This is a genomic window from Nonomuraea ferruginea, from assembly GCF_039540635.1.
Taxonomy (GTDB): Bacteria; Actinomycetota; Actinomycetes; order Streptosporangiales; family Streptosporangiaceae; genus Nonomuraea; species Nonomuraea ferruginea.
Genome location: NZ_BAABFD010000027.1, coordinates 55549 through 109809, shown reverse-complemented (window position 1 = coordinate 109809; position 54261 = coordinate 55549). Strand labels below are relative to the sequence as shown.

Below are 54261 nucleotides of genomic sequence, written 5' to 3'. Positions count from 1 at the left end.
TGAGCGATGACCTGGTCGCGCTCTTGAGACGCATGCTGGTAGATCAGCGCCGCCCTGGTGGACGAGTGCCCCATCCGGACCATCAGCTCACGGAGACTCGCCCCCGTGGACGCCGCCAGGGTGTTGCCGACGTGCCGCAGGTCATGGAAATGGAGATCGGGAAGGCCCACTTCCGTCCGGATCTTGTTCCACGTTCGGCTGAATCCGGACCGGCGCATCATGCCGCCCTTGGGACCGATGAACACGAGTCCATCGGGAGTCGGCTCGGCATACATCCGCACATGCCTGTGCAGGTCTGGAATGATCTCAAGAGGTAGAGCTACGATCCGCCTGCCAGCTCTCGACTTGGGCGATGTCTCCACGAGCTTGCCGCCGTTGATCTCTGCTAGCGAGCCCACCACTCGGACTACGCCGGCCTCCAGATCAAGGTTCGTACGACGTAGACCGGCCAGCTCGCCCCATCGCAGGCTTGCGAACGTGCCCAGGAGGACCAGCGCCCGGTATCGCTCGGGAGTCGCTTGGAGGATCTCAGCCACCTTGGCCAACGGGACGACAGCCCGTTCAGGGGTGTCCGGGTTGCTGGCCCCCTTGATCCTGCACGGGTTGCGACGGATCAGCTCATCATCCACCGCTGTGGTCATGATGGATTTGAGGAGCTGGTACGCCTTGGCGACCGTGGACTTCCCCACCACGCCGAGACGTTCCTTGCGCCACCGGCGTACGTCCGCCTCCCGGATCTCGGCGAGGTTCCGGTTGCCGAAAGCCGGCGCGAGATGGTTCTTGAGCAAGCTCCGGTAAAGATCCTCCGTTGTGGGCTTGATCACTCGGTCGCTGATCCACTGTTCGGCGAACCGCCCGAACGGGATCTTGCCGGCGTCCGGGCTGATCCACTCCCCACGATGGATCTCAGCCTCTCGGAGCACCAGCCAACGGTCAGCATCACGCTTCGTCTCGAAGGTCTGGGGAGCGGTGTAGGTGAGCCCATCCGGTCCCTTGTAACGTGCCTGGTGCCGACCGGACGGAAGCTCCCGAACATTGCCGAAACGTCGTCGGGTGCCAGCCATCATGCCGCCCTCCCTCGCCGCGTCGTGATCGGCTCGACCACGTTGCCAGCGATGAAGGCGTCAAGCGCGCGCTCCGGGATACGGACATGGCGACCGATCCGAACAAACATGATCCGCCGTTCCTCGATCAGCCGACGCGGGAACCTCTCAGAGGTGTTGAGCCGTTCGGCGACCTCTGCAACCGTCAGCATGCGTCCGAGATCTTTATTGCTCATGCCGCCACCGACTCTCTCCCGCCGTCTGCTCTCGCGTGGCGTTCGGCCATGCGTTCACGCCAGCGTTGACGCTCAGCGATGGCAGCGAGGAGCCGTGCGCCGAGGGGCGGAAGATCCGGGTCGCCCGGGGGGACGGGTCGCCAGGTGTAGCGGTCGCGGTCGGTGTTCTCCGTTGCCGAAAGACCGAGCGCTTCCAGTGCCCAGGCGCGGCGGTCGGCGCGGTGATCGGTGAGGGTCTTGTTGGACCACTTGCGGGAGACCAGGACGCGCCGGCCCGCGTAGCCGAGGTGTTCGGGCTTATGTGCTTTGCCCCGGCACCGGCCCGGAGCTTGACCCGGTCGGGCGTTCTTCGGCTGGACGCCGTACCGCAGCCAGTTCGGGCAGGTGGGCGAGCACGGTTCGTAGCGCAGCGCCGCCGCCATCCGGTCGGCATGGTCCTTCTGGCGTTGGTTGTCCGGCTCGCAGGTCTCGGCGATCGACTTGGTCAGGTACTTGGTCAGGTAGTGGCGGATCAGATGATCGGCTCGGTCGGTGCCGCCGAGCACGCCCTTGGCGTCCACCTGGTCGCCGAAGTTGAGCACGTGCATGGGCTGGTCGTCGTCGCCGATGGCGTCAAGCGCTTCGTCCCAGGTCGGGAGAACCTCACCCGTGCGAGGATCAAGGTAGCCGCATTCGGCTTCCCAGACGGGAAGGGTGTCGCCGTCGAAGACGACGTGGTCCGTCGAAGGCCACCACACTTGGTGGTAGGTGGCGGCGGCTACCTGCTTGATCTCGGCACGGGAGAGCGTTCCTCGCATGGCGAGATGCAGGTGTGGGGCCAGCCGCTTCTGTGGTTCGACGGTGGCGAAGTACTGCACGTCCCAGCCGGCTACGCGTCGTAGGTTCTGGACGAAGCGATCAACCAGCTTGGGGAAGTGGATCGCATCGCGTGCGGCGCGCTGGTAGTCGTAGGCGTCCGGATCGACCGGCGCGCCGTCCAGGATGCGGCCGTAGGACGGCAGGGTCAGCGTGATGAACATCGAGGGGCGGAAGCGCTTGCCGTCTGGCGACTCGTAGAAGCGCCCGAGGGTGCCGGAGACCTTCTTGCGCTTGGGCAGGTCGGGGGCGTCCTGCCGCCGCCTGGTCGAGCGCTTACGGCCCGTGGAGGAGCGTCCGAGCACGTTGCCCCGCAGCCCCGAGGCGCGCATGTCGGCCTCGACTTCCGCGATGGCCTCATCCCAGGGGGTGAGGTCTTCGCCGTCCTGGTCGGCCTGGTCGCGCATGGCTTGCAGGTCGGCCCGCAGCTCGATCAGGTAGCGCTGTTCGTCGGTCGGCGGATCAGGGGTGATGTCCGGCTCTTGGTCGAGGTGCCAGCCTTCCCGGCACTGGGCCTTGCGGAGCTGCACGTTGCGCTTGGCGCACGGCGGGCACTTGCTCTCCAGGGTGGCCCCGCACGGGATGTCGAAGCGCTGCTTGTGCCCGGTCAGGGAGTCGAGCCGGTACATCGGGATCGGTCGGATGCACACGCCGAAGGAGATGGCGAGTTGGTCAACGACCTCCCGCGCGAGCGGCTGAGCCAGTCGCACCGCGCGGGGAGTCGAGCGATCGTTGCCGTTCACTTGGCCTTGCTCCGGGAGGTCCGCGCCGTGCGGGTACGACGCGAAGGCTCGGCCGGCTCGGGCTCGGCGACGACCAGGACCAGGGAGGACTGCGAGCACTCCCCGCAGGTGACCTGTTGCGTCGCCTGGTCGAGCGTGCACTTGCCCTTGGTCCGGCAGGTCGGGCAGCGGTGTCCGGTGAGGAGTTCGGGTCCGGTCATGGTCAGGCCGCCTCTCCGGTCGAAGTCTGCGTCTGGGGCAGGGTGAGGGTGTCGTCATCGGGGGCGGTGAGCCAGGCGACCATGTCGCGGATGTCGTCATCAGAGACGTACGCGGCCCGCGCCCTGGTCGGGTTCGGGGATGCCTCCAGCCGGACGTAGGCGACGCCGGCACCGACCGCGGGGACGGGAGAGATGCAGTCGGCCAGTGCCCCGCGCTCCCGTGCGCCATCGCCCAGGACCATGTCCACCTGCTCGGACTCATCCAGCCGCATGGCCAGCTTGTCGGGGAACAGGTTGCGGATGTTCATGACCTCCTTGCGCGGATCCTGGAGCGCGGCCAGGACACCGATGCCGACCGCACGCCCTTGCGTGGTGAGGGTGGCCAGTGCGGCGGAGATGCGCCGCTTGAGGTCCTTGTCTGACTGGTAGGCGGTCAGGAAGGCGACCTCATCCACGATGACCAGGACGAACGGGTACTCCAGCGAGACCGTGTGCGAGCGGACATGGCCGGCGAACAGGCCCGCCCGGTCCTGCATGAGCGTGACCGCCTCTTCCAGCGCGTCGGCGCAGTCCTCCGGAGAGGAGGCGTAGCGGCGGAAGATGTCGCGCCCGTAAGACAGCTCCATCAGCTTGGGGTCCAGGGCGATGACCTCGACCAGGCCGGCCCGGATGGCGGGCAGCAGGCCCCGCACGGTGGACCAGATGATCGAGCCCTTGCCTGCACCGGTCGCGCCGGCGACCAGGACGTGAGTGCCGTGAACCTTGAGCGTCCAGGGCTTGCCGTCCTCACACAGCCCGATCGGGACCGCCGCTAGATCGACAGTGGCGGGGATCGGGAGTGCCGGGATCGGGGAGGCGAGCAGGTCACGGCGAGGGAAGGTCAGCCGCAGCACTCCGGCCCGGACGATCGAGACCCGGCACGAAGCCGAGCCGAAGGCGTGCGCCAGGTTGTCGGACCGGTCTCGCCACAGCTCCGGCGATTGGCCCTTGAGCATCTTGACTGTGACCACGTCGGCCACCGGACCGCACACGACCTTGACCAGGCGAGGACGGTACTCCAGTGCCTTGTCCATGCGGGATAGGCCCGCGCCGGACATGGCGAACGACCAGTGACGCCGGTAGTTGGCGATCAGCCGCCAGTAGGCCAGCAGCCGCCACCCGACGACCAGGCAGAACGACGGACGGTGCGCGAAGGCCCAGACGACCAGCGCCAGGACGACGCAGCCGAAGCACCAGGCCGTGAAAACCCAGCCGTAGCGGAGCGTCGCGGCGACCGGGGCGAGGTAGGCGTGAACGGCGATCGGGTGCCGGTAGAGCAGCCGGACCAGCCCGGAGACAAACCGCCAGGCCAGGACGCACAGCGTGATGATCGCGGGGGTCTGTACGACCGTGGGCCGGAACATGACCGGAGCGCCCGGATTGGTCGTGACCAGGTCCCCCGCGACCTCACCATGGGTTCGGCGAAGCATACGATGGACACCTCCTTGATTCCTTTGAGCGGGATGAGTGGGAGAACAGGGGCCACCGGAAGTTGCCGCTTCGTGGTGGCCCCGCCTTGCATCTCAGGCCACCTGCTCGGAAGCCTTGGGGTTCTGCGTGTTGGTGATCGGAGCCAGGCCCCGCCACTGCCGCTCGATCTCGACAGCGAAGAGCTGCGCCGCCTTGGCCAGCTCACGAGCGAAGTCCACCGACTCGGCCGAAACCGTGTTCGCGTGCAGGGACACCGTGACCAGCGAGTTGCCCGAGCCCAGCGACAGGACCGGAGTCCGCCCCTGGTAGGTGGAGCAGGCAGCCTGCCCCTTGCCGTCGATGTGCAGCGCTGTCCGCTGCCAGGACTTGTTGCGCGCCATCACGCACCGTCCTTGTGCACCGGAGCCAGAGCGGACTTGACGCCGTTCGGTTTGACGATCGCGGACGCCCGGTAGGAGTAGGCCAGCCGCTTGGTCTTCTCGTTCAGGTACGGGGTCACCGTCATCTCGGTGAACTCGACCGGCTCGAACATCTGGCCCGTGGGCGGGACCGGCTGCACGTCGGCCAGGATCTTTACGGCCACCTCACGCGAACGCGCGCCCAGCTCAGGGTCCATGTCCATGACCCGGCACGTCCAGACCCGACCACCCGTGACCTTGTCCTTGGACGGGGACCGCTTGCCCGACTTCTCGTCGTAGTCCTCACCCTGGGCGATCGAACCCGGCACGAGCACACAGCCGGCCGGGAACACGTCCTCGAAACGGACCTTGAACCGCATCCCTCCAGGAAGAGCCATTGCCCTGCCTCCCTTCGTGTGGAAGATCTCCAGTAGGCGTCTACTCGACTAGAGGAGTAATCGCCTACTTCCTTTGTACTCCTCTAGACGAGTTTGTAAACCCCTATCGGGCAGGGAGTTCGTACGACAGTACGTAGGCGTCGCTCGACATCACCGTGTCGCACACCTCTACCGGCGTGCCATCCGTCGCATAAGCCGTACGGACCAGGTGAAACACTGGAACACCTGGAGCGAGCTTGAGCGCTCGAACCTCATCCCGCAGCGGCATCCGCGACTTGATGTCCTCTACGAAGCGATCGAGCCGGTAGCCCTTCTCCTCGATCCGCGCATAGATCCCGCCTGGCCCACTGTCCGGGTGCATGATCTGGGTGCCCTTGGCGATCTCCGCAGGAATGTACGAGATCGCCGTCTCTACCGGTTGCCCGTTGATCAAGTAGCGGCGAGATCGTCGGACTACTCGATCCTTGGCACCGAGCTTCAAGCGTTCGGCTACATCCGGCGAAGGCTTCACTTCCGTGATCTCTATGGAATCCACCGACGGTTTGCCGCCTGCGCCCTCCGTCTCAGCAATGAACGCCGCCTTGCCTTGCTCTCGGTGACGACGGGCGAACCGGTCAGAGGCCAGTCGGCGCACGGGAGGATGTGAGCGGACGAAGACGCCGCGCCCATGCTCGGCTACCGTCAGACCCTCGCTCTGAAGCACTTGGAGCGCGTTGCGGATGGTCATACGCGCGACGCCGTAGTGTTGCATGAGCCGGGCTTCTGAGGGCACCTTGTCACCTTCAGCGAGTTGACCGCGCTCGATCGCCTCTCGCAGGTGATCGGCGATCTGACGGAAGACGGCCCGGTCGCTGATCGGGTCCAGGTCCGGCAAAGTCAGCGATTCGGCCACCGGCCAACTCCTCTGCTCGTACATACGTGTACTACTGTCGAGGCTACCAACTTGCAAACGCGGAGGTAAGCCGATGCAGCACCAGGACACGCACTCTGTCAGCGTGGCAGGTGTGATCATCGACGACCAAGGGCGCGCGTTGCTCACTCAGCGGCGGGACAACGGCCATTGGGAAGCGCCGGGCGGAGTGCTGGAGCTGTCCGAAGACATCACCACGGGCCTCCTGAGAGAGGTGCAGGAAGAGACCGGCCTCCAGGTCGAACCCATCGCCCTAACTGGTGTCTACAAGAACATGCAGCGCGGAATCGTGGCCCTGGTCTTCCGCTGCAGGAGCGTGGGCGGCCAGCTCACCGAAACCGACGAGACCCGCGCCTTTCGATGGGTCAACGCCGACGAAGTCCGGGCTCTCGCGTCCGAAGCATTCGCCGTCCGAGTCCTGGACGCCATGAATCCCGACCACCCGCCGGCGGTACGACAGCACGACGGTGAACGCCTGCTCAGCGCGTAGCTTGCCGAATTGCCATTGTGAGCATCAAGGCGACGGCTGCGCCGTCGCACCCGCGCGGCCCTCTCCCGCCCGCGCTGCGGCCTGGGGGCCGGTCACGGGCGGGAGCCACGCGGGCAGACAGGACACAGTCGGCCAGACTGATCACACATGACAGGCATCACCCGACACCAGCACGTAGACACCAACAGGTCAGAACATGCCTCCGGCGGGGGACTCCGCTCCGGGATGATCGGCGACCGCGTCCAATCTGAGGAAGTCGGTTGGCTGAGGTGATGCCCGATCTTCCCGCCCGTCACGTCCCAGGCAGAGCCCAGCACATCAAGGCCAGGGGTCAAGGTCGTTCGTCCAGCAGGGCGCTCCACCTTGACCCCTGGCCTTGATCCGCTGCATTGCATGTGGGACGAGGCAGACGGGAAGATCGGTCGGGGCGGACGTGCAGATGTCGGGGATGATCTCAGCATGGCATCTCCTCAAGACGCGGACACGGTGCAGTCCCGAGAAGACCTCGTGCGCTACGTGAAATCTCTCCACCAGGAGTTGATCAATGGCGCAGACTGGGAGAACCCCACGCTGGACCGCTACCTGGAAGCCCTCGCGGCCTGGATGGATTCCTCTCCCGGCTTCTACAGGAACATGGGTCAGCCCGAACCAGTCGACGCCACATGGTCGTTTGTGGCTCACGCCTTGGGTGCAGCGACGATCTACGAATAGGCGTGCCACAAGCGTGCCAGTACGGGCGGTCATTCACGGGGACCATGGGAAGTCCCGGACAGCACGGAACTCGCCGTGACCTGTGCCGCAGCACTTCAGGCGATCACGGCAAGACGTCTTCCAAACTAGCTACGCGGGTTCGATTCCCGTCGTCCGCTCCACATGCGAAGGCCCAGGCCAGGGAGACGATCCCGCCGCCTGGGCCTTGCTGTTGTCTGATGGAACCCCGGGTCGCCTATGATCAGCACGACGGCAGGAGGCCCCGTGATCTTCCATCCGTACGCGCTCTGCGCCCTCGTCATCATGCTCGGCGGAGTCGCCCTGTTCGTCGTGATGAGCATCCATCTCTGGAAGCTGTTCTGCGGAAGCGCCCCCGGCGGGGACACTCGACTCTCGGACGATCGCGAAGACTCCAGGTAGTCAGTGGCCGGGGTGAAGCCAGTGCGATCTCGGTGAGGCCCGCCGTCCTGGAGCGGGCGGCTCGTAGGCTCGGGTGATGGGTGTACGACCGATCTCGGCCGGGGCGCTGGCCGAGGAGCTCGCCGACAGGGCCGCGGGGTGGCCGCGCGAGGCGTGGGTGCGGGTGGTGGTCGACGGGGCGCCGGCGGCCGGGCCGGGTGAGCTGGCCGATCGGCTCGCGGGGCCGTTGCGGGTGCGCGGGCGGGAGGTGCTGCGGGTGTCCGCGGACGACTTCCTGCGGCCCGCGTCGCTGCGGCTGGAGTTCGGGCGCACGGACCCGGACGTGTTCTACGACGAGTGGCTCGACACCGGGGCGCTGCTGCGCGAGGTGCTGGAGCCGCTGGGGCCGGGGCGGTCGGGGAGGGTGCTGCCCGCGCTGTGGGACAGCGGGGCCGACCGCGCCTACCGCGTGCCGTACCGGACGCTGCCGCCCGGCGGGGTGCTGCTGCTCGACGGCACGCTGCTGCTGGGCCGGGGGCTGCCGGTCGAGCTGGCCGTGCACGTGTGGCTGTCCCGGGGCGCGCTGGAGCGCCGCACGCCCGCGGAGGAGCGGTGGCGGTTGCCGGCGTACGAGCGGTACGAGCGCGAGGTGCGGCCGCAGGAGGCCGCGGATGTGGTGGTACGCGCCGACCATCCCGATCGGCTGGCGATCCGGGCCGTGAACGGGTAGGTGACGGTTATGGCTGATTATGGACGTCCGCTGGAGTTCGGCTACTTCCTGGTGCCCTATGCCGATGATCCGCTGGTCGAGTACGCGCGGCTGGCCGACGAACTGGGGCTGGACCTGATCGGTGTGCAGGATCACCCGTACCAGCGGCGCTACGTGGAGACCTGGACGCTGCTGAGCGTGATCGCCACGGCCACCGAGCGGGTGCGGGTGTTCCCTGACGTGGCCAGCCTGCCGATGCGGCAGCCGGCCGTGCTCGCCAAGGCGGCGGCCACCCTCGATTTGCTCAGCGGCGGCCGGGTGGAGCTGGGGCTGGGCGCCGGGGCGTTCTGGGACGCGATCGAGGCGTACGGAGGAGCGCGGCGCACGCCCGGGCAGGCGATCGGCGCGCTGGAGGAGGCCGTCGCGGTCGTCAGGGCGATCTGGAGCGGCGAGCGCAACCGGCGGTTCGACGGCGAGCACTACCGGCTCAGCGGCGCCCAGGCGGGGCCTGAGCCCGCGCACCCGATGGAGATCTGGCTCGGCGTCGGCGGGCCGCGGGCGCTCGCGCTCACCGGCAGGGCCGCCGACGGGTGGCTGCCGTCCTCGTCGTGGGCGCCGCCGGAGCGGCTGCCCGAGTTGCAGGCGCGCATCGACGAGGCCGCGGAGAAGGCGGATCGCCGACCGCGGGACGTGCGCAGGCTCTACAACGTCAACGGCACCATCACCGGAGGCCCGAGCGAGGGCTTCCTCAAGGGCCCGGCCGGGCAGTGGGTGGACGAGCTGACCGACCTGGCGGTGGCCTACGGGATGGACACGTTCATCCTGTGGCCGGAGGGCGACCAGCGGGAGCAGCTGACCAGGTTCGCCGAGGAGGTCGTGCCGGAGGTGCGCCGCCAGGTCGACGCGGAGCGACGCGCCTGACGGGACTGGATCGTGACCGGCGGCGGGAGCAGACTGGGACGATGATCCCCAGCAACTGGTACAACATCGTTCCCGATCTGCCCGCCCCGCCTCCCCCGCCGCTGCACCCGGCGACCAGGCAGCCGATCGGTCCCGATGACCTGGCGCCGCTGTTCCCGATGGAGCTCATCCGTCAGGAGGTCGGCCAGGAGCGGTTCGTGCCCATTCCCCAGGAAGTGCTCGACGTCTACCGGCTGTGGCGGCCGACCCCGCTGATGCGGGCCCGCAACCTGGAGAAGTCGCTGGGCACGCCGGCGCGCATCTACTACAAGTACGAGGGCGTCTCCCCGGCCGGCTCGCACAAGCCGAACACGGCCGTCCCGCAGGCGTACTACAACGCCCAGGAGGGCGTGCGCAGGCTCACCACCGAGACGGGCGCCGGGCAGTGGGGCAGCTCGCTGGCCTTCGCCTGCGCCCAGTTCGGCCTCGACTGCGAGATCTGGATGGTGCGCGCCTCGTACGACCAGAAGCCGTACCGTTCGGCGCTGATGCGCGTGTACGGGGCGAGCGTGCACGCGAGCCCGTCGCCCGTGACGCAGGCCGGCAGCAAGGTGCTGGCCGAGTACCCCGGCTCGCCCGGCAGCCTGGGCATCGCGATCAGCGAGGCGGTCGAGGTCGCCGCGTCGGCCGACGACACCCGCTACGCGCTCGGGTCGGTGCTCAACCACGTGCTCATGCACCAGACGGTGATCGGCGAGGAGGCGCTGGGGCAGTTGGAGGAGATGCCGGACGTCATCGTCGGCTGCACCGGCGGCGGGTCGAACTTCGGCGGCCTGGTCTTCCCGTTCCTGCGCGAGAAGCTGGCCGGGAAGATCGACCCGGTCATCCGCGCCGTCGAGCCGGAGGCGTGCCCGTCGTTCACGCGCGGCCGCTACGCCTACGACTTCGGCGACACGGCGGGCCTGACCCCGCTGATGAAGATGCACACGCTGGGCCACGACTTCGTGCCCGACCCCATCCACGCGGGCGGGCTGCGCTACCACGGCATGTCGCCGCTGCTGTCGCACATGTACGAGCTGGGGATGTTCGAGGCGGTCACCCGCTCGCAGAGGGAGTGTTTCGAGGCGGGGGTGCGCTTCGCCAGGACGGAGGGCATCCTGCCCGCACCGGAGCCGACGCACGCGCTGGCCGAGACCATCGCCGAGGCGCTGCGCTGCAAGGAGAGCGGGGAGGAGAAGGTGATCCTGACCGCGCTGTGCGGGCACGGCCACTTCGACCTGGCGGCGTACGAGCGCTACCTGTCGGGCGAGATGGAGGACTTCGCGCTGCCGCAGGAGCGCATCGACGAGGCGCTGAGCGGGCTGCCGGCGTGAACGAGGACCCGCCGCCCGCCGGGCGGGCGGCGGTGTCCGTCAGCGCGCGGTGGGGCGCTTGCCGTGGTTGGCCTTCTTCTTCTTGCGTGCCTTGCCTTTGCGTGCGCGCCTGGCCATACGGTCACCTCCCGGAGGTCGGGGTACGGGTCCGACCCAACGTCCCTCTTCACCGGCTTCCCGGCAAGGCCTGGGGTTACCTAACATTCCCCAACATATTCGTGTCATAATTTGGTGGAATCTGTTGGAAGGAGCGGGGGCGTGCTCGCACAGCAGCGCCAGCAGGCGATCCTCGAACGCGTGCGCAGCAAGGGCGGTGTCCGGGTGGCCGACCTCGTGCGCGAGCTCGGCGTCTCCGACATGACCATCCGACGGGACCTGGAGGTGCTCGCCGACCGGGGGCTGCTGGAGAAGGTCCACGGCGGCGCCACCGCGGTCGGCCCCGGCTCCACCGAGGAGCCCGGCTTCACCGCCAAGTCGGCCAGGCAGCAGCAGGAGAAGGAGGCCATCGCGCGCCGCGCCGCCCAGCTCGTGCGCCCAGGCACCGCGGTCGCCCTGTCCGCCGGCACCACCACCTGGGCGCTGGCCCACCATCTGATCGGCGTGCCCGAGCTCACCGTGATCACCAACTCGATCCCGGTGGCCGACGTCTTCCACCGCAACGCCCGCGCCGACCGCACGGTCGTGCTCACCGGCGGCGTGCGCACCCCCTCCGACGCGCTCGTCGGCCCGGTCGCGGTGGCCGCGATCCGCCGCCTGCACGTCGACACGCTCTTCCTCGGGGTGCACGGGATGAGCCTGCGCGCCGGGTTCACCACTCCCAACCTGCTGGAGTCCGAGACCGACCGTGAGCTGGTCAGCGCCGCGCACCGGCTCGTGGTGCCGGCCGACCACACCAAGTGGAACACGGTCGGCATCAGCACCATCGCCGAGCTGACGGAGGCCGACGTGGTCATCAGCGACGCGGGGCTGCCCGAGGAGGCACGCAGGGAGCTGGCCGACAGGGCCGGAGAGTTGATCATCGCAGAGGGGGCGGCGTGAAGCGCACCATCACCGAGCTGGCCGACGGCCGGGAGCTCATCTACTTCGACCGGAGCGACGGCGCGGACCGCAGCGCGATCGACCGGCGGCCGCTGGACCCGCGGCCGGTGGCGTCGGAGCTGCGCTACGACCCGCTGACCGAGGAGTGGATCGCGATGGCGGGCCACCGGCAGACCCGGACGTTCCTGCCGCCGCCCGACGAGTGCCCGTTGTGCCCGTCGTCCGACGCGCGGGCGTCGGAGATCCCGGCGTACGACTACGACGTGGTCGTGTTCGAGAACCGCTTCCCCTCCTTCTCCGGCAATCTCGGGACTTATCAGGATGTCGGGGGGCTGAGCGAGGTCCGGCCGGGCATGGGGCGGTGCGAGGTGGTGTGCTTCACCTCGACGCACGACTCGTCCTTCTCCCAGCTCTCCGACGACCGGGTGGAGCTGGTCATGGAGGCCTGGGCCGACCGTACGGCCGAGCTGTCCGCGCTGGAGGGCGTCGAGCAGGTCTTCTGCTTCGAGAACCGGGGCGAGGAGATCGGCATCACGCTCTTCCACCCCCATGGGCAGATCTATGCGTACCCGTACGTGACACCGCGCACCAAGCTGCAGCTCGGGGCGGCCCGGCGGTACGCGGAGCGGCGACAGGGCCGCAACCTGTACGCGGACGTGCTGGCCGCCGAGCGGGAGGCCGGGCTCCGGGTGGTGGCGGCCAACGAGCTGTGGACGGCGTTCGTGCCGGCGGCCGCGCGCTGGCCGTTCGAGGTGCACCTCTACCCGCACCGGCAGGTGCCCGACCTGGCGGCGCTGTCGGAGGCCGAGCGGTCCGCGTTCGCCCCGCTCTACACCTCGGTGCTGCGCGCGCTGGACGGGCTGTTCGGGGTGCCGATGCCGTACATCTCGGCCTGGCACCAGGCGCCGGTCCGGCAGGACCGCGAGCTGGGCTACCTGCACCTGGAGCTGTTCTCCATCAGGCGGGCCCCGGGCAAGCTGAAGTATCTGGCAGGATCCGAGTCGGCCATGGGCGCGTTCGTCAACGACGTGCTCCCGGAAGAGGCCGCACGCACGCTTCGATCACAGGTAGATCACTAAGAGATTTCCGTTTGACTCGCATTACTTGTGATCTACCACTACTATCCCTTCCAGCACGACCGTAAAGCGCCGTGTGAACATGCCTAATCCTGGGCGAGTTGCCCAGGAGCCGGGGACCCAATTGCACTTGGGGTGAATCCACTTCGGTGGTAGGGAGCGCTCCCGTACCCGAACCCGTCAGCTAACCCGGCCGGCAGAGGGAGAGGACCCATCACGTGGCGGCAGCGTCCCCCGCGCATCTTGCCATCGGTTTCGTCACCGCCGCGGCGGTGCTTTTCGCCCCGGCCCTGACCACGTCCGCGGCGGCGGACCCCAAGCCCGGCGAGCAGCAGCTCCGCAAGGAGCTGAAGCAGCTCAACGCCAAGGTCGACAAGCTGATCGAGCGCTACAACCTCAAGCGCGTCGAGCTGGCCGAGGCCCGCAAGGCGGCGGAGGAGGCCGGCAAACGGCTGGCCACCGCCGAGCAGACCCTGAGCTCCGCCGAGGACCGGGTCGCCGAGCTGGCCCTGCTGCAGTACCAGAGCGGTGGCATGCAGCTGCCGAGCCTGATCCAGTTGCCCGACGGCCGCAACGCCGCCCTGCTGGCGCAGCTCACGGCCGAGCAGCAGGCGCTGGTCGACAAGGTGGCCGAGGCCCGCGACGAGACGAAGAAGGCGGCCGACGAGGCCACGGCGCTGACCAAGGAGATCGAGTCCGACGCCGCCGAGGTGGCCGGCCAGCGCGAGGAGGCCGAGGGCGTCATCAAGGACATCGAGAAGAAGCTGGAAGATCTGGTGCCGATCGCCACCGGCCGCCGTTCCGACGGCACCTGGGCGCCGCAGCTCCCGTCGGGCGCCGACAACATCACGCCCCGCACCCGGCTGATGAAGACCGAGATCGCGAAGAACTTCGCCCTGCCGTTCAGCGTGGGCTGCTTCCGCTCCGGGTCGAGCGGCGAGCATCCGCTGGGCCGGGCCTGCGACTTCATGATGAGCAGCGGCGGCTCGATGCCGTCGGGGACCAACACGGCCCTCGGCGACCGCATCGCCGAATGGGCCGTGCAGAACCGCGGCAAGCTCGGCGTGAAGTACGTGATCTGGAAGCAGCGGATCAACCACGGCTCGGGCTGGAGCGGCATGTCCGACCGGGGCAGCATCACCGAGAACCACTTCGACCACGTGCACATCTCGATGCACTGAGAAGGGGATCTCCAGCGTCATCGCGGGACGAGCAGCCCTCGGTTGAACGCCTCGGTGACGGCGGCGGCGCGGTCCCCCACGCCCAGCTTGGCGTAGATGTTCAGGAGGTGACTCTTGACCGTGGCCTCGGTGATGAACAACCGGGCGGCCGCCTCACGGTTGGTGTTCCCGGCCGCCACGAGTTCGAGGACCTCGAGCTCACGACGGCTGAGGAGTTGCGGCGCGGGGGTCCTGACCCGGTTCATCAGCCGTGCCGCCACCGAGGGGGACAGCACGCTCTCTCCCTTGGCGGCGGCCCGCGCGCCTCGCAGCAACTCCTCCCGGGGAGAGTCCTTGAGCAGGTAGCCGGTCGCCCCCGCCTCGATCGCCGGGAGGACATGGGTGTCGGTGTCGTAGGTCGTCAGGACCAGCACGCGCGCGGTGACGCCCAGCCTGGTCAGCTCGTTGATCGCGGTCAACCCGTCCATGCCCGGCATGCGCAGGTCCATCAGGATCACGTCGGGCCGGAGCGCCTGGGCGAGCCGTACGGCCGTGGCGCCGTCCGCCGCTTCGCCCAGCACCTCGAATCCCGGCGCGGAGGCGAACATGCTGCTCAGCCCGTCCCTGACGACGGGATGGTCGTCCGCGATCAACAACCGGATCGTGGCCGTGTGATCGGTCATGCGTGGCTCCCGGCCGGCAGGGTGGGGACGCAGGCCGAGATCCCGGTGCCGGCTCCGGGCTCGGACTCGATCCGCAGCGTGCCGGACAGTCCTTCGACGCGCTGACGCATGATGGTCAGGCCGAATCCGCCGCAGCGGGGCGGCGGTGACCCGTCGTCCGTGTCGAGACCCGCGGGGTCGAAGCCCCTGCCGTCGTCACGTACGTCCAGCGCGACCTCGTGGTCCAGGTAGGACAGGGTCACGCCGACCCTGGTCGCGTGCGCGTGCTTGGCCACGTTGGCCAGTGCCTCCTGGGCCGTGCGCAGCAGCGCGAACTCGGCCTCCGGTGTCATCGGCAGCGCCGTGCCGGTCGTCGTGACGTGAACGGCGAGCCCGTGCAGCCTCGACCACCGGCCGGCGACGTCGGCGAGGGCGTCGCTCAGGCGCGCGGTCCGCAGCGGCTCGGGCCGGAGCGCGTCGACCGAGCGCCGCGCCTCGGCCAGGCTCTCCCTCGCCAGGTTCTTGACGGCGTCGAAGGGCCGGCGCCACGGCGCCGGGACCTCGTGCATCTGCTCGGCCGCCTGGAGCTGCGCGATGATGCCGGTGAGCCCCTGCGCCAGGGTGTCATGGATCTCGCGGGCCATCCGCCGGCGCTCGTCGAGCACGCCCGCCTCCCTGGCCTGGGCGAGCAGCTGGGCGTGCAGGCCGGCGTTCTCGGCGAGCGACGCCTCCAGCAGCCGGTTCGTCCGGCTCAGCTCTCCGAGGGTCTGCTCGCGCCGCTCCTCCTCCTTCTCGGCGAGCCACAGGCCCCAGGCGCAGGCGCACATCATGGCGATGTTGAAGGGATGACGATCACGGCCAGCGTCAGGCCGAGGACGTCGGTCGTGGGGATGTTGGACGCCTGCGCCGTACCGGCCAGGACCGCGGTGGCGGCCACCCCCAGCAGTCGCCACGGCCAGCGCAGGACCGTGAAGGAGTAGATGTAGGCGGCGGGGGTGAAGAGCCCGAAGAGGGGATGACGGATCACCAGGACCGCGGTGATCACGAGCAGCCCCGCGACGAACACCCCCATGGTCCGTGGCCGGCCCCACCAGCCGGGACGCAGGGTGAACATGCCGAGCATCCACGCGGCGGCCAGGGCGCACAGGCCGAGGTCGACGAGCAAGGAGCCCGTCCAGTCCTCCACGACCAGCAGGATCGCGACGAGGAGCGCCAGCAGCGCGTAGGGCACCACGTTGACCAGAAGGAACGGCGGCTGTGGCGAAGTCTTCAAGGCTCCCTCTCCCTTGCGGGATTCTATTCCGGGCGGCTATTCCCAGCGGAACCAGCGGATCGCGACGGACGCGCACACCACCGCGTAGGCCGCCAGGGTCAGCAGCGGCACGGCGGACGGGAAGTGACCCTGGTACGCGTCCTGGAACGCCCCCATGCCCGCGCCGAGCGGGGTGTAGTGGGCGATGTCCCGCAGCGGCGGCGGCATCTGCGAGATCGGCACCCACAGTCCGGCGAAGAACATCATCGGGAAGAACAGCACCGTGCCGATCGCCGTGGCCGGGCCGCGCCCGGGCGCGAGCGCGGTGATCAGCAGGCCGATCGCGAGCAGCGCGGCCGCCGCGAGCAGCCAGGCGAGGGCGAAACCGGGAAGGTGCTCCGGCAGGCCGACGCCGAAGCCGAACCCGGCCACCGCGAGGAACAGGACCATCGCGACGACCGCGATGGCGAAGTTGGCCACGAGCTGGGCGGCGAGCACGCGGGCCGGGCCGACCGGCGTGGTGCGCATGCGCCGCAGCACGCCGTTCTCCCGGTATCCCGCGAGCGTGGTCGGCAGGGAGGCCGTGGCCAGGATGGCCAGGTTGAACAGAACCAGAACAGGGACGTAGAGGTCGAAGTACGTCAGGCCGCCGCCGCCCTCCACAGGCGTCCGCAGATCGGAGACGCTGCCGAGGATGACCAGCAGGATCAGCGGGAAGCCGATGCCCCACAGGGGGCCGACCTTGTCCCGGACGCACAGCGTGCTCTCGGCCTTGATGAGCCGCCAGGTCGCGGAACCCCGCTCGGCGGTCTTCGATGCTGACATGGGCATGGGGGCCTCTCTCTGATGTGTCACCGGGGGCCGGGACGCTTGCCGGTCAGCCGGACGAACGCGTCCTCCAGGCTCGCCTGCTCGACGCGCAGTTGATGGGCCACGATCCGGTTGCGGGCCAGCACGGTGGTGACGGCGTTGAGCGCGTTGTCGTTGCCGTTGACGATGACCAGCTCTCCCCTGCGGGTGACGCCGGAGACGTCGGGCAGGCTCGTCAGCAGGCGGTCGTCCATCGGCCTGGACGGGCGGAACTGGATCCGCTGCCCGGCGCACGCCCGCTCGGTCAGACCGGCCGGGGTGTCCACCATGACGACGCGGCCGGCGTCGATCAGCGCGAGCCGGTCGCACAGCCGCTCGGCCTCCTCCATGAAGTGGGTGACCAGCACGATCGTCACCCCGCGAGAGCGCACGCCCTCGATCAGGTCCCAGGTGTCGCGCCGGGCCTGCGGGTCGAGGCCGGTGGTGAGCTCGTCGAGGATCGCCACCCTGGGGCTGCCGACGAGCGCCAGCGCGATCGAGAGCCGTTGTTTCTGGCCGCCGGACAGCTTGGCGTACCTGGTCTTCGCCTTGTCCGCCAGGCCGAGGCCGTCCAGCAGTCCGCGCCAGTCGGCGGGCTCGGGATAGAAGGAGCTGTAGAGCTCCAGGGCCTCGGCGACCTGGAGCCGCTCGGGGAGGTGGCCGGCCTGCAACTGGACGCCGAGCCGCCGGGTCAGCTCGGCGCGGTCACGGAGAGGGTCCAGCCCGAGCACCTTGATCTCACCGCGATCCGGGGTGCGGAGGCCCTCGACGCACTCCACGGTCGTCGTCTTGCCGGCGCCGTTCGGGCCGAGGATCCCGAAGATCTCACCCTCCTGGACGGTGAGCGAGACGTCGTCGACCGCGATCTTGTCGTCATAGCGTTTGTGGAGGTCGCGTACCTCGATCACTGGTGGCATGCGCGCGTCCCTTCGGTGGTTGGCGCATTCAGCCTGCTACGACCGGCACTTCCGCCGACACCGACCAGGAGACGGGACCTGGCCGCCGGACGGCGGAGGCGGCGATCCACCGATCGGTGGATCGCCGCCCGGACGTAGGCCAGTGCCCTGCGGGTCAGGACGGGAACGGCGGCGCTGTCGGCGCTGTCGGCGCGCCCGGCAACCGGGAACCCACGGGCAGCAGTGGCTCGCACGCTTCGACCGCCGCCCCGTACTTCCCCGACAGGACGTCGACGCGCTCACCCTTGATGTCGAGGTTGACCAGCCCGGCCGAGGAGAGCGCGACCTCGGGGAAGCCGGGCAGCCCGTGAGCGCGCATGCAGGCGGTGAACTGCTCGCCGTCCCTGACGGGCTCCTCTTCCGAGCCGGCCATCCAGCCCACGCCGGCGGCGAGGACGACGGCGGCCAGGACGAACCTGCTGATCTTCGAGCCGAACATGATGTCTCCGTTTCGGTCGGCCGTGTGTGCCTCCAGGAAAGCCGGGGGCCGGTTACAGGGCCGAAACGGTGACGGTTACCCCGCTGTAACCGGCGATGGGGGCATTCTGGGGATCATGAGGGTGTTGGTGGTCGAAGACCATGAGGAGCTGGCCCTGACGGTCGCGGCGGGGCTGCGCCGCGAGGGCATGGCCGTCGATGTGGTCCTGGACGGCCGGAGCGCGCTCGACCGCACCTCGGTGACCCGTTACGACGTGATCGTGCTCGACCGGGACCTGCCTGGCCTGCACGGTGACGAGGTGTGCGGGTCGCTGGCCGGCGCCGGCTATCCGGCGCGGGTGCTGATGCTCACCGCCGCCGGGACGATCGACGACAGGGTGACGGGGCTCGGCGCGGGCGCCGACGACTACCTGCCCAAGCCGTTCGCCTTCGCCGAGCTGGTCGCCCGGATCCGAGCGCTGGCCAGGCGGTCGCACCGCGCTCTCCCGCCGGTGCTCGTCCACGGCGACCTGCGGCTCGACCCGTCCACCCGGATCGCCGTCCGCGACGGGCGCCGGCTGTCGCTGAGTCCCAAGGAGTTCGCCGTCCTGGAACTGCTGCTGACCGCCGGGGGCGCGGTGGTCTCCGCCGAGGAGTTGCTGGAGCGCGGCTGGGACGAGTTCGCCGACCCGTTCACCCACACCGTGAAGGTCACGATCAGCCGGCTGCGCCGCAAGCTCGGCGATCCGCCGCTGATCGAGACGGTCCCGCAGGCGGGATATCGCATATGAGGCGGACCGTACGGCTTCGCCTGACCTTGCTCTACGGTGGCCTGTTCGCGCTGGCCGGGGTCGTGCTGGTCGCGCTCATCTACCTGCTGGTCCAGTACTCGCCCTTCCCTGCACCGCCCGCCGCTCCGGTGCCGCCCGGTGGGTTCGACGTGTCCGTCCGGACGCCCGCGGTGGAGCGGGCGGCGGACCCGCTCCGGCTGCTGGTCAACTCCCTGATCGCGCTGGCCTTCATGACCTGCGCGGCGATGGTGCTCGGCTGGCTCATGGCCGGGCGGGTGCTGCGGCCGCTGGGCGAGATGACGGACACCGTCCGGCGCATCACGGCCGACCGGCTCGACCGGCGGCTGGCCGCCTCCGGGCCCGACGACGAGCTGAAAAGGCTGGCCGACACCTTCGACGCGCTGCTGGACCGGCTGGAGGCGGCCTTCACCGCACAGCGGCGCTTCGTCGCCAACGCCTCCCACGAGCTGCGCACGCCGCTGACGCTGCAACGGGCCATGGCCGAGGTCGCGCTCGCCGACCCCGAGGCCGACGCCCGGGCTCTGCGGGCCGTGCTGGAACGCGTCGTCACCGCGGGGAAGCATCAGGAACGGCTCATCGAGGCCCTGCTCGTGCTGGCCCGCAGCCAGCAAGGGCTGGACCACCGCCGCCCCCTCGACCTGGCCGCGATCACCGGACAGGCACTCGGGCGATACGAGGACGCGGAGGTCCGCGTCGACTCCTCCCTCCGCCCGGCGCCCGCCTCCGGTGACCCCGCCCTGATCGAGCGCCTGGTCACGAACCTGCTGGACAACGCCGTACGCTACAACGTGCCCGATGGGTGGATCGCGGTGGAGACGGCCGGGCGTTCCGGCCGCTCCACCCTCCGGATCTCCAACAGCGGCCCGCTGATCCCGCCCGAACGGGCACACCTGCTCACGCGGCCCTTCCAGCGCCTGGAGACCGGCAGGAAGGCCGGCGGCGACGGGTCGGGGCTCGGGCTGTCGATCGTGGCCGCCGTCGTCGAGGCCCACCACGGCACGCTGGAGGTCCGGCCGCTGCCGGACGGCGGGCTCGACGTCACCGTCACCTTGGTGACACCCGGCCGAGCATGAGGGCCGCCGTCAGGGCAGGCGGGCGAGGAGCGACTTGGGCGCCGTCTGCCGGTAGGCGTCGGTGACGAGTTCGGCGATCTCGTCCCAGTCGACGCCCTCGACGTCCAGGTAGACGCCCAGCCAGCCGCGGTGTCCCACGTACGGCGGGCGGAAGAAACGGGCCGGGTCGTGCGCCACCAGCTCCTCCTGGGCGCCGGGCGGGGCCGCGCACCAGAAGGCCAGCCGGTCGTCGTGGTGGTGGTCGGCGTACATGACGAACGTCTTCTTGCCGCGCACGAACCAGGTGGGCTCGCCGTGGCTGAGCCGCTCGGTGACCTCGGGCAGGGCCAGGCAGACGGCGCGCAGCCGCTCCAGCGGGTCCATGCGGGTCAGCCGGTGAGGCGCAGCGGGTTGATCAGGTCGGCGTAGACGAGCAGCCCGGCCATGACGATCATGACGATGGCCAGCGCGTACGTCAGCGGCAGCACCTTGGCGATGTCGACGTAGGACGGCTCGGGGCGGCGCAGGATGCGCGCCCAGGCGCGCTTGAGGCCCTCCCACAGCCCGCCGGCGATGTGGCCGCCGTCGAGCGGCAGCAGCGGGATCAGGTTGAACATGCCGATCGCCAGGTTGAAGCCGGCCAGCAGGTTGACGAACACGAACAGCTTCTGCACGCCGGTCAGGTCGGAGGCGAGGATCTCGCCGCCCATGCGGCCCGCGCCGACGACGCCCACCGGGCCCTCGGGATCGCGTTCGGCCCCGGAGAACGCGGCGTCCCAGACGCCGACCATCTTCTCCGGCAGGTTGACCAGCGAGACCGCGACGCGGCCGGTCAGCTCGGCCATGTAGGGGAAGACCGCGCCGAAGCTCTGCTGCTGCATGACCTCGGTCGGCAGCACGCCGAGGAAGCCGACGTTCTTCTCGATCACGTCGGGCTCGCCGGGCTTGGGCCGGTCCTGGGCGATGAGCGTGGTCTGCAGCGTCATGGGCCGGCCGTCGCGGATGATGGCCAGCTCGGCGGGGCCGGCGCCGTGGGAGCGGATGACCCGGGTGGCGTCCTCCCACGTCTCGATCTTGTGGCCGTCGAGGGCGACGAGCTTGTCACCGGCCTTGAGCCCGGCCTGCGAGGCGGGCGTGGGCTGGTCGCCGGAGCGGCACTCGGTGCGGTGCTCGCTGATCGGGATGACGCAGGTGTTGGTTTCGGGCGAGACCACCGGCGCGTAGGTGGGCACGCCGATGCCGACCAGCAGGAGGGCGTAGAGGATGAAGGCCAGCACGAAGTTCATCGCGGGGCCGCCGGACATGACGATGACCTTCTGCCACCACTTCTTGCGGTAGAAGACGCGGTTCTCGTCGCCGGGCCTGACCTCCTCCAGGGCCACTTCCCTGGCCTGCTCGATCAGGGCCTGGAACGGCCCGGTGGAGCCGCCGCGCAGCTTGCCGGGATCCTCGCCCGGCTTGGGCGGCAGCATGCCGATCATCCGGATGTAGCCGCCGAGCGGGATCCACTTGACGCCGTACTCGGTCTCGCCCTTGCGGCGGGACCACATCGTGGGCCCGAAGCCGACCATGTACTGGGTCACCTTGATGCCGAAGAGCTTGGCGGGCACCAGGTGGCCGATCTCGTGCAACCCGATGGACGCCATCAGCCCGATGAAGAAGATGGCGATCCCCAGGAGGAAGAGCCAGTCCATATACGCGCGCTCCAGACCGGACGATTCGACGTCCCAAGCGTAGTCGAACTCGACGGGCCCGGACGCTCACGTGACATACGGGGTATGCGAAGGACGGCTACGGGCGCCAGATCAGCACCAGCGCGCAGTCGTCGCTGTGGCCCGAGGCCATGGCGTTGACCAGGGCGCGCGCCCCGTCGCGGAACCCGGAGGGCAGCAGCCGCTCGGCCTCGCCGAGCAGCCGGTCGAGCCCGGCGTCGATGTCGCGCCCCGGCTGCTCGATCAGGCCGTCGGTGTAGAGCAGCAGCGCGTCGCCCTTGTGGAGGGTGCCGGTCTCGGGCTCGCAGTGGAGGTCGGGCACCACGCCGAGGACCACGCCCTTGGCGGAGGCGACCTCCCAGTTGCCGGTGCCGGCGTCGAACTTCACGACCGGCGGGTGGCCGGCGGAGGTGATGGTGTAGTCGCCGGTGGCCAGGTCGAGCCGGACGTGCACGGCGGTGACGAACCCCTCGTCGCCGCGCTGGCGGTGGAGGTAGGCGTTGCAGGCGGGCAGGAAGTCGTCGACGGAGCCGAGCAGCCCGCCGAACGTGCCCGACAGCAGCAGGGCTCTGGTGCCGGCGTCGACGCCCTTGCCCGAGACGTCGACCAGCGCGATGTCGACCCGGTCGCCGTCGCGCATGGACACCAGGAAGTCGCCGCCGAAGGAGGAGCCGCCGGCCTGCTTGAGCACGACCTTGCCGCCCCAGTCCTTGGGCAGCGGGGGCAGCTCGCCCTGGCTCTTGAGCCGGTCGCGCAGCTCCAGCAGCATGGCGTCGCCGCGCAGCCCCTGGACGCCGAGCTTGCCGCGGGTGCGGGCCATGAGCAGCGCCAGCACGGCGGTGAACCCGATCGTCACGGCGAGGCCGACGCCGACCCTGCCCGCGCCGAGCGTGACGGCGATGTAGCCCAGCGAGACGGCCACCGCGACCAGCAGCGTGACCAGGCTGCGCACCCGCAGCTGCAGTCCGCCGACCAGGGTGACGAGGATGAGCAGCGACGGCGAGAACCACTCGGTGGACACCTGGGCCGCGAGCAGCCCGACGACGAGCGTGACCACGGTCAGCGCGACCAGCAGGTTGCGGTCCCTGGCCGCCCCGCGCCTGAGGAACCGGACGAGCTGCACCAGGAACGGCACCCGCACCAGGATCGCGCGGAGCCGTGGCGGGATCAGCGGCGCCGGTCGGGTACTCATGATGCGCTCGACTGTATCGGTCTGGCTCGCGTTTGGGCAGCCGACTTGACCAGAGCCTTGATCGTCTACCAGGGATATTCGGTGGCCCCCGGCGAGGGCTCGCTCGTACCGTGGACGGATGACGTATCCGATCCGTCCGATCGCCGAGAGCGAATGGCCGGCGTTCGCCGGCGTGCTCTCCGAGGGCTTCAACTGGACGCCGCATCCGCGGCAGACCGAGCGGTGGAAGGCGCAGACGGAGTTCGACCGCACGCTCGCCGTCTTCGACGGTGACACGATGGTGGCCTCCACGTCGGTGCACAGCTTCACCATGACGGTGCCGGGCGGGCGGCTGCCCGTCGCGGGCGTGACGGCCGTCGCCGTGCTCTCCTCGCATCGCCGCCGCGGCATCCTGTCGTCGCTGATGCGCAGGCAGCTCGCCGACGTGCGCGAGCGCGGGGAGCCGGTGGCGGCGCTGTACGCGTCCGAGGCGCCGATCTACGGGCGGTTCGGTTACGGGCGCGCGGCGGGGCAGATGTCGTTCACCATCGCCAGGCACGGCGCGGCGTTCGTCCCCGGCGCCCCGGTGGACGCGTCGCTGCGGCTGCGGGTGGTCAAGCCGGCCGAGGTCCGCGGCGAGTACGAGCGGCTGTTCGGCTCCGTCGCCGGCTCGCGGCCCGGCCTGTACGACCGGAACGCGGCGTTCTGGGACGCCATCCTGGCCGACGAGGAGTTCGACCAGAACGGCGCGGGCCCGCTGCGGTCGCTGCTGGCCGAGGACGACGACGGGGTGCGCGGTTACGCGCTGTTCCGGATCAAGAGCGGCTGGGACGGCGACGGCATGCCCGACGGCGAGGTGCGGCTGCAGGAGCTGTTCGCCGCCGATCCGGCCGCGTACGCGCTGCTGTGGCGCGGGGTGCTCGACCGTGACCTGGTGACGCGGATCGTGGCCCACGCCAGGCCGGTGGACGACCCGCTGTTCGCGCTGATGGCCAACCCCCGCCAGCTCCGCCCCAGCTGGTCGGACGAGCTGTGGGTACGCCTCGTGGAGGTCGACAGGGCACTGGAGTCGCGCGCCTACGCGGCGCCGGTGGACCTGGTGCTGGAGGTCGCCGACGAGGTGTGCCCGTGGAACGCGGGCCGCCGGCGCCTGCGCGCCGACACCGCGGGGGCGGAGTGCAAGCGGGTGGACGAGGAGCCGGACGTCACGCTGGACGTGGCGGCGCTGGGCTCGGCCTACCTCGGCGACGGCGATCTGGGCGCGCTGCACGCGGCCGGGATGCTGGGCGAGCGGACGCCCGGCGCGGTGCGGGCGCTGGCCACGGCCATGGCCTGGCAGCCGAAGCCGTTCGCCGGTCTCGTCTTCTGACGTACAGTCGCCGTATGGCCCTGCAGAGCTTGCAGATCACCGCGATCACGGCGATGCGCGCGCGTGACGTGTCGCGCCCGTCGAAGGAACAGCAGGAGACCGCCGACCGGCGGCCCCTGCGTGACGAGACGCCCAGGCGCGAGGGCAAACGGCGGGGTTAGCCCGGGAGCGAGGGCAACTGCCCTATGGTCTCGTAGGCCTCGACCTGGGCGATGCGGCGGCTGTGGCGCTCGCTGCCGGAGAACGCGGTGGTGAGGAAGACCTCGACGAACCTCGTCGCGTCCTCGGTGGAGTGCATGCGCGCGCCGATGGAGACGACGTTGGCGTTGTTGTGCTCGCGGGCCAGGGAGGCGGTCTCCTCGCTCCAGGCCAGCGCGGCCCGGATGCCGCGCACCTTGTTGGCGGCCATCTGCTCGCCGTTGCCGGAGCCGCCGATGACCACGCCGAGGCTGCCGGGGTCGCCCGCGACGCCCTCGGCGGCGCGCAGGCAGAAGACGGGATAGTCGTCCTCGGCGTCGTAGACGAAGGGACCGCAGTCGGTCACCTCGTGACCGTGGTCCTTCAGCCACGACGCCAGGTGGTTCTTCAGCTCATAGCCGGCATGGTCGGCACCGATGTAGACACGCACCTCACCAGTCTTCCACAGCGGGGCCGAGGCGGCTCCGACCGCGGCCCCGATCGCTAGAGTAAGGAACTCCTATGGCCACTGGTCCTTACTGAGAGGGGAGCCCCATGCGCGAGATCCGCGTGCTCGGCGATCCGGTCCTGCGCACGCCCGCCGAGCCCGTCGGGAGCTTCGACCGCGAGCTGCGCCGGCTGATCGACGAGATGTTCGAGGCGATGTACGCGGTCGGCGGGGTGGGCCTGGCGGGCCCGCAGATCGGGGTCGCGCGGCGGCTGTTCGTCTACGACATCAGCGGGCGCAAGGGCCACGTGGTCAACCCGGTGCTGACCGTCGACGACCCGGCGGAGGTCGTCGACGAGGAGGGCTGCCTGTCGGTGCCCGACCGGCGGACGAAGCTCCCGGCCTACGCGCCGGTGGCCCGCGCCGCGGGGGTGACGGTCGCGGGCGTCGACCGGCTGGAGCGCCCCGTACGGATCAGCGCGCGCGGCTCGCTGGCCCGCTGCTTCCAGCACGAGACCGACCACCTCGACGGCCGGCTGTTCGTGGACCGGCTGCCGAAGAACGACGCGCGCGAGATCATGCTCCGAACCTAGGGTGGGCGCATGACTGTGCTTTCCGGAAAGGGCGCTCTGGTGACCGGGGGCTCGCGCGGCATCGGCAGAGCCGTGGTGGAACGGCTGACGTCCGACGGGGCCGAGGTGGTCTTCAGCTACCGGCAGGACGCGGCGGCCGCCGAGCGGGTCGCCAAGGAGACGGGCGCCCTCGCCGTGCGCTGCGACCAGGGCAGCGAGGACGACCTCGCCCGGCTGCTCGCCACGGCCGAGGACCGGCTGCCGGGCGTCGACATCCTGGTCAACAACGCCGCCGAGACCGGGCCGGCGCTGATCGCCGACGTGACGCCGGAGCTGTACGAGCGGATGTTCGCGGTCAACACCCGGGCCGTCTTCCTGGGCGTCCAGTGGGCGGGCAGGGTGATGCGCGACGGCGGCCGGATCATCAACGTCTCGACGCTCAACACCGAGGTCCCCGCGCCCGCCATCGCGCTCTACGCCGCCACCAAGGCCGCCGTGGAGCAGTTCGCCAAGGTGGCGGCGCGGGAGCTGGGCGGGCGCGGCATCACGGCCAACAACGTGCTGCCGGGCGCGACCGACACCGACATGCTGCGCGCCGCCAACCCGCCGGAGGCCCTGGAGCAGGCACCGCAGTTCACCGCGCTGCGTCGGCTGGGCACGCCCGGCGACGTGGCGGCCGTGGTGGCGTTCCTGGCCGGCCCCGACGGGCGATGGATCACCGGGCAGAGCATCCGGGCCACCGGCGGGATGGTGCTGTAGCGGCTAGAGCTGCAGCGCCTTGATCTCGAAGAACTCCTCCAGCCCGTACTCCCCCAGCTCGCGGCCGACGCCGGAGCGCTTGTAGCCGCCGAAGGGGGCCATCGGGTTGAAGTTGCCGCCGTTGACGGCGACCTGCCCGGTGCGCAGCCTGCGCGCCACCGCGACGGCGCGCTCCTCGGTGGCCGCCCACACCGCGCCCGCGAGCCCGTACGGGGTGCCGTTGGCAATCTCGACGGCCTGGTCCTCGGTGGTGTAGGGGATGATCGACAGCACCGGGCCGAAGATCTCCTCCTGCTCGATCACCATGCCGGGCTCGACCCCGGCGAACACGGTCGGCTCGACGTAGTAGCCGCGCGGCAGCGGCCGGTCGGTGCCGCCGGCCACGAGCCTGGCGCCCTCCTCCTGGCCGCGGTTGATGTAGCGGACCACCCGGTCGCGCTGCGCCGCCGACACCAGCGGGCCGACCCTGGTCGTCTCGTCGAACGGGTCGCCGACGGTGTACTTGGCGGTCGCCTCGACGGCCAGGCGGACGGCCTCGTCGTAGCGGTCGCGGTGCACGATCATGCGGGTCAGCGCCGAGCAGGTCTGGCCGGCGTTGATGAAGCAGTTGGCGACGCCCACCTTGACGGCCGCGCCGAGGTCGGCGTCGGGCAGGATGACGTTCGCGGACTTGCCGCCGAGCTCCAGCGCGACCCGCTTGACGCCGTCGGAGGCCAGGGCGGCGACCCGCCGCCCGGCGACGGTGGAGCCGGTGAAGGAGACCAGGTCGACGTCGGGGTGGCCGGCCATGGCCTCGCCGACGACCGGGCCGCGCCCGCTGACCAGGTTGAACACCCCGGCGGGCAGGCCCACCTCGTGGAAGATCTCGGCCAGCGCGTACGCGGCCAGCGGCGCCACCTCGCTGGGCTTGAGCACGACCGTGCAGCCGGCGGCCAGCGCGGGGGCCACCTTGGCGACGATCTGGTGCAGCGGGTAGTTCCACGGCGTGATCGCGGCCACCACGCCCACCGGCTCCTTGACCACCAGCGAGTTGCCCACGCGGGTCTCGAGCGGATGGCTGTCGGCCAGCTGGGCGTAGGAGGCCAGCACCCCGGCGGGCATGAGCGTCTGCACCTTCAGCGCGAACCCGAGCGGCGAGCCCATGTCGGTGGCGATCGTCCTGGCCACCTCGTCGGCCCGCTGCTTCAGCAGCTCGGCGGCGGCGGCCAGCAGCTTGCCCCGCTCGGCGGGCGGCGTGGCCGACCAGCCGGGGAAGGCGCGCCGCGCGGCCGTCACCGCGGCCTGGACGTCGGCCGGCGCACCCGCCGGCACCCGGTCGATGATCTCCTCGGTGGCCGGATTGACGACATCGATGGCCTCTCCCGAGGCGGAGGCGGCCCACGAACCGCCGATGTATAGCTGACGCATGACTTCATCCTGGCGTGCCGCGGGTCACATTGCGAGACCGCGGCTCACCACGGAGTGAGCTGTATCAACCGGCTTGTCACGTTCTCCTACCGAGTGGAGTCGAAAATCAGTCGAAGCGGGGCTCGCTCGTACGGGAGCGCTTGAGCTCGAAGAACTCGTCGAAGCCGGTGACGAGCAGGACGCCGTCCCACATGCGTCCGGCGTCCTCGCCGCGCGGGATGGAGGTGATGACGGGGCCGAAGAACGCGTTGTCGCCGACGCGGATGACGGGCGTGCCGACCTCCTGGCCGACGAGGCCGATGCCCTCGTCGTGGGAGCGGCGCACGGCCTCGTCGTGTTCGGTGGAGTCCATGGCGTCGGCGAGGGCGGTGTCGAGGCCGGCGGCGGCGAGAGCGTCCTGGACCGTGTCGCGCAGGTCGCCGAGGCGCCTGATCGCGCGCTGGTTGTGGAAGCGGGTGCCGAGCTCGGTGTAGAGGGGGCCGACGACGTGGTCGCCGTACTTGGCGGCGGCCGCGGCCACCACCCGGACCGGGCCGATGGCGCGGACGATCTGCTCGCGGTAGGCCTCGGGGACGTCCTTGCCCTCGTTGAGCACGTTGAGGCTCATGATGTGCCAGCGCGGCTCGATGGGGCGAACCTTCTCCACTTCGAGAAGCCATCGTGACGTCACCCAGGCGAACGGGCAGAAAGGATCGAACCACAAATCCACAGGAGTCTTCTCGCTCATGTGGGCCATAACCTGGGGAGGCTCGAATCCTATTCCAGGGATCCGGCTGACCCCGACGAAGTGGTTGAAAAGGAGCGCAACTTGGCAGGCAACCTGACCCGGGACGAGGCACGCGAGCGGGCCCGCCTGTTGAAGGTCGAATCTTACGCGGTGGCGCTCGACCTGACAGCGGGCGAGGAGCGCTTCGACAGCGTGACCACGGTGCGTTTCGCCTGTACCAGGCCGGGCGCCGACACGTTCATCGATCTGCACGGCGCGCGCGTGCGCAAGGTGACGCTCAACGGCGCGGACCTCGACGTGTCCGCCTACGACGCCGACCAGGGCCGCTTCCCGCTGCCCTCGCTGGCCGAGTCCAACGAGCTGGTCGTCGACGCCGACTGCGTCTACATGCGCACCGGCGAGGGCCTGCACCGTTTCGTCGACCCGGTCGACCAGAAGGTCTACCTGCACAGCCAGTTCGAGACGGCCGACGCCCACCGCATGTACGCCTGCTTCGACCAGCCGGACCTCAAGGCGGCCTTCCAGCTGACGGTGCTCGCGCCGGGAGACTGGGAGGTGGTCTCCAACGCGGCGGCCTCCGCCGTGGACGAGCAGGGCGCCACCAAGCGGTGGACGTTCCCGCCCACAGCGGTGATGTCCACCTACATCACCGCCCTGGTGGCCGGGCCGTACCACAAGGTGACGTCCGAGCACGACGGCATCCCGCTGGGCGTCTACTGCCGGGCCTCGCTGGCCGAGCACCTCGACGCGGACAACATCCTGGAGGTCACCCGCCAGGGGTTCGACTTCTTCCACAAGGTGTTCGGGGTCCGCTACCCGTTCGGCAAGTACGACCAGCTGTTCGTGCCGGAGTTCAACGCGGGCGCGATGGAGAACGCGGGCTGCGTGACGTTCCTGGAGGACTACGTCTTCCGCTCCCGGGTCACCGACGCGGTGGTGGAGCGGCGCGCCGAGACGATCCTGCACGAGATGGCCCACATGTGGTTCGGCGACCTGGTCACCATGCGCTGGTGGGACGACCTGTGGCTGAACGAGTCGTTCGCCACCTACATGTCCGTGCTGGCCCAGGCCGAGGCCACCCGGTGGGGCAAGGGCGCGTGGACCACGTTCGCGAACGTCGAGAAGGCCTGGGCCTACCGGCAGGACCAGCTCCCGTCCACCCACCCGATCGCCGCCGACATCCCCGACATGCAGGCGGTCGAGGTCAACTTCGACGGCATCACCTACGCCAAGGGCGCCTCGGTGCTCAAGCAGCTCGTCGCCTACGTCGGGCTGGACAACTTCCTGGCGGGCGTGCGCGACTACTTCAACGAGCACGCCTGGGGCAACACCGAGCTGAAGGACCTGCTCACCGCCCTGGAGCGGACCTCGGGGCGTGACCTGTCCGCGTGGTCGAAGGAGTGGCTGGAGACCGCCTGGGTCAACACGCTGCGGCCGTCGTTCGAGGTGGCCGACGGCAGGTTCACCCGGTTCGAGGTGCTCCAGGAGGCGCCGGCCGACTACCCGACGCTGCGCTCCCACCGGGTCGCGATCGGCCTCTACTCGCTGGCCGGCGGCGAGCTGACCCGGACCAAGCGGGTCGAGCTGGACGTGGTGGGCGCCCGCACCGTCGTGGCCGAGCTGGCCGGCAAGGAGCAGCCCGACCTCGTGCTGATCAACGACGACGATCTCACGTACGCGAAGATCCGGCTGGACGAGCGGTCGCTGCGCACGCTCGTCGACGGCGGCATCGCGAAATTCACCGAGTCGCTGCCGCGGGCGCTGTGCTGGTCGGCGGCGTGGGACATGACGCGCGACGGCGAGATGTCCACCCGCGACTACGTCAAGCTGGTGGCCTCCGGCGTGGGCACGGTCAAGGACCTGACCGTGCTCCAGACCGTGCTGCGGCAGGCGCGGCAGGCCGTCCAGCAGTACGCCGACCCGGCGTGGCGGCCCGAGGGGATGGCGCTGCTGGCCCGCGAGCTGCGCGCGCTGCTGGCGGCGGCCGAGCCCGGCTCCGACCACCAGCTCGCCTACCTGCAGGCGTTCGCGCCCGTCGCGACCTCGGCCGAGGACCTGGCCGTGCTGCGGGCCATCCTCGACGGCACCGACGTGCCCGACGGGCTGAGCGTCGACGCCGACCTGCGCTGGACCCTCACCTCCGCGCTGGTCAGCGGCGGCGAGCTGGGCCCGGACGACATCGAGGCCGAGCTGCGGCGCGACCCGACGGCCACCGGCGAGCGGTCGGCGGCGCTGTGCCGGGCCGTCGTCCCCACGGCCGAGGCCAAGGCCGCGGCGTGGGAGCGGATCGTCGGCGGCGAGCTGCCCAACCACATCGCCCGCACCACGATCACCGGGTTCCAGGACCCGCACCACCCCGAGCTCCTGGCGCCCTACCGGGAGAAGTACTTCGCCGAGGTGGGGCGGATCTACCGGGAGTGGACGTTCGACCAGGCCTCCACGTTCGCGGTCGGGTGCTTCCCGTCGCTGCTGATCGAGGAGGAGACGGTCCGGGCGGCGCAGGCGTACCTGGACGCGGAGCGGCCGCCGCAGGCGCTGCGCCGGCTTATCCTGGAGGGCGCCGACGGCGTGAGCCGCGCGCTGCGCAACCGCGCGCGCGACGCGGCCTAGCGACCCTCCGTAACGGCCCTCTCCCCACCGGGAGGGGGTCGTCACTCTTGCGCCCAGCCCCTCCCGGGGAGGGGCTGGGGCTCACATGTCCCCGCCCCTTTCCCCGCTAGGAGAGGGGCGGGGCGACCGCCCCTCACACATCCCGCCCCTTCCCTGCTGGGAGAGGGGCTGGACGACCGCCCCTCCCTTTCCCTGCCGGGAGAGGGCTAGGCCGATCGCTACTCACATGTCTCGCCCCTTTCCCTGATGGGAGAGGGGCTTTTCGTGTTTCCGGGGGTTGACAGGGGTGTTGCGCGGGGCTCATATTTTCAGCACTAACTTTATTGCTGAAGAAAGTAGACTCATGGCCGGTAGCGACCGCGGAGATCTCACCCGTACGGCGATCCTCGCCCTGCTCGGCACGGTGGGGCCGCTCAGCCGCAGCGAGATCGCCCGCGAGCTGGACGTCAGCCCGGCGACCGTCACGCAGCTGACGCGCGAGCTGATGGGGCACGGCATGGTCGAGGAGCTCGACCTCAAGCCGTCGCGCGGCGGACGGCCCGCCCAGCGGCTGGGGCTCGTCGGCGGCGCCGGGCACGCGCTGGGCGTGAAGGTGACCGCCGACCACCTCGTGCTGGTGGACGTGCGGCTGGACGGCGAGGTGCTCGGGTCGTGGGTGCGGCCGTTCGACCCCGGCGCGGCCGACGCGCCCGGCGACCTGGCGGACGCCATCGAGTCGGTGCTGTCGGCGATCACCGACGGGCCGCCGCTGCTCGGGGTGGGCGTCGGGGTGCCCGGCGGGGTGGACGACCAGGGCGTGGGCACGGTCAACGCGCCCACGCTGGGATGGCAGGCCATGCCCGTCGGGGAGCGGCTGCGGCGGCGGCTCAACCTGCCGGTGCTGGTGGAGAACGACGTGAACGCGCTGGCGGCGGCCCAGCGGCTGTACGGCAGGGGGCGTACGCACCGGGACTTCCTCGTCCTGACCATCGGGCGCGGGGTCGGCGCGGCGATCGTGGCCGACGGGCGGGTGTACCGGGGGGCGCGCGGCGGCGCGGGCGAGTTCGGCCACCTGTGCGTGGACCCGCGGGGGCCGGCGTGCGGGTGCGGGGCCCGCGGGTGCCTGGAGGCGTTCGTGGGGTCCGCGGGGCTGCTGGCGGCGGCCCGCGCCAGGTCGGGTGACGCGCCGGTCCCGGACGGCGTGGCGGATCCGCTGGGGGCCGTCGCCGCGCTGGGCCGGGCGGCCGTGGGCGGTGACCCGGTGGCGTGCGAGGTGTTCGCCGAGGCCGGGGAGATCCTGGGACGGGCCACCGCCGGGCTGGTCAACGTGGTGGATCCGGAGGTCGTGGTGGTGCTCGGCGAGGGCACCGCCGACTGGCCGTTCTGGCAGGTGGGGTTCGACCGGGCGCTGCGGGCCCAGCTCTACCCGGGGCGGCGGGACATCTCGGTCGAGGTCGAGAGCTGGGACGAGACGAGCTGGGCGCAGGGGGCGGCGGCGCTGGTGCTGGCGACCCCGTTCGACGCGGCGGGGGCGGCCGGTGAGCAGGGCCGCCTGGTCCGCGCCCGCCTGATCGGGACGACACCGTGACCGCAAGGTCCCCCGCCACGGGCGTGACGCTGACGGCGAGCCCGCCGGAGGTGGAGACACGGCGGGAGCCGCGGCGGCGGTGGCGGTACGCCGCGACCGTGGCCGTGTTCCTGCTGCCCAGCCTGGTCCCGCTGACGCTCTACACGCTGGTGCCGATGGTCGCGTCGCTGTGGACGAGCCTGCACGAGTGGGACCTGATCACCGAGATGCGCTGGGTCGGCCTGGACAACTACGCCGAGCTGCTGGGCGACCCGGGGACGAGGGCGGCGTTCGGCCACACGCTGTACTTCATCGCGGGCTACCTGCCGCTCGTCTACACGGGCGGTCTCGGCCTGGCGCTGCTGCTCAACAGGGCCATGCCCGCCAGGAGCCTGCTGCGCGGCGTCTACTTCCTGCCGGTGATCACGAGCTGGGTCGTGGTCGCGCTGATGTGGAAGTGGCTGCTCAACCCGGCCTCCGGCATCGTCAACTGGGTGCTCGGCCTGGTCGGGGTGAGCGGGCCCGGCTGGTGGACCGACCCGGACTGGGCGATGCCGTCGATCATCCTCGCCTCGGCCTGGAAGGACCTGGGCTTCGTGATGATCATCCTGCTGGCGGGCCTGCAGGCGATCCCCCGTGAGTACCAGGAGGCCGCCATGGTCGACGGGGCGGGGGCGGTGCGCCGGTTCCGGCACATCACGCTGCCGCTGCTGTCGCCCTCGACGTTCTTCGTCGTGGTGATCTCGCTGATCAACGGCTTCCAGGTGTTCGACCAGGTGCAGATCATGACCGGCGGCGGGCCCGGCGGGGCGACGCAGGTGGTGGTGTCGCAGATCTACGACCTGACGTTCCGGTACGGGCGCGCGGGGGCGGCCTCAGCGCTGTCGTGGCTGCTGTTCGCGCTGGTCCTGCTGGTGACGATCGTCCAGATCCGCGGGCAGAGGCGGTGGGTGACCTATGGGTAGGGCTCTGCGTCACCTGGTGGTCTGGCTGGGCGCGGTGGTGATGCTGTTCCCGTTCGCGTGGGCGGTGATCACCTCGCTCACGCCCGGCGACGCCGTGCTGGCCGTGCCGCCCGACCTCACCCCCGAAGGGGCGAGCCTGGACGCGTACGGGAAGCTGCTGGAGACGCTGCCGTTCTGGCGGATCGTGGCCAACAGCGCGTGGATCGGCGCCGCGTCCACGACGATGCAGCTGGTCACCAGCGCGATGGCCGCCTACGCGTTCGCGCGGCTGCCGTTCCCCGGCCGGGGCGCGCTGTTCGCCGTCTATCTCGCGACGCTGATGATGCCGCTGCCCGTGCTGGTGGTGCCGCTCTTCATCGAGATGCGGATGTTCAACCTGGTCGACACCTACTTCGCGCTGCTGGCGCCGACGATCGCCTCGGCCTTCGGGGTGTTCCTGCTGCGGCAGGCGATCAACCAGGTGCCGAAGGAGTTCGACGAGGCCGCCGTCCTCGACGGCGCCGGACATTTCAGGATTTTTCTGTACGTGGTGCTCCCGCTGATCAGGCCGGCCCTCGCGACCTTCGCCATCTTCGGCTTCATGGCCAGCTGGAACAGCTACCTGTGGCCGCTGATCATCATCCGCTCCCCCGAGTTCATGACGCTCCCGCTGGGCCTGGCCACGCTGCACGGCCAGTTCACCACCGAGTGGGACGTCGTCATGGCGGGCTCGGTGATCAGCGTCGTCCCGATCCTCATCCTCTACGTCTTCGCACAGAAACACGTGATCGCCAGCGTCGCGCAAAGCGGGCTCAAGTAAAGGAATCCCCCCATGCTCAGTAGAACCAAGGTCGCCGCCCTCCTCGCGACCGCGCTGCTCGCCTCCGCCTGCTCCCAGGGCTCGGCCACCCGGGCCCCCGCCGCCGGGGACGACAGGACGACGCTGCGGTACTTCACGTTCTCGGCGGCGCCGGACCACGTGGAGGACCTGGACGCCATCGTGGCCGCGTTCGAGAAGGAGAACCCGAAGATCGACGTGGTGGTGGAGACCGCGCCGTTCGACGAGTACTTCACCAAGCTGCAGACCAGCATCGCGGGCGGCACCGCGCCCGACACCTTCGAGCTGAACTACGAGAACTTCGTCACGTACGCGAGCGCCGGGTCGCTGCTCGATCTCGGCACGGTCGCGGGCGACGGCGACACCTCGGTGTACGCCGGGGAGTCGCTCGCCGCCTTCCAGCGCGACGGCAGGCAGTACGCGCTGCCGGCCTCGTTCTCGACCGTGGTGCTCTTCTACAACAAGGACCTGTTCGAGGCGGCCGGGGTCGAGCCGCCCACGAGCGACTGGACGTGGGCCGACGAGAAGGCCGCCGCGGCCAAGCTGACGGACCGGAAGAAGGGCGTGTTCGGCGACTTCCAGCCGGTGCAGTTCTTCGAGTTCTACAAGACGCTCAAGCAGGCGGGCGGCGAGTTCCTGTCGGCGGACGGCAAGAAGGCAGCGTTCGACAGCCCCGAGGGCGCGCGGGCGGCCGAGTGGCTGGTGTCCAAGGTGGGCGAGGTCATGCCGACCGAGGCCGAGATCGGCGGCACCGCCGACTACGACACGAACCTGTTCAAGTCCGGCAAGCTCGCCATGTGGCACAACGGCATCTGGCAGTTCGCGGGCATGAAGGACGCGCCGTTCGCGTGGGACGTGGTCGTCGAACCCGGTGACAAGGCCAAGGCCAGCGCCGTCTTCCACAACGCGGTCGCGGTCTCGGCCGGCGCCAAGGCGGGCAAGGAGGCGTACGCCTGGGCCCGGTTCCTGTCGTCGTCGGACGTCGCGGCGCGGACCCGTATCAAGAGCTCGTGGGAGCTCCCGCCGGTGTCCGACCAGCAGCTCCTGTCCGGCTACCTGCAGGACCCGGTGCCGGCCAACCGGCAGGCGGTGTTCGACTCGCTGGAGTCGATCGCGCTGCCGCCGGTCATCGAGCGCCAGCAGGAGATGCAGGACGCGGTGACCAAGGAGCTGACCGAGGCCGCGTCCGGCCGCAAGTCCGTGGCGGACGCGCTCAAGGCGGCCGCCGCCGAGGTCGACGCCCTGCTCGGCTGAACCACTCAACATCCAGGAGACAGATCCCGTGACGCTCGTGTCGCACAGCCTCGACCTCATCCGCCGGCTGCAGGCTCCCACCGGGGCCTACCCGGCCTCGCCCACCTTCTCCGCCTACCGGGGTTACTCCTGGCTGCGCGACGGCGCGTTCATCGCCGAAGGGGTGAGCAGGCACGGGGACGCGTCCGGCGCGGACGCCTTCCACGCGTGGTGCGCCCGCGTGGTGGGCGACCGGGCCGGGCAGGTGGACGCCCTGGTCTCCCGCGCCGCCCGGGGTGAGACCGTCTCGCCGGCGGAGATGCTGCCGACCCGGTTCACACTGGAGGGGGCTGACGGGACCGAGGAGTGGTGGGACTTCCAGCTCGACGGGTACGGGACGTGGCTGTGGGCGCTGCTGGAGCACGCGCGCAGGCACGGGCGGACGGTGGCGGGGACCGACAAGGGGGTGCGGGCGGCGGCCCGCTACCTGACGGCGTTCTGGCACCTGCCCTGTTACGACTGGTGGGAGGAGCACCTCGACCGGCGGCACGTCGCCACCCTGGGCTCGGTGCACGCGGGCCTGCGCGCGGCGATCGGCCTGGGCGTGCTGAGCCGGCCGGAGACGGAGGCGGCCGAGGGCGCGGTGGCGGGCATCGCCGCCCTGGTCGCCGCCGAAGGCGTCACCCGGCCGGTGGACGGTCGCCCGCATCTCACCAAGTGGCTCGGCACGGACGCCGTGGACGCCAGTCTGCTGGCGTGCGTGACGCCGTTCGGGCTGTACGGGGCCGACGACCCGGTGGGCGCGGGCACCGTGGCCGAGGTGGAGCGGCGGCTCGCCAGGGACGGCGGGGTGTACCGCTACCTGGACGACACCTTCTACGGCGGCGGCCGATGGGTGCTGCTGGCCGGGTTCCTCGGCTGGAACCACGCGCGGGCCGGGCGGTCCGGGGAGGCGCGGCGGTACCTGCGGTGGATGGAGGCGCAGGCGACCCCCGCGGGCGACCTGCCGGAGCAGGTGTCCGACCTGCTGCTCGATCCCGGGCGGCGGCAGGAGTGGCTGGACCGGTGGGGGCCGGTGGCGACGCCGCTGCTCTGGTCGCACGGCATGTACCTGATCCTCGCGGACGAGCTGGAGGTGGGGGCATGATCCGGCACCGCCCCTTCGGGTCCGGGCACCCGTACGCGGAGACCGAGGACCAGCGCGTCCCGGCGCGGCCCCTGGACGGCGAGCCGGTGGAGCTGCGCGTCCGGGCGGCGCCGGGGGTGACGTCGGTGGTGTGCGAGTGGGTGACGGACGGCGGCCCGCCCGTGGAGCTCCCGCTCACCCGAGCCGGGTCCCCCGGGGCGGAGGCGTCCGGCGGGGACGGCGGGCATCTGGCGGCGGCGCAGGCGCGGGCGACGAGGGCCGCCGCCGGTGCGTGGGCCGTCAGCACTCCCGCGCTGGAAGCGGGCCGCCGGTACTCCTACCGGTTCCGGGCCGCCGACGGGCGGGGCGGGATCCGTACCGGCAGGTGGTTCCACGTGACGGCGGCGCGGTGGTCCGGCGGCGGCGGGAAGCTGGTCGTGCGCGGGAGGGACCGGGTGGTGCCGGGGAGCGTGCGGTGGCTGGCCGACGGGGACGGGCCGCTGCGGGTCAGGTTCGCGCTGGAGCTCGGCCGGGAGGCGCACGTGGTCGGGTTCGGGGAGCGGTTCGACGCGGTGGACCAGCGCGGGCGCACGCTCGACGCGGTCGTGTTCGAGCAGTACAAGAGCCAGGGCGCGCACGGCAGGACGTATCTGCCCATGCCGTTCGCCCTGGTGGTGGACGCCGGGGCCACCTGGGGGTTCCGGATCGACACCTCGCGCAGGACCTGGTACGACGTCGGCGCGTCCGAGAGCGACCGGATCGTGGTCGAGGCCGAGGTGGGGAGGAACGCCGAGCTGGCGGTCGACCTGTACGACGAGGGGACGCCGGCCGGCGTGCTGCGGCGGTTCCTGGACGACGCGGGGAGGGCGGAGGAGCTGCCCGCGTGGGTGTTCAGGCTGTGGGCCAGCGGCAACGAGTGGAACACCCAGGCCATGGTGATGGCCGAGATGGACCGGCACCGCGAGCACGGCGTCCCGGTCGGCGCGGTGGTGATCGAGGCGTGGAGCGACGAGACCACGTTCACCGCCTTCCGAGGGGCGGAGTACGAACCGTCCGAGGAGCCGCACCGGCTGGCCGACTACACCTTCCCGGCGGACGGCCCGTGGCCGGACCCCAAGGGCATGGTGGACGAGCTGCACGAGCGCGGGATCAAGGTGCTGCTCTGGCAGATCCCGCTGCAGAAGACGCGCCCGCACCCGAGGCACCAGGCCGCCGTGGACGCCCGGCAGCTCGTGGAGCGCGGCTACGGGGTCAAGGAGGCCGACGGCCGGCCGTACCGGAACCGGGGCTGGTGGTTCCCGCTGGCGCTGATGCCGGACCTGTCGTCGCCTGAGGTGCGTGACTGGTGGACGGCCAAGCGCGCCTACCTGGTGGCGGAGGTCGGCGTCGACGGGTTCAAGACCGACGGCGGCGAGCACGCGTGGGGCCACGACCTGCGCTACGCCGACGGCCGCCGGGGCGCGGACGGCAACAACCTGTTCCCCGTCCACTACGCGCGCGCGTTCGGTGACCTGCTGCGGCGGCACGGGAAGGCGCCGGTGACGTTCAGCCGGGCCGGGTTCGCCGGGTCGCAGCCCCACGGCGCCTACTGGGCGGGGGACGAGGACTCGACCTGGGAGGCGTTCCGTGCCTCGATCAGGGCCGGGATCACCGCCTCGGCCTGCGGGGTCGTGTACTGGGGGTGGGATCTGGCCGGGTTCTCCGGTGACGTGCCGGGCGCGGAGCTGTATCTGCGGGCGGCGGGCGCGGCCGCGTTCATGCCGATCATGCAATACCACTCCGAGTTCAACCACCACCGCGAGCCGCTCCGGGACCGCACGCCGTGGAACGTCGCGGAGCGGACCGGCGACGAGCGGGTGGTCCCGGTCTTCAGGCGGCTCGCCGAGCTGCGCGAACGGCTGGTGCCCTACCTGGCCGAGCAGGCCGGGCGGGCGCTGGACGGGCCGCCGCTGATGCGCGGGCTGTTCTTCGACCACCCGGACGACCCGGCCGTCTGGCGCTATCCGCTGCAGTTCAAGCTGGGCGACGCGCTGCTGGTCGCCCCCGTGACCGATCCCGATGTCTCGGAGATGACGGTCTACCTGCCCGGGGGCGACTGGGTGGACGTCTGGACCGGCCGCCCGCTGCGCGGCGGCCGGGAGGTCGTGCTGGCCGCCCCGCTCGACCGTCCCCCGGTGGTCTGCACGGCGGCGCACTGGCCCGGCCTGTCCCCCGTTTTCACGACCTGAGCCGACGACCCGTGGCAGGACCGCTCCTGCCTCGGGAAACGGTGGTGTGACGACCGGATCGTTCCGAGCGCGGGCACCTCCGAGCCGGTGTTAGCGTGGATGGCGTGCTGGGTGCCGGAACCACGCTGAACGACCGCTACCTGCTGACCGAGCGGGTCGGCGGTGGCGGCATGGGCGAGGTGTGGCGTGCCACCGACACGGTGCTGGGCCGCACGGTCGCCGTCAAGGTGCTCATGCCCGCGCTGAGCGAGGACGCCGCCTTCCTCCAGCGGTTCCAGAACGAAGCCAGGGCCATGGCCACGCTGCGCCATCCGGGCGTGGTCGACGTCTACGACTACGGGAGCTGTGAGGTCGGCGGACGCCAGGTGACGTTCCTGGTGATGGAGTTCGTCGAGGGCGAGTCGCTCGACAAACACCTGCGCCGGGCCGCGCTCGACCCGGTGGCCACCATGCGGCTGGTCGCCGAGGTGGCCGACGCGCTGGCCGCGGCCCACGCGCAGGGCATCGTGCACCGCGACGTCAAGCCCGCCAACCTCATCGTGCGGGCCGACGGCTCGGTGGCGCTGACCGACTTCGGCATCGCCCACTCGGCCTCGGCCGCCCAGCTCACCGCCACGGGGTCGATGCTCTGCTCGGCCGGCTACTGCGCGCCCGAGATGGCGACCTCCAGCGAGATCACCCCGGCGGTCGACGTCTACGCGCTCGGCGTGGTGGCCTACGAGTGCCTGACCGGCCGCCTGCCCTACGAGGGCGACACCCCGGTCCAGATCATCTACAAGCACCTGCACGCGCCCGTCCCGCCGCTGCCGCCCGAGGTGCCGCGCGGGCCGCGCGAGGTGGTGGCCAGGGCGCTGGAGAAGGCGCCCGACCGGCGCTACTCCTCCGCCGAGGACATGGCGCGGGCCGCCCGCACGGCCATGACCTCCCCTGGCGCCGCGCCCGCGCCGCGGCGCAGGCGCGCGATGTCCGCCATGCTCGCGACGGTGCTCGCGATGCTGGTCACCGCGGGCGTCGCGGCCATGGTGTGGATGCGCCCGGCCGAGACCGCCCAGCAGAACCCCGTCCTCCCGCCCGCGAGCTCGTCCGAGCCGCACACCTCGGCGACGGCGACCGGGCGGCCGACCGAGGCGGGCAACCAGGCGTCCGACGGCAGGCCGACGCGGGTCCCGCCGCCGGCCGTCTCCGGCAGGCCCAGCCCGACCGGCACCCCCACGGTGTCCCCCTCCCCGACGGACCCGCCGACGACCCCCTCCCCCGACCCGACCACCGAGCCGGAGCCCGACCCCACCGGCGAGCCGACCGACGAGCCCTCCGAGCCCGACCCGCACGAGCCGACCCAGGAGCCCACGGCCAAGCCGACCGGGGACATCCAGTGCAGCACGACACCCTGTCCTTGACGGTCCGGGTGACAGCGGTCAAGATCGGCTATCGTCGCGTCTGACCACCGTCGCTCACCCCCTGGAGCCCTTGGTGAAGAGGCCCGCCAAGCAGAAGTCGGTCATCGTCGATCCGGTCCTGATCATCGGCACGGTCCTCTCGGTCCTGCTGGCCGTGATCTTCTACGTGCGCGAGGACACCGCGCAGGCCCTCGGCACCGTGGCCGGCCTCCTCGGCGGCGTCATCACCCTCCAGGTCCAGACGCTGCTGCGGGAGCGGCGCCGAGTCGACCACGAGACCCGGGTCGGCGCCATGGTGTCCACGATCGAGAAGATCCCCTGGCTGCCCGACCTCATGGAGCCGATGCTGCGCGCCGCCAAGCACGTCGAGCTCCAGTACAAGGGCACGCCCGCCGACGACGCCTGCCGCGACGCCTTCGAGGAGTGCCTGCGCACGCTCGCCGACCTGGAGCGCGGCCACTTCCGCGCCCCTTATGGCGACAACGGCGTGTTCCTGCGGCTCATCCGGCAGGCGAAGCGGCAGATCTGCGTCACCAGCGTGCCCTCCGTCGACCTGGAGTGGTGGCTGGAGCCGGTCGGCCGCGAATACTGGCGGGCGCAGGCCGACGCGCTGGCCAGGGGCGTGGTGATCAGGCGGGTGTTCATCTACCGCGAGTGGAGCGACGCCCTCGACGCGCTGGCCCGCGAGCAGGCCGAGGCGGGCGTGAAGGTGCGGCGCATCCACGCCGACCGGCTGTCGCCGGCGATGCGGGTGATCAGCGGCCTGTGGGACGACGCCTGCGGCCACGAGCTGAGCTACACGGCCGGGGGCGAGGCGGTGTACGACACGTTCACCGTGTCTCCTCCTGATCTCGAACGGCTGATGCGGCAGTTCGAGATGATCGAGCGGATCGCGGTGGAGCTCGACGATCCGCGCTCTCCCGAGCCCGTCGCCTGAGGCCGTCGGCCGCCAGCAGCGCGAGCGCCGCCCACAGCACCGCGAACGCGAGCCAGCGGGTCGCCGGCATCGGCTCGCGGAAGACCAGCAGCCCGACGAGGAACTGCACGATCGGCTCGATGTACTGCAGCATGCCGGTCACGCTCAGCGGGATCTTGGTGGCCGCGGCGCTGAACAGCAGCATCGGCACGATCATCACGAACCCCGACCCGACGCCCAGCAGCGTGTTGGCGGCCGACACGTGCCCGAACGTCGCCTGCCCGCTCGCCTGCAGCACCACCGTGTACGCCAGCGCGAACGGGAACAGCACGGCGGTCTCCACCATCAGCCCCTCCACGGCGCCGACGGCCACCCTCTTCTTGATCAGCCCGTAGGTGCCGAACGTCACGGCCAGGCCCAGCGCGATCCACGGCGGCCCCCCGTACTCGACCGTGAGCACCACCACGGTGACGGCCGCGAGGCCGATCGCCGCCCACTGGGCGGGGCGCAGCCGCTCCCTGAACAGCACCACCCCGAAGGCGATGCTGACCAGAGGGGTGATGAAGTAGCCGAGCGAGGCGTCGACGACGTGGCCGTTCATGGTCGCCCAGATGAACAGCGCCCAGTTGACCGAGGTCAGCACGCTGGCGACGCTGAGCAGGGCCACGTCGCGGGGCCTGCGCAGGATCGCCGCCACCTTGTGGCGCCTGCCGAGGGCGAGCACCAGCAGGCCGATCGCGACCGGCGACCACAGCACCCGCAGCGCCAGGATCTCCACCGGCCCGGTGGGCTCCACCAGCGGCCAGTAGAGGGCGGACAGCCCCCACAGCACGTACGCCGCCGCGCCCAGCAGGACCCCGCGCCGCGCGACAGACATCGCCCCACCCTAACCCGGGGATTCCTCGCCGAGAGACCCGCCCGTGTCCGGTCTGAGTAGGGTGATCCGGTGGAGACGACTCGTGATCTTTTCGTGGCGCTGGCGCGCCGCTACGCGTTCGCCGACCTTGGGGCGCTGTCGCCCGACCCCCGGATCGCGGAGGCCTGCGAGTTCGGGCAGCGGTTGCTGTCGCTCGACGCCGAGGACTTCGCCGTCGACACCAAGGCGGTGCCCTCGTCGCTCAGGCGGCAGGCCCGGGCCTGCCACATGCCGCAGACCCCGCGCGAGCAGCCGCGCGGCGCGCTGGAGTCGCTGCGCCCCGCCTACGGCCTGCTGCTGGAGGTCATCGCGATCCGCTGGCACCGCCGCGAGCTGAGCCCGATGATCGCCGCGGTGCACATCGCCGCCGAATACCTGCCGCTGCTGGCGTTCGAGCCGCACCTGGGCCACGCGGGCGACCCCGCCCGCTGGCCGGAGGGCCTGAGCGCGACCGGCAGCCGGTTCGGCGTGATCGGCGACCGCGACTGCGACCACACCAAGGCGGAGCAGTCGGCCACCAACCGGACGCTGAGGGTGGCGGGAGAGCCGTCCGAGGGCTGGCGCGCGTACTTCGACCGGCAGCACAGCCAGGTGGCGGGCGCGCTCGCGGTGTGCGTGGCCACCTGCCGCAACCCTTGCACGGCGATGGATTGGATCGCTCCCGAGCCGCGCGCCGGCCTTCAGGAGCGCGCCCGCGTCGCGCTCGCGTTCGCGGAGACCCCGCTGGTACGCCTGCGCCACGCGGCGCCGGTGGGCCACGGCTTCGGCGTGCCGTCGCCGGAGGAGGTGCTCGACGCGTGGGAGCGCAGCCGGAGCACGCTCGGCAAGAGCCCGGTGGGCGCGGCCGCGGCCCGCGACGACGGTTTCCCGCTGCCGGGCCTGCCGTCGTTCTTCGCCGCCGTCGCCGCGGCGCCGATCGAGCCGTCCACGCTGCTCAGGGGCGTGAGCGAGCACATCGCCGCGCTGATCGACGGCTAGCGGCGGGCGCCGGCCTGCTCGGCCAGGGCGCCGATCCCGTACAGCAGGCCGCCCACCAGGTCGCCCGCGCTGAACGCGGTGGCCATGGACATCGCCGTCAGCCGGCACGACGCGTCGGAGAGCCGGCGCCTGGCGTTCTCACCGGTGACGATCTCCAGGGCGCGGCCCCGTACGTCGACCATGATCACGACGGCGTCGTCAGCCTCCTCGTCGAGCGCGGCGTGCAGCCGCTCGGCGAAGTGGCGCCGGCCGCCGACGGGCGAGCCGAGGAAGAGCGCGAAGCGCAGGGAGCAGCGCCGCTCCGCGGCCCGCAGGGCCTGCCGGACGTCGTCGGCCTGGGCCGCGGAGAGAGTTCGCATCCCGATCACCATCCCGCCGACGCGCCACCGACCCGCATGCCGGGCTCGGCGGTCTCCGCCGCCGCGACCCAGTCGGCCTCTCCCGGCGGCGCCCACTGCGGCGGCCGGTCGACCAGCACGAGCCCCGACGTGCTCACGCCGCGGTCGCCGCGGCCGGGTCCGCCGATCCACACCGGCCCCGCCTCCGCCTTGCGCGCGGCACCGCGCCCCGGTATCAGCACGAGCAGGCTGATCAGCACGAACAGTCCCAGCGACACCCCGATGAGGAAGAGCAGGATCTCCAGCGCGCTGTTCACATCACGAACGTAATCCCGGTCCGCCGGTCCGGCCAGACCCAGGTACGAGAGTCTCGACAGGAGATGCCAAAGACCCGGTCAACATGATCGCGAGGCCCTCCGGCAGGGCTAGGATCGCCTCGGGCTCTCCCTACCTCTCTAGAGAGGAACGTAATAAGTACCCGGAAACCGGGCGTAGGACACGGTGAGCCGGGCCATAAAACTATGGACAAGGCAGCACTAGGAATGCATCAGAACCCCGGGCTACGGTGAATCACGTGGACTCCGACCCTCAGCGTGAAGACGGTCACAACACGTCCCCGATCTGGGTGAGCGACAGACCGGAAAACGAGCAGACCGCCAAACCTGCGGCGCCCACCACCACCTATGCGCCGGTCGAGCGGGCCTCCATGCGCGAGCTGCTCCAGCAGCCTCGCTTCCGCCGCATGCGCAACCGCGCGCTGCTGGCCCTCGCCGTCGGCGTCGCCGTGGGCCTCCTGGTCATGGACTGGCGGGTGGGCGTGACCGCGGGCGTGCTCGCCGCCATCGGCGAGGCGATCTACCGCGCGCGTTCCAACTCGACGGTGCCGGCCTGGCGGCGCTCCTCGGTGGCCGAGCGCCGCACCGAGGCGCAGCTGCGCCAGCTTGAGCGCCGCGGCTACCGCACCCTCCACGCCCGCGCCATCCCCGGCACCGAAGCGCAGATCGACCACCTGGTCGTCGGGCCGACGGGCGTGTACGCGGTCGACTCGGAGAAGTGGGACAAGCGGCTTCCCGTACGGGTGCAGATGGGCAAGAAGCTCTTCCACGGCCCCTTCGACAAGAAGGACCGCCTCGTCGAGGCCAGGGGCGAGGCGACCCGGGCCGCCGAGCTGATCAGCAAGGCCTACGGCCACCAGGTGTCGGTGGTGCCGTCGCTGGCGATCTACGGCCCGCCGGTGCCCTGGAAGATCATGACGATCAAGGGTGTGGACGTCTACGAGGGCGTCCGGGCCCGCCGGTGGATCACCAAGCGGGAGCGCGCGCTCACCGACACGGAGATCGACAAGATCTACGAGATCGCGGCCCAGGTGCTGCCCCCGCGCTACGGCGAGGGCTGACAGGCAGGCGGAGAGGCCTCACGGGCACACCCGCGCCTCTCCGCGGCGACCTTCCTTCTCGCGGATACGTCCCCGTACGCGTCGCGCCCACATAAGCGGGCCCCGGCGGGGAAGCGGAAACCGGAACACCGGGGCGGCGCGTGCCGCCCCGGATGACCGTCCGGACCCGCAGAAGGAGTGTCTCCCCATGGCCAGACTCGGTTTCCACGCCTCGCACGAACAGCTCGCGCCGAGCGCCCTGCTGGAGGCAGTGCGCCAGGCCGAGGAGGCGGGTTTCACCACCGCGATGTGCTCCGACCACTTCGCGCCCTGGAGCCACGCCCAGGGCCACTCCGGCTACGCCTGGTCCTGGCTGGGAGCCGCGCTGGCCGGCACCGGCCTGCCGTTCGGCGTCGTCAGCGCGCCCGGTCAGCGTTACCACCCCGCGGTGGCCGCGCAGAAGGCCGCCACGCTCTGCGAGATGTTCCCCGGCCGGTTCTGGATGGCGCTGGGCAGCGGCCAGGCGCTCAACGAGCACATCACCGGCGACAGGTGGCCGGCCAAGCCGGAGCGCAAGGCGCGGCTGCGGGAGTGCGTCGACGTCATGCGGGCGCTGTTCGCCGGGGAGTGCGTGTCGCACCGCGGGCTCGTCACGGTGGACCGCGCCCAGCTCTACACCCTGCCCGAGACCCCGCCCCCGCTGATCGGCGCCGCCGTCAGCGCCGAGACCGCCCGATGGGCCGGCTCGTGGGCCGACGGGCTCATCACCGTCAACCAGGACGTGGCGCAGCTGCGCCGGGTCGTCGAGGCGTTCCGCGAGGGAGGCGGCGCGGGCAAGCCGGTCTACCTCCAGGTCCACCTGTCGTGGGCCGAGGACGAGCAGGCCGCGCTGCGGATCGCGCACGAGCAGTGGCGCACGGGCGTGCTCGGCGGCGACGTGCCCTGGAACCTGTCGACACCGGAGGAGTACGAGCAGGCCTCCGCCACCGTCAGGCCCGACGACGTGCGGCGGGCCGTGCTGGTCTCCGCCGACCTCGAACGCCATGCCGGCTGGCTCGCCGAGTACGCCGACCTCGGCTTCGACACGCTCTTCCTGCACCACGTGGGCCAGGAGCAGCGCGGTTTCATCGACGCCTTCGGCCAGAAGGTGCTGCCGCAGTTGCGGGAACCGGCTTGAGCGCACGCTTCCCGCCGATCGACGGATACGCGTTCCTGTCGGACACCCACACCGCCGCGCTGGTCGCCCCGGACGGGGCGGTCGAGTGGTTCTGCGTGCCGGCCTTCGACGGCGAGAGCGTGTTCGCGCGCCTGCTCGACCGCGACCGCGGCGGCGCCCTCGGCATCGAGGTGGCGGACGCGGGAGCGCCGGAGCGCCGCTATCTCGGCGACACCCTGGTGCTGGAGAGCGTCCACCGCACCGGTGACGCGGCCGTGACGGTGACGGACTTCCTGGCCGTCGCCGACGACGGCGACCCGGCCGGCCCGCTCGCCGCCCGGCGCCTGCTCGTCCGCGTGGTGCGGGCTACCGGCGGGACCGCCGACGTCCGGATCGGGATCGACGCCCGGCCCGGCTACGCGCGGGAGACGGCCCGGTGGCGGCCGGACGGCGACGGGACGTGGGTGCACGAGGAGCCCCGGCTGTGAGCCGCCGCCGACCGGCCGCTGCTCCGCTCCGGCTCCGTCCTCGGGATCGAGACGTCGCTGGGGCCCGGTGAGGGGTTCGCCGTCGTGCTGGGGTACGCGGACGCGCCACGGCGTGCCGTCGGCGTCCGCAGGGCCGACGCACTGCTGCGCGCGACCCGTACCGCGTGGGAGACGTGGTCGAGCCGGGGCGACGACATCGGGACCGGGCGGGCGCACGTCCGGCGCAGCGCGCTGGTGCTGCGCGGGCTGATGTACGACGAGTCGGGGGCGCTGGTGGCGGCGCCCACCACCTCGCTGCCGGAGACGATCGGCGGCGAGCGCAACTGGGACTACCGCTACACCTGGCACCGCGACGCGGCGCTGACGGTGCTCGCCCTGTTCCGGCTCGGCCACGCCGACGAGGGCGTGCGCTACATGCGCTTCCTGCTGCACGAGTGCGTGAGCGGCTCGGGCCGGCTGCGGCCCATGGCCGGCATCAGGGGCGAGCAGGAGGGGGCGGAGGTCGTCCTCGACCATCTGGAGGGGTACGCGGGCTCGCGGCCCTGCTGCGCCGGTACGTCGACACGGTGAGCACGCTCTGGCGGGAGCCGGATCACGGCGTCTGGGAGATCCGCGGCCCGCTCCGCCACTACGTCGGCTCCAAGGTGATGACGTGGGTGTGCCTGGACCGGGGCGTGCGGCTGGCCGGGCTGCTCGGTGACGAGAGCGCGCCGGCGCACCGCTGGCGGCGGGCCGCTGCGCGTTCCTGCTCTGCTCCTTCGAGCTGGTCTCCGCGCTGGGGCCGGCGGGACGGGTCGAGCAGGCCGGCCCGGCTCTGCGCCGAAGCGGGGCCGCTCGGCCTGTTCTCGGAGGAGATGGCGCCCGGCGGCACGGCGCTGGGCAACTACCCGCAGGCCTTCACCCATCTGGGGCTGATCGAGGTGGCGGCCAACCTGGACATGGCCGGCTCCAGGGAGGCCCTGCACCAGTGGGCGACCGGCAGGAGTCAGGGCCGCTCAGGGAGCTGATCACCGAGGCGGGCCTCGAAGGCGTCCAGCGCGGCGGCGAGCTCCCGGCTGGGCGGCAGGGCGCCCGCCATGCGCGGGCCGAGCGCGGCGCCGAACCCGCTGATCCGTACGATCAGGTCGATCATCGCGTCCCGGTCCGGCCAGGGGAACGACGGCTGCGCGATGAGCAGCGCGGCGCAGCCGTGCGCCGCCGACCACAGGGCCAGGGCGAGCCGCTCGGGCTCGCCGCGCATCACCCCCGCCTCGACGCACGCGCGCACGGCGTCGACCATGTAGCCGAAGCACGCCTGCGCGGCGGGCGGCACCCCCTCCCCCGCCGAGGGGGTCATCATCAGCACCCGGTACTGCACCGGGTGGTCCAGCGCGAAACGGATGTAGGCCCGGCCGCACCGGCCCAGCCGCAGGAACGGGTCGGGGTCCCGGCACTCGGCCACGAGCCTGCCGAGCTCGTCCCACACCCGCAGGCACACCGCCTCCAGCAGCTCCTCCTTGTCGGCGAAGTGCAGGTAGACCGAGGGCGTGGAGACTCCTGCTCGGGTGGCGACCGCGCGGACGGTGAGCGCCTCCTCGGTGCCGGTCTCGTCCAGCAGTTCCTCGGCCGCGCGCAGGAGCTCCTCGCGCAGCAGCGCGCCGTCGCCGCGCCGGGCGCGGACCCGTTTCTCCGTCACCTTCCTAGGTTGACGCCGTTAGGTTAACGATGTCAATCTGATCCTCTGCGAAGGGGAGCACATGACGCGATTCGACGAGGCGACGGCGGTCAAGACCACCGGCCAGGGCACGTACGAGGCCAGGCTGGACGCGACGTGGAGCGTCGGCGACAAGCTGCACGGCGGCTACCTGATGGCGGTGCTGGCCAGGGCGGCGCTCGAAAGCGCGGCGGGCCCCGGGCACCCGCACGTGACCGCCGTGAGCGCGTCGTTCGCCGAGCCGCCGGAGCCGGGGCCGGCCGAGGTCCTGGTCGAGGTGCTGCGCGCCGGGAGGACCGTGACCCAGGTCAGGGCGGAGCTCGCGCAGCAGGGCAGGCCGCGGGTGGCCGCGCTGGTGACGCTCGGCCTGCTGGACGACGCCGATCCGCGCTGGACGTCGGCGCCGGCGGTCGAGATGCCCCCGGAGGAGTCCTGCTTCCTGGCGCCGAGAGAGGTGCCGGGCAACGCCTTCCCGGTGCCGCTCATGGACGTGCTGGAGCTGCGGCTCCACCCCGAGCAGGTGGGTTTCGTGTTCGGCGAGCCGTCCCTGCGCGGGCGGCTCGACACCTGGCAGCGGCTCAAGGACGGCGCCGCGTGGGACCCGCTCAGCCTGCTGCTGGCCCTCGACCCGGTGCCCCCGGCCTCCTACGACCTGGGCCTGCCGGGCTGGGCGCCGACGATCCAGCTCACCGCGCACGTGCTGCGCCTGCCGGCCCCCGGCCCGGTCAAGGTGCGCCTGTCGGTCACCGAGGTGGGCGGCGGGAGGATGGACGAGACGGCCATGGTGTGGGACTCGCGGGACCGCCTGGTGGCGCAGGCGACCCAGCTCGCCGCGATCCGCGTCCCCGCCTGACGCCGTATCGGGTCGTGGACAACCGTCTCAGTTACCGGGCGGCTGGCCGTACCATGGATGGACGCTCGACGATGGGAGAAGCTCCATGCCCGCCCTCAGGTCTCGTACCGTCACCCACGGCAGGAACATGGTCGGTGCCCGGGCCCTGCTCCGGGCGACCGGCGTAGCCGGGAGCGACTTCGGCAAGCCGATCATCGCGGTGGCCAACAGCTTCACCCAGTTCGTGCCCGGCCACGTCCACCTGCGCGACGTCGGCGACGTGGTGTCCGCGGCGATCCGCGAGGCGGGTGCCATCCCCCGCGAGTTCAACACGATCGCGGTCGACGACGGCATCGCCATGGGCCACGGCGGCATGCTCTACTCGCTGCCCTCGCGCGAGCTCATCGCCGACGCCGTCGAGTACATGGTCAACGCCCACTGCGCCGACGCGATGATCTGCGTCTCCAACTGCGACAAGATCACCCCGGGCATGCTGCTGGCCGCGTTCCGGCTCAACATCCCGACGGTCTTCGTCTCCGGCGGGCCGATGGAGGCCGGCAAGACGCCCGGCCGCAAGCTCGACCTGATCGACCCGATGATCGCCTCGGCCGACGACTCCGTCACCGACGCCGAGCTGCTGGAGATGGAGGAGAGCGCCTGCCCGACCTGCGGCTCGTGCTCCGGCATGTTCACCGCCAACTCCATGAACTGCCTGGCCGAGGCCATCGGCCTGGCGCTGCCCGGCAACGGCACGATCCTGGCCACCCACAAGGCGCGCAAGGACCTCTTCGAGGAGGCCGGCCGCAGGCTCGTCGAGATCACCCGACGCTACTACGAGGAGGGCGACGAGTCGGTGCTGCCGCGCTCGATCGCCACCCGCGAGGCGTTCGAGAACGCGATGACGCTCGACGTCGCCATGGGCGGATCCACCAACACGATCCTCCACATCCTGGCCGCGGCCCGCGAGGCCGAGGTCGACTTCGGGCTCAAGGAGATCAACGAGATCTCCCTGCGGGTGCCGTGCCTGTGCAAGGTCGCCCCGGCGACCAGCAAGTACCACGTCGAGGACGTCCACCGGGCCGGCGGCATCCCCGCCATCCTGGGCGAGCTCGACCGGGCCGGGCTGCTCCACCGCGACGTCCCGACGGTCAACGGCGGCACGCTCGGCGACCTGCTCGCCGCCTGGGACCCGATGTCGCCCTCGGTCAGGCCCGAGGCGACGGAGCTGTGGCACGCCGCGCCCGGCAACGTCCGCACCGTCAAGCCCTACTCACAGGACAACCGGTGGGACTCCCTCGACCTCGACCGCGCCGACGGGTGCGTGCGCGACCTCGAGCACGCCTACACCGCCGACGGCGGCCTCGCCGTGCTCTACGGCAACATCTCCCGCGACGGCGCCGTGGTGAAGACCGCCGGCGTCGACGAGTCGATCTGGAAGTTCACCGGGCCGGCCGTCGTGTTCGAGTCGCAGGAGCAGGCGGTCGAGGGGATCCTCAACGACCGGGTCAAGGAGGGCGACGTGGTGATCGTCCGCTACGAAGGCCCCAAGGGCGGCCCCGGCATGCAGGAGATGCTCTACCCGACCTCGTTCCTCAAGGGCAAGGGCCTGGGCAAGGCGTGCGCGCTGATCACCGACGGCCGCTTCTCCGGCGGCACGTCCGGGCTGTCGATCGGCCACGCCTCCCCCGAGGCGGCCGAGGGCGGCACGATCGCGCTCGTCGAGGACGGCGACATCGTCGAGATCGACATCCCCGCCCGCAAGCTGGAGCTGCACGTCCCCGAGGCCGAGCTGGCGGCCCGCCGCGAGCGGCTGCTGGCCGAGCTGGGCGGGTTCCGGCCGCGCGACCGCGACCGGCCGGTGAGCGCGGCGCTGCAGGCGTACGCGGCCATGACGACCTCGGCCTCCACCGGCGCCTCGCGCGACCTGTCGCAGCTGTCCAAGTGACCCTGTACGGCAGGCGACACTCCTGTCGCCTGCCGTACACACTTTCGAAAATGTCAGTGGCTTTACCTATGCTTGGGGTATGGCTGAAGTCGTGAAGCCCCAGACGCAACCGCTGACGACCGCCGAGATCGCCGCCCTCGCTCTGTCCCTGGCTCACCTGGGGTCGGGCCCGCAAGCCGTCACCGCCCGGCGCGGCCTGCAGCACGCCCTCGATCATCTCGACCTCGACGACGACGTCATCGCCGCCACCCTCGACACCCTCGTCGAGCCGCTGCCCGCCGAGGTCGCCGCGCGGGCCCGGCTCATCGCCGACGCCATCACCGGCCGCATGATGGTCCGCCTCCACTACCGCGACGCCGCGGGCACCGTCACCAGCCGCGAGGTCGAGCCGGTGACCTGCCTGGTCCACCGCGACTTCTGGTATCTCGTGGGAGTGTGCCGGATGCGCCGCGCGATCCGCGCCTTCCGCTTCGACCGCATCCTCGCCGTCGAGCCCACCCTCACCCCGTCCCGCCCCCACCTGGCCGACCGCTTCCTGCCGTTCCAGCGCCGCAAGCGCAGCAGGGCCGCCTGACCTCCCCACGGGCGGCGTGCCCATCCCACCAGGCACGCCGCCCACCTTCTTCCCTGACGCCATGTCCCGGCGAGCGCGCTTTCACACCACGGGACCTGGTCGCTCTCACGTCGTCCCGCCTTCGCCACTCCGGCCACGCCGCATCCCCGCGCCGGTGAAGGCGGCCCGGCGTGCGTGTGTCACCCCCGTCGAGGAGCGGCGCCCAAGGGGAGACAGGACAGGGGGACGACTCGTCCCGGACGTCCCGCACCCTGAACGGCCGGAAGGCTCTGCTGACCAGCGCGGATCCGGCCGCGCGTTCGAGCGAGCGCGGGAGAGGTACCCGCGCACAAGACCCGGCCGGACGGCAGCGGCCGTCGACGATCGGACAGGAACGCGCACGTGAGCGTGATCGCGATCGGCGTGGCGGCAGAGAACGCATCACCCGCTCAGCCGTACGGATGCTCGCGCAGGACGATGGCGGCTGCCCGGCTTTACGGAACGCCAGCCGCGAAAAGCGCGTCGGCCATCGGCGCGAGGCCGCGCGAAGGACTCGGCGCGAGGCCGCGCGAAGGGCTCCTAGCCGCAGCAACCGCCGCCGCAGCAACCCCCGCCTGAGGCAGGGGGTGGGGTGGCGGCGGAGCCGGTCATGGCGACGGTGGAGAGCAGTTTGACCGTGTCGTCGTGGCCCTCCGGGCAGGCGGCCGGGTCGCTGGACGCCGACATCGGCCGGGACACCTCGAACGTGGAGCCGCAGGCGCGGCAGCGGTAGTCGTAACGCGGCATGCCATCAGAGTAGCCCGGAACGCCGTCAGGGCTGGAAAGTCACCCGGGCGTAGCCTGCCGGTTCGGTGAAGAGCACGAGTCGGCCGACACCTGGGAGTAGCCCGAAGGGCACGCGGGCCCGGCACGAGGTGCCGGGCCCGGGTCAGGCAGCCGCTTCAAGGTAGGGCGCCCATTGGGGGTCGCCGACGAGCGAGGCGCCGATCAACCGCCAGTGAGCGCCCCGTGGCACGGACGGGGCGACACTCAGGGTCCACCCCAGCTCCTCCAGGTACTTGTCGGCCTTCCTGTGGTTGCACGGCGAGCACGAGGCGACGCAGTTCTCCCACGTGTGGGCGCCGCCCCTGGAGCGGGGGACGACGTGGTCGATGGTCTCGGCCCGCTGTCCGCAGTAGGCGCACCGGTAGTCGTCGCGCCGCATGAGGGCGGCTCTGGTCAGGGGGATACGGGATCGGTACGGGATGCGGACGTATCTCCTGAGCCGGATGACCGACGGCACGTCGAGCGTCCGGCTGGTGGAGCGCAGCACGGCTCCGCGGCCGTCACGGTGGATGATGTCGGCCTTCTCCCGCAGCACGAGCACGATGGCGCGGTGCAGGGAAAGCGTGGTCAGGGGCTCGTAGGTGGCGTTGAGCAGCAGGACTTGGCGCATCATCGGGCCTCTCCCCGCCGCACCCAATTCGAAGGAGACATGCCGTGGCATGTCCCGGCTATTCGCCCCTCCTGGGGCTTCGGCACAACCATCACGTGGACCTCCGCCGGACGGCCCAGCGGATGGACACCACGGCACCGTCCTGTCAGCAAGTCTGGCGTTCACCGCAGCGTCCCCGCCACCCCTTAACGTCCGGCCCGGAATGACCAGAGGGACGCACGTTACGGTTTATTCCCGTATCACCAGGCCTTTACGCCAACCTCCGGGCCTCGTGCTTTGCCGTAGGGTTCGAGCATGACGCGAGAGTCCTATCCGGCGGCGCCACGCGAGGAAACCGCCGACGTCCTGCACGGCATCACCGTTCCCGACCCGTACCGCTGGCTGGAGGATCCCGAGAGCCCGGAGACGGAGCGGTGGCTGGTCGCGCAGGCCGAGCTGTTCAAGCGGGAGAGCGAGCCGCAGCGGTTCAAGTCGCGGATCGCCGAGCTGCTGAAGTCGGGGTCGGTGGGCGCGCCCGCGTGGCGCGGTGGCCGCTACTTCTTCAGCCGCCGCACGCCGGAGCAGGAGCACGCGGTCTACTACGTGGTGGAGCCCGACGGGGCCGGCGGCACCGAGCGGGCGCTGGTCGACCCGATGGCGCTCGACCCGTCAGGGCTGACGACGCTGGACGCGGTGCAGCCCGACAAGGAAGGGCGGCTGCTGGCCTACCAGATCTCGGTGGGCGGCGACGAGGAGTCGGTGCTCTACGTGGTCGACGTGGCGACGGGCACGCGGATCGAGGGGCCGATCGACCGCTGCCGCTACTCGCCGATCGCGTGGCTGCCGGGCGGCGAGGCTTTCTACTACGTACGCAGGCTGCCGAGCACCGAAGTGCCCGAGGACGAGCGTCAGTTCCACCGCCGCGTCTATCTGCACCGGGTCGGCACGTCCACCGAGGACGACGTGATGATCTTCGGTGACGGCATGAAGATGACCAACTACTACGGCGTGTCGGTGTCGCGCGACGGCCGCTGGCTGCAGATCTCGGCCAGCGAGGGCACCGCCCCGCGCAACGACCTGTGGGTCGCCGACCTGACCGCCTCCCCCGCCGACCGGCCGGAGCTGCGGGTGGTGCAGGAGGGCGTCGACGCGCAGACCGGGCTGGTGTTCGGCCGCGACGGCAGGCTGTACGTCCACACCGACCGTGACGCGCCCCGGGCCCGGGTGTGCGTCACCGACCCGTCCCGGCCGGAGTTCGAGGCGTGGCGCGACCTGATCCCGCAG

The 54261-nt window shown here is 71.2% G+C and carries 59 protein-coding genes, 1 pseudogene and 1 riboswitch (2 of these 61 cut by a window edge); of the genes and pseudogenes, 33 read left to right on the top strand and 27 right to left on the bottom strand.

All coding sequences use genetic code 11. The features are described from left to right. From ABD999_RS38550 to ABD999_RS38515, 8 genes are all read right to left on the bottom strand, one after another. On the bottom strand, positions 1–1067 hold the 5' portion of the coding sequence (locus ABD999_RS38550; protein WP_271278640.1) for a tyrosine-type recombinase/integrase. It extends 64 nt beyond the left edge of the window; the window shows 1067 of its 1131 coding nt (coding positions 1–1067); it begins with the start codon at positions 1065–1067; its stop codon lies off the left edge, out of view. Further along, on the bottom strand, positions 1064–1279 hold the full coding sequence (locus ABD999_RS38545; RefSeq protein WP_271278639.1) for an excisionase family DNA-binding protein: 216 nt from the start codon (positions 1277–1279) through the stop codon (positions 1064–1066). The genes ABD999_RS38550 and ABD999_RS38545 overlap by 4 nt, the downstream gene beginning before the upstream one ends. After that, positions 1276–2877, bottom strand: a complete 1602-nt coding sequence (locus ABD999_RS38540; protein WP_271278638.1) for a replication initiator — start codon at positions 2875–2877, stop codon at positions 1276–1278. The genes ABD999_RS38545 and ABD999_RS38540 overlap by 4 nt, the downstream gene beginning before the upstream one ends. After that, positions 2874–3077, bottom strand: coding sequence for a hypothetical protein (locus tag ABD999_RS38535; protein WP_271278637.1), 204 nt, complete (start codon positions 3075–3077; stop codon positions 2874–2876). Before ABD999_RS38535 ends, ABD999_RS38540 begins: the two co-directional genes overlap by 4 nt. 2 nt (positions 3078–3079) lie before the next feature. Next, on the bottom strand, positions 3080–4546 hold the full coding sequence (locus ABD999_RS38530; protein WP_271278636.1) for an FtsK/SpoIIIE domain-containing protein: 1467 nt from the start codon (positions 4544–4546) through the stop codon (positions 3080–3082). A gap of 93 nt (positions 4547–4639) precedes the next feature. Continuing rightward, entirely contained in the window at positions 4640–4927 is a 288-nt protein-coding gene (locus tag ABD999_RS38525) for a hypothetical protein (RefSeq protein ID WP_271278635.1), read from the bottom strand. Beyond that, positions 4927–5343, bottom strand: a complete 417-nt coding sequence (locus tag ABD999_RS38520) for a plasmid replication, integration and excision activator (protein WP_271278634.1) — start codon at positions 5341–5343, stop codon at positions 4927–4929. The genes ABD999_RS38525 and ABD999_RS38520 overlap by 1 nt, the downstream gene beginning before the upstream one ends. A gap of 103 nt (positions 5344–5446) precedes the next feature. Next, positions 5447–6235 carry a GntR family transcriptional regulator gene (locus ABD999_RS38515; protein ID WP_271278633.1) on the bottom strand — a complete coding sequence of 263 codons (789 nt, stop codon included), beginning with the start codon at positions 6233–6235 and terminating at the stop codon, positions 5447–5449. A 73-nt stretch (positions 6236–6308) separates the two neighbouring features. On the opposite strand from ABD999_RS38515, the gene ABD999_RS38510 reads away from it, so the two are divergent. From ABD999_RS38510 to ABD999_RS38485, 6 genes are all read left to right on the top strand, one after another. Then, positions 6309–6743, top strand: a complete 435-nt coding sequence (locus ABD999_RS38510) for an NUDIX hydrolase (protein WP_271278632.1) — start codon at positions 6309–6311, stop codon at positions 6741–6743. A 393-nt stretch (positions 6744–7136) separates the two neighbouring features. Beyond that, on the top strand, positions 7137–7454 hold the full coding sequence (locus ABD999_RS38505; protein WP_271278631.1) for a DUF7660 family protein: 318 nt from the start codon (positions 7137–7139) through the stop codon (positions 7452–7454). A gap of 264 nt (positions 7455–7718) precedes the next feature. Next, entirely contained in the window at positions 7719–7874 is a 156-nt protein-coding gene (locus ABD999_RS38500; RefSeq protein ID WP_219547087.1) for a hypothetical protein, read from the top strand. Positions 7875–7950: 76 nt separating this feature from the next. Next, on the top strand, positions 7951–8583 hold the full coding sequence (locus tag ABD999_RS38495) for a nucleoside/nucleotide kinase family protein (protein WP_271278630.1): 633 nt from the start codon (positions 7951–7953) through the stop codon (positions 8581–8583). A gap of 9 nt (positions 8584–8592) precedes the next feature. Further along, positions 8593–9483: an LLM class flavin-dependent oxidoreductase gene (locus ABD999_RS38490; RefSeq protein ID WP_271278629.1), complete on the top strand. Its 891-nt coding sequence runs from the start codon at positions 8593–8595 to the stop codon at positions 9481–9483. Between the two features lie 41 nt (positions 9484–9524). After that, the gene (locus tag ABD999_RS38485; protein WP_271278628.1) at positions 9525–10835 is read left to right on the top strand and encodes a TrpB-like pyridoxal phosphate-dependent enzyme; all 1311 of its coding nucleotides are present in this window, start codon (positions 9525–9527) and stop codon (positions 10833–10835) included. Between the two features lie 39 nt (positions 10836–10874). Here ABD999_RS38485 and ABD999_RS44040 read toward each other — a convergent pair whose 3' ends face one another. After that, on the bottom strand, positions 10875–10952 hold the full coding sequence (locus tag ABD999_RS44040) for a 50S ribosomal protein bL37 (protein WP_371252575.1): 78 nt from the start codon (positions 10950–10952) through the stop codon (positions 10875–10877). Positions 10953–11093: 141 nt separating this feature from the next. Here ABD999_RS44040 and ABD999_RS38480 point away from each other — a divergent pair, with 141 nt between their 5' ends. The 3 genes from ABD999_RS38480 to ABD999_RS38470 all read left to right on the top strand — a co-directional run bounded on the left by ABD999_RS38480 (position 11094) and on the right by ABD999_RS38470 (position 14130). Continuing rightward, positions 11094–11873, top strand: a complete 780-nt coding sequence (locus tag ABD999_RS38480) for a DeoR/GlpR family DNA-binding transcription regulator (protein WP_148029954.1) — start codon at positions 11094–11096, stop codon at positions 11871–11873. Beyond that, positions 11870–12952, top strand: a complete 1083-nt coding sequence (gene galT, locus ABD999_RS38475; protein WP_271278627.1) for a galactose-1-phosphate uridylyltransferase — start codon at positions 11870–11872, stop codon at positions 12950–12952. The genes ABD999_RS38480 and galT overlap by 4 nt, the downstream gene beginning before the upstream one ends. A gap of 70 nt (positions 12953–13022) precedes the next feature. Next, positions 13023–13162: riboswitch (cyclic di-AMP (ydaO/yuaA leader) on the top strand. Between the two features lie 5 nt (positions 13163–13167). Then, positions 13168–14130, top strand: a complete 963-nt coding sequence (locus ABD999_RS38470) for a coiled-coil domain-containing protein (RefSeq protein ID WP_271278626.1) — start codon at positions 13168–13170, stop codon at positions 14128–14130. A 17-nt stretch (positions 14131–14147) separates the two neighbouring features. Here the strand turns inward: ABD999_RS38470 and ABD999_RS38465 are convergent, their stop codons facing one another. The 6 genes from ABD999_RS38465 to ABD999_RS38440 form a co-directional block, all read right to left on the bottom strand. Continuing rightward, positions 14148–14792: a response regulator transcription factor gene (locus tag ABD999_RS38465; protein WP_271278625.1), complete on the bottom strand. Its 645-nt coding sequence runs from the start codon at positions 14790–14792 to the stop codon at positions 14148–14150. Then, complete coding sequence (locus tag ABD999_RS38460; RefSeq protein ID WP_271278624.1) at positions 14789–15601, bottom strand: sensor histidine kinase; 813 nt, start codon at positions 15599–15601, stop codon at positions 14789–14791. Before ABD999_RS38460 ends, ABD999_RS38465 begins: the two co-directional genes overlap by 4 nt. Then, complete coding sequence (locus tag ABD999_RS38455; protein WP_271278623.1) at positions 15598–16044, bottom strand: hypothetical protein; 447 nt, start codon at positions 16042–16044, stop codon at positions 15598–15600. The genes ABD999_RS38460 and ABD999_RS38455 overlap by 4 nt, the downstream gene beginning before the upstream one ends. Before the next feature lie 36 nt (positions 16045–16080). After that, positions 16081–16854 (bottom strand): ABC transporter permease, encoded by a 774-nt coding sequence (locus tag ABD999_RS38450; protein ID WP_271278622.1) that lies wholly within the window; start codon positions 16852–16854, stop codon positions 16081–16083. A 20-nt stretch (positions 16855–16874) separates the two neighbouring features. Next, complete coding sequence (locus ABD999_RS38445) at positions 16875–17789, bottom strand: ABC transporter ATP-binding protein (RefSeq protein WP_271278621.1); 915 nt, start codon at positions 17787–17789, stop codon at positions 16875–16877. Between the two features lie 154 nt (positions 17790–17943). Beyond that, positions 17944–18267: a hypothetical protein gene (locus tag ABD999_RS38440; protein WP_271275552.1), complete on the bottom strand. Its 324-nt coding sequence runs from the start codon at positions 18265–18267 to the stop codon at positions 17944–17946. A gap of 115 nt (positions 18268–18382) precedes the next feature. Here ABD999_RS38440 and ABD999_RS38435 point away from each other — a divergent pair, with 115 nt between their 5' ends. Beyond that, positions 18383–19036 carry a response regulator transcription factor gene (locus tag ABD999_RS38435; protein ID WP_271275553.1) on the top strand — a complete coding sequence of 218 codons (654 nt, stop codon included), beginning with the start codon at positions 18383–18385 and terminating at the stop codon, positions 19034–19036. Beyond that, on the top strand, positions 19033–20130 hold the full coding sequence (locus tag ABD999_RS38430) for a sensor histidine kinase (RefSeq protein WP_271275554.1): 1098 nt from the start codon (positions 19033–19035) through the stop codon (positions 20128–20130). The genes ABD999_RS38435 and ABD999_RS38430 overlap by 4 nt, the downstream gene beginning before the upstream one ends. A gap of 9 nt (positions 20131–20139) precedes the next feature. Here ABD999_RS38430 and ABD999_RS38425 read toward each other — a convergent pair whose 3' ends face one another. From ABD999_RS38425 to ABD999_RS38415, 3 genes are all read right to left on the bottom strand, one after another. Next, entirely contained in the window at positions 20140–20493 is a 354-nt protein-coding gene (locus tag ABD999_RS38425) for an MmcQ/YjbR family DNA-binding protein (protein ID WP_148029945.1), read from the bottom strand. A 5-nt stretch (positions 20494–20498) separates the two neighbouring features. After that, positions 20499–21803, bottom strand: coding sequence for a M50 family metallopeptidase (locus ABD999_RS38420; RefSeq protein WP_271275555.1), 1305 nt, complete (start codon positions 21801–21803; stop codon positions 20499–20501). A gap of 97 nt (positions 21804–21900) precedes the next feature. Continuing rightward, complete coding sequence (locus ABD999_RS38415; RefSeq protein ID WP_148029943.1) at positions 21901–23013, bottom strand: PP2C family protein-serine/threonine phosphatase; 1113 nt, start codon at positions 23011–23013, stop codon at positions 21901–21903. Positions 23014–23131: 118 nt separating this feature from the next. On the opposite strand from ABD999_RS38415, the gene ABD999_RS38410 reads away from it, so the two are divergent. Both ABD999_RS38410 and ABD999_RS38405 read left to right on the top strand, forming a co-directional pair. After that, positions 23132–24361, top strand: coding sequence for a GNAT family N-acetyltransferase (locus ABD999_RS38410; protein WP_271275556.1), 1230 nt, complete (start codon positions 23132–23134; stop codon positions 24359–24361). 14 nt (positions 24362–24375) lie between these two features. Beyond that, positions 24376–24522: a hypothetical protein gene (locus ABD999_RS38405; RefSeq protein ID WP_187281010.1), complete on the top strand. Its 147-nt coding sequence runs from the start codon at positions 24376–24378 to the stop codon at positions 24520–24522. Here ABD999_RS38405 and ABD999_RS38400 read toward each other — a convergent pair. Next, positions 24519–24989: a ribose-5-phosphate isomerase gene (locus tag ABD999_RS38400; RefSeq protein WP_148029941.1), complete on the bottom strand. Its 471-nt coding sequence runs from the start codon at positions 24987–24989 to the stop codon at positions 24519–24521. The genes ABD999_RS38405 and ABD999_RS38400 overlap by 4 nt on opposite strands. Before the next feature lie 104 nt (positions 24990–25093). Between ABD999_RS38400 and def the strand changes: the two genes are divergently transcribed. Then, a complete protein-coding gene (def, locus tag ABD999_RS38395) occupies positions 25094–25579 on the top strand; it encodes a peptide deformylase (protein WP_148029940.1) in 486 nt (161 codons plus the stop codon). Positions 25580–25588: 9 nt separating this feature from the next. Continuing rightward, on the top strand, positions 25589–26317 hold the full coding sequence (locus ABD999_RS38390; RefSeq protein WP_271275557.1) for an SDR family oxidoreductase: 729 nt from the start codon (positions 25589–25591) through the stop codon (positions 26315–26317). A gap of 3 nt (positions 26318–26320) precedes the next feature. On the opposite strand, the gene ABD999_RS38385 is transcribed toward ABD999_RS38390, so the two are convergent. After that, a complete protein-coding gene (locus ABD999_RS38385; RefSeq protein WP_271275558.1) occupies positions 26321–27724 on the bottom strand; it encodes an aldehyde dehydrogenase family protein in 1404 nt (467 codons plus the stop codon). Positions 27725–27830: 106 nt separating this feature from the next. Next, on the bottom strand, positions 27831–28451 hold the full coding sequence (locus ABD999_RS38380) for a mycothiol-dependent nitroreductase Rv2466c family protein (RefSeq protein WP_148029937.1): 621 nt from the start codon (positions 28449–28451) through the stop codon (positions 27831–27833). 81 nt (positions 28452–28532) lie between these two features. Here ABD999_RS38380 and pepN point away from each other — a divergent pair, with 81 nt between their 5' ends. From pepN to ABD999_RS38335, 9 genes are all read left to right on the top strand, one after another. After that, positions 28533–31061: an aminopeptidase N gene (gene pepN / locus ABD999_RS38375; protein ID WP_271275559.1), complete on the top strand. Its 2529-nt coding sequence runs from the start codon at positions 28533–28535 to the stop codon at positions 31059–31061. Positions 31062–31404: 343 nt separating this feature from the next. Continuing rightward, a complete protein-coding gene (locus ABD999_RS38370) occupies positions 31405–32628 on the top strand; it encodes an ROK family transcriptional regulator (protein WP_271275560.1) in 1224 nt (407 codons plus the stop codon). Beyond that, on the top strand, positions 32625–33572 hold the full coding sequence (locus tag ABD999_RS38365; protein ID WP_271275561.1) for a carbohydrate ABC transporter permease: 948 nt from the start codon (positions 32625–32627) through the stop codon (positions 33570–33572). Before ABD999_RS38370 ends, ABD999_RS38365 begins: the two co-directional genes overlap by 4 nt. Next, on the top strand, positions 33565–34371 hold the full coding sequence (locus ABD999_RS38360; RefSeq protein ID WP_271275562.1) for a carbohydrate ABC transporter permease: 807 nt from the start codon (positions 33565–33567) through the stop codon (positions 34369–34371). Before ABD999_RS38365 ends, ABD999_RS38360 begins: the two co-directional genes overlap by 8 nt. A 12-nt stretch (positions 34372–34383) precedes the next feature. After that, positions 34384–35643, top strand: coding sequence for an ABC transporter substrate-binding protein (locus ABD999_RS38355; protein ID WP_271275563.1), 1260 nt, complete (start codon positions 34384–34386; stop codon positions 35641–35643). 28 nt (positions 35644–35671) lie between these two features. Beyond that, entirely contained in the window at positions 35672–36769 is a 1098-nt protein-coding gene (locus ABD999_RS38350; RefSeq protein ID WP_271275564.1) for a glycoside hydrolase family 15 protein, read from the top strand. Continuing rightward, a complete protein-coding gene (locus tag ABD999_RS38345) occupies positions 36766–38976 on the top strand; it encodes a glycoside hydrolase family 31 protein (protein WP_271275565.1) in 2211 nt (736 codons plus the stop codon). The genes ABD999_RS38350 and ABD999_RS38345 overlap by 4 nt, the downstream gene beginning before the upstream one ends. A 104-nt stretch (positions 38977–39080) precedes the next feature. After that, entirely contained in the window at positions 39081–40373 is a 1293-nt protein-coding gene (locus ABD999_RS38340; RefSeq protein ID WP_271275566.1) for a serine/threonine-protein kinase, read from the top strand. 73 nt (positions 40374–40446) lie between these two features. Continuing rightward, positions 40447–41310, top strand: coding sequence for a hypothetical protein (locus tag ABD999_RS38335; protein ID WP_271275567.1), 864 nt, complete (start codon positions 40447–40449; stop codon positions 41308–41310). Here the strand turns inward: ABD999_RS38335 and rarD are convergent. Continuing rightward, complete coding sequence (gene rarD, locus ABD999_RS38330; protein WP_271275568.1) at positions 41204–42166, bottom strand: EamA family transporter RarD; 963 nt, start codon at positions 42164–42166, stop codon at positions 41204–41206. The genes ABD999_RS38335 and rarD overlap by 107 nt on opposite strands. 69 nt (positions 42167–42235) lie before the next feature. Between rarD and ABD999_RS38325 the strand changes: the two genes are divergently transcribed. Next, positions 42236–43183: a hypothetical protein gene (locus tag ABD999_RS38325; RefSeq protein WP_148029927.1), complete on the top strand. Its 948-nt coding sequence runs from the start codon at positions 42236–42238 to the stop codon at positions 43181–43183. Here the strand turns inward: ABD999_RS38325 and ABD999_RS38320 are convergent. Next, the gene (locus tag ABD999_RS38320) at positions 43180–43542 is read right to left on the bottom strand and encodes a TPM domain-containing protein (RefSeq protein WP_271275569.1); all 363 of its coding nucleotides are present in this window, start codon (positions 43540–43542) and stop codon (positions 43180–43182) included. The two genes, ABD999_RS38325 and ABD999_RS38320, sit on opposite strands and share 4 nt — an antisense overlap. A gap of 5 nt (positions 43543–43547) precedes the next feature. After that, a complete protein-coding gene (locus tag ABD999_RS38315; protein WP_219547040.1) occupies positions 43548–43838 on the bottom strand; it encodes a hypothetical protein in 291 nt (96 codons plus the stop codon). Positions 43839–44095: 257 nt separating this feature from the next. Between ABD999_RS38315 and ABD999_RS38310 the strand changes: the two genes are divergently transcribed. The 4 genes and pseudogenes from ABD999_RS38310 to ABD999_RS38295 all read left to right on the top strand — a co-directional run bounded on the left by ABD999_RS38310 (position 44096) and on the right by ABD999_RS38295 (position 47547). Next, positions 44096–44917 (top strand): nuclease-related domain-containing protein, encoded by an 822-nt coding sequence (locus ABD999_RS38310; protein WP_148029924.1) that lies wholly within the window; start codon positions 44096–44098, stop codon positions 44915–44917. A 187-nt stretch (positions 44918–45104) separates the two neighbouring features. Next, positions 45105–46073: a TIGR03885 family FMN-dependent LLM class oxidoreductase gene (locus ABD999_RS38305; protein ID WP_271275570.1), complete on the top strand. Its 969-nt coding sequence runs from the start codon at positions 45105–45107 to the stop codon at positions 46071–46073. Then, complete coding sequence (locus ABD999_RS38300; protein ID WP_271275571.1) at positions 46070–46540, top strand: trehalase-like domain-containing protein; 471 nt, start codon at positions 46070–46072, stop codon at positions 46538–46540. The genes ABD999_RS38305 and ABD999_RS38300 overlap by 4 nt, the downstream gene beginning before the upstream one ends. A 249-nt stretch (positions 46541–46789) precedes the next feature. After that, positions 46790–47547 (top strand): annotated as a pseudogene (locus ABD999_RS38295) (glycoside hydrolase family 15 protein). Here the strand turns inward: ABD999_RS38295 and ABD999_RS38290 are convergent. Then, on the bottom strand, positions 47526–48215 hold the full coding sequence (locus ABD999_RS38290; protein WP_271275574.1) for a TetR/AcrR family transcriptional regulator: 690 nt from the start codon (positions 48213–48215) through the stop codon (positions 47526–47528). The pseudogene ABD999_RS38295 and the gene ABD999_RS38290 sit on opposite strands and share 22 nt — an antisense overlap. A 61-nt stretch (positions 48216–48276) precedes the next feature. Between ABD999_RS38290 and ABD999_RS38285 the strand changes: the two genes are divergently transcribed. The 3 genes from ABD999_RS38285 to ABD999_RS38275 all read left to right on the top strand — a co-directional run bounded on the left by ABD999_RS38285 (position 48277) and on the right by ABD999_RS38275 (position 51584). Further along, positions 48277–49086, top strand: coding sequence for a thioesterase family protein (locus ABD999_RS38285; protein WP_219547036.1), 810 nt, complete (start codon positions 48277–48279; stop codon positions 49084–49086). 85 nt (positions 49087–49171) lie between these two features. Then, on the top strand, positions 49172–51010 hold the full coding sequence (gene ilvD, locus ABD999_RS38280; RefSeq protein ID WP_345483142.1) for a dihydroxy-acid dehydratase: 1839 nt from the start codon (positions 49172–49174) through the stop codon (positions 51008–51010). 79 nt (positions 51011–51089) lie between these two features. Then, on the top strand, positions 51090–51584 hold the full coding sequence (locus tag ABD999_RS38275; protein ID WP_271275576.1) for a helix-turn-helix transcriptional regulator: 495 nt from the start codon (positions 51090–51092) through the stop codon (positions 51582–51584). A gap of 558 nt (positions 51585–52142) precedes the next feature. On the opposite strand, the gene ABD999_RS38270 is transcribed toward ABD999_RS38275, so the two are convergent. Then, positions 52143–52349: an FmdB family zinc ribbon protein gene (locus tag ABD999_RS38270; RefSeq protein ID WP_148029916.1), complete on the bottom strand. Its 207-nt coding sequence runs from the start codon at positions 52347–52349 to the stop codon at positions 52143–52145. 142 nt (positions 52350–52491) lie between these two features. After that, positions 52492–52998 (bottom strand): HNH endonuclease, encoded by a 507-nt coding sequence (locus ABD999_RS38265; protein WP_148034362.1) that lies wholly within the window; start codon positions 52996–52998, stop codon positions 52492–52494. Between the two features lie 294 nt (positions 52999–53292). Between ABD999_RS38265 and ABD999_RS38260 the strand changes: the two genes are divergently transcribed. Further along, positions 53293–54261, top strand: partial view of a prolyl oligopeptidase family serine peptidase gene (locus ABD999_RS38260; RefSeq protein WP_271275577.1) — the beginning only. It continues 1095 nt past the right edge of the window; 969 of the gene's 2064 nt are visible here — the first part of the coding sequence; it begins with the start codon at positions 53293–53295; its stop codon lies off the right edge, out of view.

What these genes read in the sequence shown, in the direction of transcription:
- ABD999_RS38305 (WP_271275570.1), top strand. Translation starts at nt 45,105, where the DNA reads ATGGCCAGACTCGGTTTCCACGCCTCGCACGAACAGCTCGCGCCGAGC.
- ABD999_RS38415 (WP_148029943.1), bottom strand. Translation starts at nt 23,013, where the DNA reads ATGAGTACCCGACCGGCGCCGCTGATCCCGCCACGGCTCCGCGCGATC.
- ABD999_RS38285 (WP_219547036.1), top strand. Translation starts at nt 48,277, where the DNA reads ATGACGCGATTCGACGAGGCGACGGCGGTCAAGACCACCGGCCAGGGC.
- ABD999_RS38320 (WP_271275569.1), bottom strand. Translation starts at nt 43,542, where the DNA reads ATGCGAACTCTCTCCGCGGCCCAGGCCGACGACGTCCGGCAGGCCCTG.
- ABD999_RS38450 (WP_271278622.1), bottom strand. Translation starts at nt 16,854, where the DNA reads ATGCCCATGTCAGCATCGAAGACCGCCGAGCGGGGTTCCGCGACCTGG.
- ABD999_RS38505 (WP_271278631.1), top strand. Translation starts at nt 7,137, where the DNA reads ATGTGGGACGAGGCAGACGGGAAGATCGGTCGGGGCGGACGTGCAGAT.
- ABD999_RS38485 (WP_271278628.1), top strand. Translation starts at nt 9,525, where the DNA reads ATGATCCCCAGCAACTGGTACAACATCGTTCCCGATCTGCCCGCCCCG.
- ABD999_RS38420 (WP_271275555.1), bottom strand. Translation starts at nt 21,803, where the DNA reads ATGGACTGGCTCTTCCTCCTGGGGATCGCCATCTTCTTCATCGGGCTG.
- ABD999_RS38495 (WP_271278630.1), top strand. Translation starts at nt 7,951, where the DNA reads ATGGGTGTACGACCGATCTCGGCCGGGGCGCTGGCCGAGGAGCTCGCC.
- ABD999_RS38405 (WP_187281010.1), top strand. Translation starts at nt 24,376, where the DNA reads ATGGCCCTGCAGAGCTTGCAGATCACCGCGATCACGGCGATGCGCGCG.
- ABD999_RS38465 (WP_271278625.1), bottom strand. Translation starts at nt 14,792, where the DNA reads ATGACCGATCACACGGCCACGATCCGGTTGTTGATCGCGGACGACCAT.
- ABD999_RS38360 (WP_271275562.1), top strand. Translation starts at nt 33,565, where the DNA reads ATGGGTAGGGCTCTGCGTCACCTGGTGGTCTGGCTGGGCGCGGTGGTG.
- ABD999_RS38370 (WP_271275560.1), top strand. Translation starts at nt 31,405, where the DNA reads ATGGCCGGTAGCGACCGCGGAGATCTCACCCGTACGGCGATCCTCGCC.
- ABD999_RS38265 (WP_148034362.1), bottom strand. Translation starts at nt 52,998, where the DNA reads ATGCGCCAAGTCCTGCTGCTCAACGCCACCTACGAGCCCCTGACCACG.
- ABD999_RS38425 (WP_148029945.1), bottom strand. Translation starts at nt 20,493, where the DNA reads ATGGACCCGCTGGAGCGGCTGCGCGCCGTCTGCCTGGCCCTGCCCGAG.
- ABD999_RS38385 (WP_271275558.1), bottom strand. Translation starts at nt 27,724, where the DNA reads ATGCGTCAGCTATACATCGGCGGTTCGTGGGCCGCCTCCGCCTCGGGA.
- ABD999_RS38275 (WP_271275576.1), top strand. Translation starts at nt 51,090, where the DNA reads ATGGCTGAAGTCGTGAAGCCCCAGACGCAACCGCTGACGACCGCCGAG.
- ABD999_RS38525 (WP_271278635.1), bottom strand. Translation starts at nt 4,927, where the DNA reads ATGGCGCGCAACAAGTCCTGGCAGCGGACAGCGCTGCACATCGACGGC.
- ABD999_RS38510 (WP_271278632.1), top strand. Translation starts at nt 6,309, where the DNA reads ATGCAGCACCAGGACACGCACTCTGTCAGCGTGGCAGGTGTGATCATC.
- ABD999_RS38410 (WP_271275556.1), top strand. Translation starts at nt 23,132, where the DNA reads ATGACGTATCCGATCCGTCCGATCGCCGAGAGCGAATGGCCGGCGTTC.
- ABD999_RS38545 (WP_271278639.1), bottom strand. Translation starts at nt 1,279, where the DNA reads ATGAGCAATAAAGATCTCGGACGCATGCTGACGGTTGCAGAGGTCGCC.
- ABD999_RS38270 (WP_148029916.1), bottom strand. Translation starts at nt 52,349, where the DNA reads ATGCCGCGTTACGACTACCGCTGCCGCGCCTGCGGCTCCACGTTCGAG.
- rarD (WP_271275568.1), bottom strand. Translation starts at nt 42,166, where the DNA reads ATGTCTGTCGCGCGGCGCGGGGTCCTGCTGGGCGCGGCGGCGTACGTG.
- ilvD (WP_345483142.1), top strand. Translation starts at nt 49,172, where the DNA reads ATGCCCGCCCTCAGGTCTCGTACCGTCACCCACGGCAGGAACATGGTC.
- ABD999_RS44040 (WP_371252575.1), bottom strand. Translation starts at nt 10,952, where the DNA reads ATGGCCAGGCGCGCACGCAAAGGCAAGGCACGCAAGAAGAAGAAGGCC.
- ABD999_RS38345 (WP_271275565.1), top strand. Translation starts at nt 36,766, where the DNA reads ATGATCCGGCACCGCCCCTTCGGGTCCGGGCACCCGTACGCGGAGACC.
- ABD999_RS38390 (WP_271275557.1), top strand. Translation starts at nt 25,589, where the DNA reads ATGACTGTGCTTTCCGGAAAGGGCGCTCTGGTGACCGGGGGCTCGCGC.
- ABD999_RS38535 (WP_271278637.1), bottom strand. Translation starts at nt 3,077, where the DNA reads ATGACCGGACCCGAACTCCTCACCGGACACCGCTGCCCGACCTGCCGG.
- ABD999_RS38355 (WP_271275563.1), top strand. Translation starts at nt 34,384, where the DNA reads ATGCTCAGTAGAACCAAGGTCGCCGCCCTCCTCGCGACCGCGCTGCTC.
- ABD999_RS38445 (WP_271278621.1), bottom strand. Translation starts at nt 17,789, where the DNA reads ATGCCACCAGTGATCGAGGTACGCGACCTCCACAAACGCTATGACGAC.
- ABD999_RS38435 (WP_271275553.1), top strand. Translation starts at nt 18,383, where the DNA reads ATGAGGGTGTTGGTGGTCGAAGACCATGAGGAGCTGGCCCTGACGGTC.
- ABD999_RS38430 (WP_271275554.1), top strand. Translation starts at nt 19,033, where the DNA reads ATGAGGCGGACCGTACGGCTTCGCCTGACCTTGCTCTACGGTGGCCTG.
- ABD999_RS38380 (WP_148029937.1), bottom strand. Translation starts at nt 28,451, where the DNA reads ATGAGCGAGAAGACTCCTGTGGATTTGTGGTTCGATCCTTTCTGCCCG.
- ABD999_RS38460 (WP_271278624.1), bottom strand. Translation starts at nt 15,601, where the DNA reads ATGATGTGCGCCTGCGCCTGGGGCCTGTGGCTCGCCGAGAAGGAGGAG.
- def (WP_148029940.1), top strand. Translation starts at nt 25,094, where the DNA reads ATGCGCGAGATCCGCGTGCTCGGCGATCCGGTCCTGCGCACGCCCGCC.
- ABD999_RS38530 (WP_271278636.1), bottom strand. Translation starts at nt 4,546, where the DNA reads ATGCTTCGCCGAACCCATGGTGAGGTCGCGGGGGACCTGGTCACGACC.
- ABD999_RS38440 (WP_271275552.1), bottom strand. Translation starts at nt 18,267, where the DNA reads ATGTTCGGCTCGAAGATCAGCAGGTTCGTCCTGGCCGCCGTCGTCCTC.
- ABD999_RS38490 (WP_271278629.1), top strand. Translation starts at nt 8,593, where the DNA reads ATGGCTGATTATGGACGTCCGCTGGAGTTCGGCTACTTCCTGGTGCCC.
- ABD999_RS38520 (WP_271278634.1), bottom strand. Translation starts at nt 5,343, where the DNA reads ATGGCTCTTCCTGGAGGGATGCGGTTCAAGGTCCGTTTCGAGGACGTG.